The 57,671-nt window shown below is 53.9% G+C and carries 50 protein-coding genes and 1 other RNA gene (1 of these 51 running past the window's edge); 18 read left to right on the forward strand and 33 right to left on the reverse strand.

The window, feature by feature from the left end:
• The 7 genes from JWJ90_RS14305 to JWJ90_RS14335 all read right to left on the reverse strand — a co-directional run.
• On the reverse strand, nt 1-863 hold an 863-nt coding region (locus JWJ90_RS14305; RefSeq protein WP_205227917.1), incomplete at its 3' end, for a PD-(D/E)XK nuclease family protein.
• Nucleotides 860-1,198 carry a hypothetical protein gene (locus JWJ90_RS14310; RefSeq protein WP_029895089.1) on the reverse strand — a complete coding sequence of 113 codons (339 nt, stop codon included), beginning with the start codon at nt 1,196-1,198 and terminating at the stop codon, nt 860-862. The genes JWJ90_RS14305 and JWJ90_RS14310, both read right to left, overlap by 4 nt.
• 104 nt (nt 1,199-1,302) lie before the next feature.
• A complete protein-coding gene (locus JWJ90_RS14315; protein ID WP_205227918.1) occupies nt 1,303-1,887 on the reverse strand; it encodes a sigma-70 family RNA polymerase sigma factor in 585 nt (194 codons plus the stop codon).
• 195 nt (nt 1,888-2,082) lie between these two features.
• On the reverse strand, nt 2,083-2,409 hold the full coding sequence (locus JWJ90_RS14320; RefSeq protein ID WP_205227919.1) for a hypothetical protein: 327 nt from the start codon (nt 2,407-2,409) through the stop codon (nt 2,083-2,085).
• A gap of 173 nt (nt 2,410-2,582) precedes the next feature.
• Nucleotides 2,583-4,685, reverse strand: a complete 2,103-nt coding sequence (locus tag JWJ90_RS14325; protein ID WP_205227920.1) for a 7-cyano-7-deazaguanine synthase — start codon at nt 4,683-4,685, stop codon at nt 2,583-2,585.
• Nucleotides 4,675-5,463 carry a hypothetical protein gene (locus JWJ90_RS14330; RefSeq protein WP_205227921.1) on the reverse strand — a complete coding sequence of 263 codons (789 nt, stop codon included), beginning with the start codon at nt 5,461-5,463 and terminating at the stop codon, nt 4,675-4,677. Before JWJ90_RS14330 ends, JWJ90_RS14325 begins: the two co-directional genes overlap by 11 nt.
• A gap of 33 nt (nt 5,464-5,496) precedes the next feature.
• Nucleotides 5,497-5,730 carry a LexA family protein gene (locus JWJ90_RS14335; protein ID WP_205227922.1) on the reverse strand — a complete coding sequence of 78 codons (234 nt, stop codon included), beginning with the start codon at nt 5,728-5,730 and terminating at the stop codon, nt 5,497-5,499.
• Between the two features lie 294 nt (nt 5,731-6,024).
• Here JWJ90_RS14335 and JWJ90_RS14340 point away from each other — a divergent pair, with 294 nt between their 5' ends.
• The 4 genes from JWJ90_RS14340 to JWJ90_RS14355 are packed head-to-tail and all read left to right on the forward strand — an operon-like array spanning nt 6,025 to nt 8,824.
• Nucleotides 6,025-6,267: a hypothetical protein gene (locus JWJ90_RS14340; protein WP_205227923.1), complete on the forward strand. Its 243-nt coding sequence runs from the start codon at nt 6,025-6,027 to the stop codon at nt 6,265-6,267.
• Between the two features lie 34 nt (nt 6,268-6,301).
• Nucleotides 6,302-6,826 (forward strand): DUF2924 domain-containing protein, encoded by a 525-nt coding sequence (locus JWJ90_RS14345; RefSeq protein WP_073377465.1) that lies wholly within the window; start codon nt 6,302-6,304, stop codon nt 6,824-6,826.
• Nucleotides 6,819-8,405, forward strand: a complete 1,587-nt coding sequence (locus tag JWJ90_RS14350) for a recombinase family protein (protein ID WP_205227924.1) — start codon at nt 6,819-6,821, stop codon at nt 8,403-8,405. Before JWJ90_RS14345 ends, JWJ90_RS14350 begins: the two co-directional genes overlap by 8 nt.
• Nucleotides 8,402-8,824, forward strand: coding sequence for a hypothetical protein (locus JWJ90_RS14355; RefSeq protein ID WP_205227925.1), 423 nt, complete (start codon nt 8,402-8,404; stop codon nt 8,822-8,824). Before JWJ90_RS14350 ends, JWJ90_RS14355 begins: the two co-directional genes overlap by 4 nt.
• 419 nt (nt 8,825-9,243) lie before the next feature.
• Here JWJ90_RS14355 and ssrA read toward each other — a convergent pair.
• The 6 genes from ssrA to htpG all read right to left on the reverse strand — a co-directional run bounded on the left by ssrA (nt 9,244) and on the right by htpG (nt 15,539).
• Nucleotides 9,244-9,603: a transfer-messenger RNA gene (gene ssrA, locus JWJ90_RS14360) on the reverse strand.
• A 40-nt stretch (nt 9,604-9,643) separates the two neighbouring features.
• A complete protein-coding gene (gene smpB / locus JWJ90_RS14365; protein WP_205227926.1) occupies nt 9,644-10,099 on the reverse strand; it encodes an SsrA-binding protein SmpB in 456 nt (151 codons plus the stop codon).
• A 156-nt stretch (nt 10,100-10,255) separates the two neighbouring features.
• The gene (locus JWJ90_RS14370) at nt 10,256-12,085 is read right to left on the reverse strand and encodes a GspE/PulE family protein (protein ID WP_205227927.1); all 1,830 of its coding nucleotides are present in this window, start codon (nt 12,083-12,085) and stop codon (nt 10,256-10,258) included.
• A 257-nt stretch (nt 12,086-12,342) separates the two neighbouring features.
• Nucleotides 12,343-12,996: a protein-L-isoaspartate(D-aspartate) O-methyltransferase gene (locus JWJ90_RS14375; RefSeq protein WP_338032334.1), complete on the reverse strand. Its 654-nt coding sequence runs from the start codon at nt 12,994-12,996 to the stop codon at nt 12,343-12,345.
• Entirely contained in the window at nt 12,993-13,370 is a 378-nt protein-coding gene (locus JWJ90_RS14380; RefSeq protein ID WP_205227928.1) for a hypothetical protein, read from the reverse strand. The genes JWJ90_RS14375 and JWJ90_RS14380 overlap by 4 nt, the downstream gene beginning before the upstream one ends.
• A gap of 285 nt (nt 13,371-13,655) precedes the next feature.
• A complete protein-coding gene (gene htpG, locus JWJ90_RS14385; RefSeq protein WP_205227929.1) occupies nt 13,656-15,539 on the reverse strand; it encodes a molecular chaperone HtpG in 1,884 nt (627 codons plus the stop codon).
• Between the two features lie 529 nt (nt 15,540-16,068).
• On the opposite strand from htpG, the gene hemG reads away from it, so the two are divergent.
• Nucleotides 16,069-17,469, forward strand: coding sequence for a protoporphyrinogen oxidase (hemG, locus tag JWJ90_RS14390; protein ID WP_205227930.1), 1,401 nt, complete (start codon nt 16,069-16,071; stop codon nt 17,467-17,469).
• Between the two features lie 300 nt (nt 17,470-17,769).
• Here the strand turns inward: hemG and dnaA are convergent, their stop codons facing one another.
• A complete protein-coding gene (dnaA, locus tag JWJ90_RS14395) occupies nt 17,770-19,089 on the reverse strand; it encodes a chromosomal replication initiator protein DnaA (protein WP_205227931.1) in 1,320 nt (439 codons plus the stop codon).
• Nucleotides 19,090-20,075: 986 nt separating this feature from the next.
• On the opposite strand from dnaA, the gene JWJ90_RS14400 reads away from it, so the two are divergent.
• The 4 genes from JWJ90_RS14400 (at nt 20,076) to JWJ90_RS14415 (ending at nt 26,468) form a co-directional block, all read left to right on the forward strand.
• Complete coding sequence (locus JWJ90_RS14400; protein ID WP_205227932.1) at nt 20,076-21,587, forward strand: cobyric acid synthase; 1,512 nt, start codon at nt 20,076-20,078, stop codon at nt 21,585-21,587.
• 98 nt (nt 21,588-21,685) lie between these two features.
• Entirely contained in the window at nt 21,686-22,771 is a 1,086-nt protein-coding gene (locus tag JWJ90_RS14405) for an aminotransferase class I/II-fold pyridoxal phosphate-dependent enzyme (RefSeq protein WP_205227933.1), read from the forward strand.
• 3 nt (nt 22,772-22,774) lie between these two features.
• A complete protein-coding gene (gene cbiB / locus JWJ90_RS14410) occupies nt 22,775-23,737 on the forward strand; it encodes an adenosylcobinamide-phosphate synthase CbiB (RefSeq protein WP_205227934.1) in 963 nt (320 codons plus the stop codon).
• A 271-nt stretch (nt 23,738-24,008) separates the two neighbouring features.
• Nucleotides 24,009-26,468, forward strand: coding sequence for a cache domain-containing protein (locus JWJ90_RS14415; protein WP_205227935.1), 2,460 nt, complete (start codon nt 24,009-24,011; stop codon nt 26,466-26,468).
• On the opposite strand, the gene JWJ90_RS14420 is transcribed toward JWJ90_RS14415, so the two are convergent.
• The gene (locus JWJ90_RS14420) at nt 26,465-28,300 is read right to left on the reverse strand and encodes a HAMP domain-containing sensor histidine kinase (protein WP_205227936.1); all 1,836 of its coding nucleotides are present in this window, start codon (nt 28,298-28,300) and stop codon (nt 26,465-26,467) included. The two genes, JWJ90_RS14415 and JWJ90_RS14420, sit on opposite strands and share 4 nt — an antisense overlap.
• 82 nt (nt 28,301-28,382) lie before the next feature.
• Nucleotides 28,383-29,078 (reverse strand): response regulator, encoded by a 696-nt coding sequence (locus JWJ90_RS14425; RefSeq protein ID WP_205227937.1) that lies wholly within the window; start codon nt 29,076-29,078, stop codon nt 28,383-28,385.
• A gap of 188 nt (nt 29,079-29,266) precedes the next feature.
• On the opposite strand from JWJ90_RS14425, the gene phoU reads away from it, so the two are divergent.
• Nucleotides 29,267-29,941, forward strand: a complete 675-nt coding sequence (gene phoU, locus JWJ90_RS14430) for a phosphate signaling complex protein PhoU (RefSeq protein WP_205227938.1) — start codon at nt 29,267-29,269, stop codon at nt 29,939-29,941.
• 128 nt (nt 29,942-30,069) lie between these two features.
• On the opposite strand, the gene JWJ90_RS14435 is transcribed toward phoU, so the two are convergent.
• On the reverse strand, nt 30,070-31,206 hold the full coding sequence (locus JWJ90_RS14435) for an ATP-dependent 6-phosphofructokinase (RefSeq protein ID WP_205227939.1): 1,137 nt from the start codon (nt 31,204-31,206) through the stop codon (nt 30,070-30,072).
• A gap of 712 nt (nt 31,207-31,918) precedes the next feature.
• Between JWJ90_RS14435 and pstC the strand changes: the two genes are divergently transcribed.
• From pstC to JWJ90_RS14460, 5 genes are all read left to right on the forward strand, one after another.
• On the forward strand, nt 31,919-33,304 hold the full coding sequence (gene pstC / locus JWJ90_RS14440) for a phosphate ABC transporter permease subunit PstC (protein ID WP_205227940.1): 1,386 nt from the start codon (nt 31,919-31,921) through the stop codon (nt 33,302-33,304).
• Between the two features lie 263 nt (nt 33,305-33,567).
• Complete coding sequence (gene pstA / locus JWJ90_RS14445) at nt 33,568-34,839, forward strand: phosphate ABC transporter permease PstA (protein WP_240194956.1); 1,272 nt, start codon at nt 33,568-33,570, stop codon at nt 34,837-34,839.
• 92 nt (nt 34,840-34,931) lie between these two features.
• A complete protein-coding gene (locus tag JWJ90_RS14450; protein WP_205227941.1) occupies nt 34,932-35,981 on the forward strand; it encodes a PstS family phosphate ABC transporter substrate-binding protein in 1,050 nt (349 codons plus the stop codon).
• A gap of 84 nt (nt 35,982-36,065) precedes the next feature.
• A complete protein-coding gene (gene pstB / locus JWJ90_RS14455; RefSeq protein WP_420828919.1) occupies nt 36,066-36,956 on the forward strand; it encodes a phosphate ABC transporter ATP-binding protein PstB in 891 nt (296 codons plus the stop codon).
• Nucleotides 36,957-37,221: 265 nt separating this feature from the next.
• A complete protein-coding gene (locus JWJ90_RS14460; RefSeq protein ID WP_205227942.1) occupies nt 37,222-38,298 on the forward strand; it encodes an MASE3 domain-containing protein in 1,077 nt (358 codons plus the stop codon).
• On the opposite strand, the gene JWJ90_RS14465 is transcribed toward JWJ90_RS14460, so the two are convergent.
• From JWJ90_RS14465 to JWJ90_RS14540, 16 genes are all read right to left on the reverse strand, one after another.
• Nucleotides 38,282-38,941, reverse strand: coding sequence for a TIGR04282 family arsenosugar biosynthesis glycosyltransferase (locus tag JWJ90_RS14465; protein ID WP_205227943.1), 660 nt, complete (start codon nt 38,939-38,941; stop codon nt 38,282-38,284). The two genes, JWJ90_RS14460 and JWJ90_RS14465, sit on opposite strands and share 17 nt — an antisense overlap.
• Nucleotides 38,938-40,002 (reverse strand): TIGR04283 family arsenosugar biosynthesis glycosyltransferase, encoded by a 1,065-nt coding sequence (locus JWJ90_RS14470; RefSeq protein WP_205227944.1) that lies wholly within the window; start codon nt 40,000-40,002, stop codon nt 38,938-38,940. The genes JWJ90_RS14465 and JWJ90_RS14470 overlap by 4 nt, the downstream gene beginning before the upstream one ends.
• Complete coding sequence (locus JWJ90_RS14475; RefSeq protein ID WP_205227945.1) at nt 39,999-40,739, reverse strand: ATP-binding cassette domain-containing protein; 741 nt, start codon at nt 40,737-40,739, stop codon at nt 39,999-40,001. The genes JWJ90_RS14470 and JWJ90_RS14475 overlap by 4 nt, the downstream gene beginning before the upstream one ends.
• Nucleotides 40,740-40,753: 14 nt before the next feature.
• A complete protein-coding gene (locus JWJ90_RS14480) occupies nt 40,754-41,590 on the reverse strand; it encodes an ABC transporter permease (RefSeq protein ID WP_240194958.1) in 837 nt (278 codons plus the stop codon).
• Between the two features lie 2 nt (nt 41,591-41,592).
• Complete coding sequence (locus JWJ90_RS14485; protein ID WP_205227946.1) at nt 41,593-42,546, reverse strand: ABC transporter substrate-binding protein; 954 nt, start codon at nt 42,544-42,546, stop codon at nt 41,593-41,595.
• A 19-nt stretch (nt 42,547-42,565) separates the two neighbouring features.
• Nucleotides 42,566-43,564, reverse strand: a complete 999-nt coding sequence (locus tag JWJ90_RS14490) for a radical SAM protein (protein WP_205227947.1) — start codon at nt 43,562-43,564, stop codon at nt 42,566-42,568.
• A gap of 95 nt (nt 43,565-43,659) precedes the next feature.
• Nucleotides 43,660-44,352: a TVP38/TMEM64 family protein gene (locus tag JWJ90_RS14495; protein ID WP_205227948.1), complete on the reverse strand. Its 693-nt coding sequence runs from the start codon at nt 44,350-44,352 to the stop codon at nt 43,660-43,662.
• Nucleotides 44,353-44,400: 48 nt separating this feature from the next.
• Nucleotides 44,401-45,921 (reverse strand): mercuric reductase, encoded by a 1,521-nt coding sequence (locus JWJ90_RS14500; RefSeq protein WP_205227949.1) that lies wholly within the window; start codon nt 45,919-45,921, stop codon nt 44,401-44,403.
• 17 nt (nt 45,922-45,938) lie between these two features.
• Nucleotides 45,939-47,012: a peptide-methionine (R)-S-oxide reductase MsrB gene (gene msrB / locus JWJ90_RS14505; protein ID WP_338032335.1), complete on the reverse strand. Its 1,074-nt coding sequence runs from the start codon at nt 47,010-47,012 to the stop codon at nt 45,939-45,941.
• Between the two features lie 178 nt (nt 47,013-47,190).
• The gene (locus JWJ90_RS14510; RefSeq protein WP_205227950.1) at nt 47,191-47,409 is read right to left on the reverse strand and encodes a hypothetical protein; all 219 of its coding nucleotides are present in this window, start codon (nt 47,407-47,409) and stop codon (nt 47,191-47,193) included.
• Nucleotides 47,410-47,553: 144 nt separating this feature from the next.
• On the reverse strand, nt 47,554-48,621 hold the full coding sequence (locus tag JWJ90_RS14515; RefSeq protein ID WP_205227951.1) for a sensor histidine kinase: 1,068 nt from the start codon (nt 48,619-48,621) through the stop codon (nt 47,554-47,556).
• Between the two features lie 9 nt (nt 48,622-48,630).
• A complete protein-coding gene (locus tag JWJ90_RS14520) occupies nt 48,631-49,326 on the reverse strand; it encodes a response regulator transcription factor (RefSeq protein WP_205227952.1) in 696 nt (231 codons plus the stop codon).
• A 22-nt stretch (nt 49,327-49,348) separates the two neighbouring features.
• Entirely contained in the window at nt 49,349-50,086 is a 738-nt protein-coding gene (locus JWJ90_RS14525) for an NYN domain-containing protein (protein WP_205227953.1), read from the reverse strand.
• Nucleotides 50,087-50,159: 73 nt separating this feature from the next.
• Entirely contained in the window at nt 50,160-50,771 is a 612-nt protein-coding gene (locus JWJ90_RS14530) for an HD domain-containing protein (RefSeq protein ID WP_205227954.1), read from the reverse strand.
• The gene (locus JWJ90_RS14535) at nt 50,764-51,159 is read right to left on the reverse strand and encodes a lysozyme inhibitor LprI family protein (protein ID WP_205227955.1); all 396 of its coding nucleotides are present in this window, start codon (nt 51,157-51,159) and stop codon (nt 50,764-50,766) included. The genes JWJ90_RS14530 and JWJ90_RS14535 overlap by 8 nt, the downstream gene beginning before the upstream one ends.
• 38 nt (nt 51,160-51,197) lie before the next feature.
• Complete coding sequence (locus tag JWJ90_RS14540; protein WP_205227956.1) at nt 51,198-52,280, reverse strand: ADP-ribosylglycohydrolase family protein; 1,083 nt, start codon at nt 52,278-52,280, stop codon at nt 51,198-51,200.
• A 455-nt stretch (nt 52,281-52,735) separates the two neighbouring features.
• Here JWJ90_RS14540 and JWJ90_RS14545 point away from each other — a divergent pair, with 455 nt between their 5' ends.
• From JWJ90_RS14545 to JWJ90_RS14555, 3 genes are all read left to right on the forward strand, one after another.
• Entirely contained in the window at nt 52,736-55,060 is a 2,325-nt protein-coding gene (locus JWJ90_RS14545) for an esterase-like activity of phytase family protein (protein ID WP_205227957.1), read from the forward strand.
• A gap of 531 nt (nt 55,061-55,591) precedes the next feature.
• On the forward strand, nt 55,592-57,616 hold the full coding sequence (locus JWJ90_RS14550; protein ID WP_205227958.1) for a PAS domain-containing sensor histidine kinase: 2,025 nt from the start codon (nt 55,592-55,594) through the stop codon (nt 57,614-57,616).
• Nucleotides 57,617-57,671, forward strand: the 5' end (the start) of a protein-coding gene (locus JWJ90_RS14555) for a PAS domain-containing protein (RefSeq protein ID WP_205227959.1). It continues 734 nt past the right edge of the window; the window shows 55 of its 789 coding nt (coding positions 1-55); its start codon is at nt 57,617-57,619; the stop codon falls past the right edge of the window.

Consider the following 57,671-nt stretch of genomic DNA (forward strand, 5'->3'; position numbering starts at 1 on the left):
GTGTTGCGGTAGAAGGTGTCGCGCCGACGGGCGTCGAGCATGGCCTTGGAGAGTTCCCACAGCTCCGCCCGCAGTTCCTCGAACTGGTCGCGGGAGATGTAGAGCACCTCGCGGTGGAACATGCCCGGCTCGAGGTACTTCTCCTGGAGCCGCTGCTGGAAGGTGTCGTCGTCCTCCGGCAGCTTGCGCTTGGCGCTGCTCTTGCCGGTTTTCGACTTGGCGATCAGCTCCGCCCGGCGGGCCTCGAATTCGGCCTCGGTCTCACCCTTGCCCTGGCGCAGCTTGGCCTTGACCAGAACGTTGTAGATGATGCCGCTGACCGTGATGCCGAGGGTCTGCTCCAGGTACCAGGCGTAGAGGATGATCTGGAAATCGGTCCACAGCCGCTCCAGGTAGCTGGCGTCGATCTGCGAGGCGGTTTTGTGTTCCAGCAGGAAGTACTGGCCATCCTGACGGACGATGCCGTCCACCTTCCCGGCGAGGATGAAACTGCGCGAGGTCGCCCCGGTCGCCGGGTTGACGATGGGGCCTTCGAAGGTCTTCTCGAGTGCGACGACCTCGAACTCTTCAGCCGGGTAGTGTTCCGCATAGGCGCTCATCATGGCCCTGGCGAGATGCCAGTCGGCCTGTTGATGATCGTCCTGCGCCCGGTTCGGATAGGTCCGGTCGATGTGGTCGAGGACCTTGGCCAGATCCCGCTCGCCGTGCCAGCACTCCAGGCAGTCGTGAATGACCGAGCCGAAGGCCAGATTGGGGTCGCGCTCGAGCGGCACCAGCTCGTCGATGTAGCGCCACTTGCAGGCCATGCGGCAGTTGCGGAACAGCCGCCACATGGAATAGGTGGTGGTCATCAGCTCGCTCATACCGCCACCCCCGCTGTAGCAGCGGCGGGCGCTGCGCGATGCTTGGAGGCGCAGGCGCAACCCGACGGCTGGGATCGTTCGATCAGGACCGAGCGTTCGCCGTATTCCTTGGTGGCGAAGCCGGTGAAGATGCGGGCGAGGTCGCTGCCGACATCGGTGGAGGCGTCGATCACGCAGGTGCGTCGGGCCTTGTCCAGATTGAACCGGCTCTCCATCCGCACACGGGAACGGCCATGCAGGCTTTCGACGGCCAGCATCGCCAGCATGAAAGTGTCTTCCAGTTCCTGGGCCGGGACCGACTCGTCAAAACGGTACTTGTAGGTGTCGTGAGTCATGGTTGAACTCCTCTTTTGTTCAGGTTCTGATTTCCGAGGCCCCGGATAGCCGCACCATGCGGCACGGTGCTTACTTACCGGAGCCAGAGCTGATGCGTCGGAGATCACAGGTAGTCCTCGAGCCCGGCCTCGCGGAACGCGTCCCGCAGCTTGCTCAGCCGGTCGTAGAGGGTGGTTCTGGGGATGCCCATCTCCCGGGCGATTTCGGCCATGGTGCTGTCGTGCAGGCGCACGCACAGATCCCGGAGTTCTTCCGGCAGCGAGGCGATGGCCCGGTCGAGGTCCATGCGGATCTCATGGGCGAGGCGCTCTCTTGTTTCGCGGGTGCCGCCCCCCAGAGAGCCTTCGCTATCCAGGAAGTCGATCCGCTCGGTGGTGTCGCCCTCACCGTTGTCGAGGGGTTCGTTGAGTGAGGTTTGGCAGAGTCGCCAGTCCCGGCATTGGGCGAACCGGGCCTCCAGAATGGTGGAGATGTGACGTTCGACTATCCGGGCCATGAAGGTGGTCTTCTTGGCCTTGGCGGGATTGAAATGCCGCATCCGCTGCAGCAGATCGATCATCAGTTCCTGTTCGAGGTCGGGTCTGTCGTCCTCGGTGAATCCGGCCTTGCCTACGAGTTGACGTGCTTTGTGCCGAATGAGGTCGGCGGCATACTTGTCGATGCCGTCGTAAGAATTCTGTGAAACCATCGGGGCCTCCTCGGAGCGAGGAGGAGGTCCGCGTGGGTGTCGGCACGGGCCAGATCACAGGACAAAGCTGTCGCGTGGGCGAAGGGGTCGCAGGTACGCCGCCAATTGCCGTATTCGGCTCGGCGACACCCACAACAGCCTCCGCCATGCGTCCAGCTTGTTGTCCAGTGTCTAAGGGTTCAGGTCGTTACGTGTTCAGGCTGCCCGTTCCTCGATGCGCATCAGGAACGGGAGACCGTGCTTGATCTCGAGCAGGCAGACTTTTCCGCTGCCCATCTGCGCGAGGTGCTCCAGCAGCGCCACGACCTCTTGCTTGAGGATGAAGTCATCCTGGTCGCGCTCGGGCCGGGGACCGCTCTGTCCGCCCAGCTTGATCTCGCGCTCGATGACTGTGTCAGGGGTGAGTTCCGGCTCGCCGTCGCGGATCGGAATGTTGGTGATGCGGCCGAAGTTGATGTCCTGCATCAACTCGATGAGTCGCCGCTTCGGTGGGGTGAGGTGTGCTTTGTTGACTTGTGCCACTGCCAGTCTCCTTGTTCGGAAGTTCTGGCACGCCCGGTGGCCAACCCTGTGCTGACCAATAAAAAACGCCGGATCGCGCCTTCATTGGGGAAGGCGCTACATCCGGCGTCGCAATGGCTACATTTGGCGTAGCGGAAATTTTTTTTAGTTTTTTCTTCCTGGGTGGTCCCGGGTCATTCGTTGACTATCGGGCGGACCTCCCAAACGATCTCCTCTTCGGTCCGGTAGACCGGTTCGTTGCCGCACTTGATGGATTCTTTCAGGTGGGCGGCCAGCGGCTTGTCATACTTGTCCAGATACGTGATGGCCCGGTTCACGGCACTCCGGAAGGCGTCGCGGATGTTCTTCCGCTTGTCGTTGGATTTCCGGAGTTTGCCACCCAGACCAACCGCCTCGTTGATTGCGGCGGTGATCTGGGTCATTTCGTTCTCAAGCCGCTGGATTTCGGCATCGTTGTTTTCTGCCCGGGCTTCTTCAATTTCTCGAAGAAGCTCGTGAGCCGTCTCCCGGTATTGCTCGACGGCCTTGCGGTCGGCAACGAAGCCGGTATCACCCAACGGAACCCCCTGGGTGACCTGAAAACCTTCGTCGGTCTCATTGGAGTTCAGGACCGCGTTGCAGCTATCGATGGCAAACCCGCAGACGATCTCGTAGACCGAGGTTTCCTTGTTAGGCCTCGCCAGGAGGAAGTTGATGTACTCGGCTCCTTTGTCGACACCCGTCACAAGCACCTCGGCGTTGCCGTTAAAGCGTGCGGCCCAGACACCCCCGCGCTTCCTGAAGTAGTTGTCCGGCTGCTTCTGCTCAACCGGAATGGCGGGGACGGAGATTACCGATCCCGATTCATAGACCGTCCTGAGTAGGCAGTCTCCCGGCAATGTGCGCTGGCGGATGGCGGTGATGTTGCGGGCAACCATGGTGTCCATCGCTTCGCAGACCTCCTTGGCGTGGCGCTTGTAAAGGTCATAGACCTTCTGGGCCACGCTTCCGGGGTTCCCATTCAGGTAGCGGAAGACCCGACTCACCTCGCTGAATCGAGCGATAAACTGGGTGATGTCATCTTGATCACGGACCTGGTTGGCACGTTCCAGGTACGCGGCCGCCATGATCTTGTCCTCGTCCTTGCTTCGGCTTTGGGTGAAGATGTCGGCCTTGTAGGCATCGACAGGGTCATACTGATCGGCCTTGGCAGCGATCACGGCAAAGCGCCGGTCGATGCACTGCGAGCAGGTGCCGCAGTGGGTATGGTGATTGGTCATCTCCCAGGTGTGCGTGCAGGTGGTCGATGCCGCGATCATCTCCTGGCATCCGGCTTTGGTGATGACCCCGACGACGTCAGCCTTGGTTTTCCAGATGTAGGGATTTTCAATGGTGAAAGGTTCGCCAGCTACCAGGCTGATGATTTCCTGAAACCCTCGGATTACCCTGGGATGGGTGGTGCGCGTTGCTCGGCCGCCGACGACCTGGGCGCAGACCGGCAGATTCAGACTGATGACGCCGTTCTCGTAGAAACGGACGCTCTTCAGGTTGATCATTTTTGCGATGGTCGCGCCGATGGACACGTATAGAAAGGAGCGGCTCCGCTGAGTGTACTCGTAGTTCAGCCCCTTGTTCTTGTTGACGCGAACGCCGATGTGGAGCGGAGCGTTTTCCCCGGCCTTGTCGGCGATCATCTTTTCCAGGCGGCGGTGGCGCTTGTTGAGCTTCGGGGTTGACTTGTGGGTCACCAGAACGACCCGGTGTTTTTCGTTCAACACCTCGTCGATAGCTCCGGCCAGCGAATCCAGCCCGCCTGAAAACATCACCACCTGCTCCGGATAACCGAGAAGACGCCCGTCATCGTTGAAGTCCAGGTAGCCCTGGAATGCCTGAGCCTCTGTCAGCTTGGTGAATTCGAAGTGATAGCTGTCATCAGATAGGAACCCAAGCGTCGAGCACAGGGCCTGCTGAATCTCCTCACCATTCCAGAAATCCGGGTTCCGGACCGGAATGATGAAATGCAGGTTTCTCCGCCAACCATGACCAAAGGAATCAACGTCATCGGCCCCACGGGGAATGGCCTGGTCGGCGCTGTAGACGTAGGTGGCAATTTCGAGCAGATCCTGGAAGGAATCCGGCACGTCCTTGCTCATCTTTTTGTGGATGTCCTCAATGCGTAGGGTGATCTTGTCCGGCCCATCTTTGCCCCACAAGCGCAGGCGCAAATCCCGATTCGGGTTCTCCTCGATTCCGCTGGTCGGTGCGTTTCCGCAGATGATGTAACGCTTATCTTGCATCGGCTCGCGCTCCTTCTTTCAATTCGTCCTTCATTTTCTTCAGCGCATAGGAGGCGAAGCCGTTGGACGACTCCCGGGAGATGTCACCGCCTTCTTCGTATTTGTGCTTGGAAAACCAATCCGCCGAAAACTGTTCGACGATCAGGGATGCTTCTTTGCAGTGCGTGGTCAGGGCTTTCTCGAATTGTCCCATTTCATTCATGGTGGCAAAGCGCTGGCCTTCGCCCAGATGGGTCGCCAGCGTTTTTGACAGGAAATAATTCATGCTCTCGTTGGTCAGCTTGGCGAAGAACGTGCGGGACAACTCGCCGAACTCCCGTTTTTTCCCGAGCGACGCCAATGCTGCCTGAACGTCACTGGCGTCTGGCGTAAACAAGGAGGGCAGCTTGGGAGAGATGTGTTCGACCAATGCTCCAACCAAGGCCCGCTGCGACATCTCACCCAAGTCAGAGCGGCTACCGTTGGACTCCAGTTTCCGATCCATTGCCTCTGCAACAGCGGCGGCAACGTCGGGCAATGAGGTGTCCTGCGGCAGATTGATGCCGACCGACTGCAGGTGATCGTTGAAGTTGTCCTTCTTGGCAGCAATGGCAAGCTGGGTCATCAGCCATACCGCCTCGGTAAACCCCTCATCGTTGAGCACAAATGAGAAGGCCTTGTCAGCCGCCCGTATTGTGGCGTTTGCGATCTGGGACACGTCGGCACCGGCCGTGATCAGGCCGACCACCTCTTTCCATGCCCTCGACCTTGGAAGGCTCCCAAGTCTGACGTGCCCCATGTCGATCTCCTTATTGTTCGCGACCCTGCATCGTTATTCGGGCCTCCTGATGACGACGATGCTTCGGGCCTTACGAGCTTCTTTCTTCAAATAGCCTTTACGGACCAGTTGAGCGATCTGCTCGTGGGCGCTCGCGTGACTGATACAGAGGACTTCCGACAATTCTTTCACCGTTGGCGGCAACCCCTTTTCATCGATGATTTGGCAAATGACCCTCAGCGTCCTGGCCTGCGGGTCGGTTATTTCCGATAGCTTTTTCTTTCCCATGGCGATTGCTCCGTGTCATGGCCACTGAGCGGATTAAGCCCAATTTATGACCAAGAAATATACGACCTGATGAATATCAGGTCAATCAAAAACAGGACTTTTCATCTGATTCCGACATCTTGCTCGTCCCTCCGGTAGGTAACGAACGCAAGTCCGGTTAAAGCCGGGCACAACCAGATAACCGACCAGAGGCGGAGCTGAGGCGGTTGTGGGTGCCATCGAACGCGCATCCCGACCGCCACCGTTTTCTGGCATCCACACCATCCAGTCCCCCGGTCCCACCGGAGGTGTTCGATGTTGGATGTACAGGAAATGAATGATGTGCCGGGGACGGATGACCTTGGCGAAAACGGCAAACCCGGCCGCCTGTCGGGTGAGGCGAGGCTCCAGTCAGCCGCCTCCATTCTGGCCACGGCGATCCTGCGCCGAAAGGCCAAAAACGCATGTGTGGGCAATGAGTTAGAGGCTTTCGAAGATTCTTCCCCTGTGCTCGGAGAAGGACTTGATTCATTGCCGGAACAGAGCATTCATTCATGACAACTCGTCCGGAAACCAAAATAAGGAGTTGAAAATGAATGAGTTACAAAACGCCGCCACCGGCGGCAAGAACCAGGACCGAACCCGAAACTCGGTCCTTCGGCAGATGGCCCTGCTGCAATCCATGTCCCTGGAGCAGCTCCGGGAAAAATGGCTCGACCTCTACGGCGAAGAGCCGCCCCAGTACAAGAAACAATTCCTCATCAAGCGGCTGGCCTATCGCATCCAGGAGCTTTTCTACGGTGGGCTGTCCGAGCAGGCCAAGGTCCATCTCCAGCAGGCCGCCAAGGATGACCCGGTCGCCACTGTCAATCGACGCATCCCAGAAGAGCGGAAATCGAACGAGGCGATCCTGCCCGGAACCAGACTGGTGCGGGTCTGGAACGACCGGCGCTATGAGGTGATCGTCCTTGCCGACGGCTACGAGTTCGAAGGTCGCACCTTCCGGTCGCTCAGCGCGGTGGCCAGGGAGATCACCGGGACGCGCTGGAACGGCAAGGTCTTTTTCGGACTGAAGAAGGTTTACGGCAGAAAAGCCGAGGGAGGGTCGGATGCTTGATAACAGCAATGTCGCGCCGGGAAAGAACAAGACCCTGCGCTGTGCCATCTACACCCGCAAGAGCCACGAGGAAGGGCTCGAACAGGAGTTCAACTCGTTGGATGCGCAACGGGAATCGGCGGAACACTATATCGAAGCCCAGAGAATGCGTGGCTGGACGGCTCTGCCGGATCGCTACGACGATGGCGGTTTCTCAGGTGGGAACATGGAGCGCCCGGGGCTGCGCCGACTGCTGGCGGACATCGACGCCGGGAAGATTGATGTGATCGTGGTCTACAAGGTCGACCGGCTGTCCCGCTCGCTGCTGGACTTCATGAAGATGATCGACCTCTTCAACGAGAAGGGTGTCAGCTTCGTCTCGGTCACCCAGCACTTCAGCACCACCGACCCCACCGGACGGATGTTTCTCGGCATCCTGATCACCTTCGCCCAGTACGAGCGGGAGGTCATCGCCGAGCGCATCCGGGACAAGGTGGCGGCCGCCAAGCGCCGGGGGAAATACTGCGGCGGCGTACCCATTCTCGGATACGACGTCGACCGGGATAACAAGAAGCTGCTGGTCAACCCCGATGAAGCTAGGACGGTGCAGTACATCTTCCGCCGGTTCATCCAGATCGGCTCGGCCAAGAAGCTGGGCCAGGAATTGAACGAACAGGGATACCGCACCAAGGCCTGGACCACCAAGAAAGGAAAGGTGCGCGAGGGCTCCGAATGGAACACCGCCCACATCTACCGGCTGCTCAACAACCGAATCTATATCGGCGAGATCGCCCACAAGGATCGCAGTTACCCCGGCGAGCACGAAGGGATCATCGACCGGGCAACCTGGGACAAGGTGCAGGCCATCCTGGAGGACAACAAACCGGTCAAGGTTTCCATAGCCAGGACCAAAATGGTCGCCCCGCTGAAGGGCGTCATCCGCTGCGGCCACTGCGGATGCGCGATGGGACCGACCTACGCCCGCAAGAACGGCCGCCACTACACCTATTACATCTGCCAGAAAGACAGCAAGCGGACCGTGAGCCGATGCCCGCTCAAGCGGATTCCCGCCGGGGACATCGAGCAGGCGGTAATCGAACAGTTGAGCGCCGTGTTCCGCACACCGACGCTGGTGGCCAAGACTTACTTCGCGGCCCGGGACATCGAGCAGGCAGAGCGGGAGCGGTTGTTCAAGCAGAAAGCCCAACTCGAGATGGAGCTGTCGCAGGCGCGGGAGCAGGCACTCGAATTGATGAAACCCGGCAACGATCAGCCGGGCAAGACCGAGATGCTGACGACGGTTAACCGCCAGGCGGTCGAGCTCTCGAAACAACTGACCCATGTGAGCGAGCGATGCAGAGCCTACCAGGGGAACAGCATCACGGAACAGGATGTGTCGGAGGCCTTCCAGAATGTCGAGGGTTTCTGGGAAGACCTTTTCCCGGTGGAGCGAAACCGCCTCATCCGCCTCCTGGTGGACAAGGTGGAGATCCGCGAGACCGGAATCGACATGGAGCTGCGCACCAACGGGCTGACAACGCTCATCGCCGAGCTGGCTGGTCTGGCATGCGAAGTCACCGAACGGAGGGCAAGCCGATGAAAATGAAGCCGACCATTACCGTAGCCGACAACGGCAATCTGCAGATCCACATCCCGATGTTGATCCGGCGCATGCGCGGCCGCAAGACGGTCATCGCTCCCCAGGCCCTGGATGGAGAAATCACCGGAGCGCAGGAACCGGTGCAGTCCGCCATCCTCCAGGCGCTGGGAAGGGCCTTTTCCTGGGCCGACATCCTCGAATCCGGCCAGATCAAGTCCATCAGCGAGCTTGCCCGTACCCTTGACGTCGATGGCTCGTATGTGGCCCGCATCCTCAAGCTAACGACCCTGGCCCCCGACATCGTCGAAGCCCTGATCAACGGCGAGGAACCCAACGGACTCTCGCTGGCCAAGCTGACCCAGACCTTTCCCGAGGACTGGGCCGAGCAGCGCCGCCAGTTCGGCTTCGCCACCGACTGACGACCGGACCGGAGACCACCCCAGAGAGCCGACCATCAGCGTCGGCTTTTCTACTTTGGGGGTCTGGAAACCGGAGTTGACCACGCTTCTTTTCACGGCCGATGCAGGCGAGTTCGAAAAAAACGTCCGGTTGCGGCGTCGAGCGATGACCTAAGACAACCGCCAAAAACGGCAACGAGCCGCAAACCCATATCAATCAAGGATGTAGCTTTCCGGACGAGCTTCGGACTTGGTCCGGAGAAAACAGAGAATCAGGGGCCAAACAGAGAAAGAAAGGCTGGAAGATGGGGAGAATCGATGGTGCGGAGAGGTGCCTTGGAAAGATGTGAAACGGGCGCAAACCCTTTAGAAACAAGGGAAAAAAGAAAACCCGTCACCCCGGAGAATGACCCCAGAGAGACGGGTTTGTCTTTTTGAAATGGTGGAGGCGCCGGGAGTTGAACCCGGGTCCGAAAATTCTCCCCTTCTGTCTCTACATGCTTAGTTCCGGGATTAAATCTCGCGCTTGCCTCTCACCCGGAACAGGGATACGCAAGCGCCAGCCTGAAAAAGTCTCATTGTTCGCGCCTCAGGCGTACACGAACAACCAGCCCGTTGAGTCGACGCTCCGAATCCGGCCTTACAGGCGGCAGCCGGTGGAACGGCACAGCAGCTTACGCTGCCAGTGCGTAATTATAATCGTCTGCGATTATATTTAAAATCCGCCATTTTTACGAGCTGACAGAAACTCGGCATGCAACAGGAAGCTTCAATATCCCCGTCGAATCCGTTTCGCCCCCATACTTGAAAATTATTATTTTTTAACTGTATCTCTTTCACTCAGCGATCGCGGCGCATGGTGCGCTCTACGTCGCGCTTGGACTCCTTCTCTTTCAAGGAAGCCCTTTTATCGTAAAGTTTTTTACCACGGGCAAGCCCCAACTCAACCTTGGCCTTGCCGTTCTCAATAAAGTATATCTTGAGTGGGATGAGCGCAATGCCTTTCTCGTGCAATTTCCCGATCAGTTTACGAATCTCACGCTTATGCAACAGCAATTTACGCACTCGCATCGGGTCTTGGTTGGCATAGGTGGTAAAAGAATACGGTGAAATGTGGACGTTATAGAGATAGACCTCGCCATCTTTCACCTGAGCATACCCGTCTCGCAGGTTCACCTTTCCCCCACGCAACGATTTAACCTCCGGCCCCCTGAGCACCAGCCCGGCCTCAAAGGTCTGATCGATAAAGTAATCGTGAAATGCCTTCTTATTTTTGGCGATTATTTTTTGTCCCATGCTCTCGTTAACCACTCTTCGCTCTTTTCCCTAAAACCGTGAGCGTTCATCTATGCGTCAGCTTCGTTATTTGGTCTCTGTCCGCTGTCACTGATTCCGGTTTTCTTCTTGTGGAAGGGCACTATATGCGCTCTTGCCTCAAACGCCACAAAAAAATCACAGGCTCTCCATTTCTCCTGTGACCCGCAGGGCCTCCTCCACCGTGGTTTGCCCCGCCAGGACCTTGCGCCAGGCATCTTCTCTCAGAGTGCTCATACCTTCACGAATAGCTGTTTGACGCAAGTCAGAATCGTGGGCTTTGTTACTGATCAGTTTTTTCATCTGATCCGACATGGGAAAGATCTCAAAAATCCCCAGACGGCCAAGATAGCCGGTATTACGGCACTGCAAGCAGCCTTTGCCACGCTTCAACTCCACGCTTTCCTCGGCTTGCACCGGAAATCCCAGCCTGCGCAGTTCTGCGCCTTCCACCCGATACGGTTCGGCACAATGCGGACAGATACGACGCACCAATCGCTGGGCCAAGGCGCCAAGCATGGTTGAAGCGATAAGAAAGGGTTCCAGCCCCAAATCCTCCAAACGAATGATGGTGGAGACCGCATCGTTGGTATGGAGCGTCGAGAAAACCAAATGCCCGGTCAGGGCCGCCTGGACCGCATGGGTGGCGGTTTCCAGATCCCGAATCTCACCGATCATGATGATATCCGGATCCTGACGCAGGATATTGCGCAGGATCGTGGAAAAGGTGACGTCAATCTGTGGCTGGACCGCGATCTGATTGAATTCCTCGTAGACCATCTCCACGGGGTCTTCAACCGTGATGATATTTTTTTCTGGCGAGGCGATCTGCTTGAGCGTGGAGTACAGCGTGGTCGATTTACCACTCCCTGTCGGTCCGGTGACCAAAACAATCCCATGGGCCGAAGCCATGAATGAGTTATATACCACCCGATCCCGCCTGGAAAAACCGAGCGAATCCAGGTTTTGAAAGATGACCTCGGGATTGAGAATACGCATAACCGTCTTCTCGCCAAAGGCCACGGGAATGGTGGAAACACGGATCTCTGCCTCGGCGTCTTCACTACGCCGCCCGATCTTGATACGTCCGTCCTGAGGACGCCTTTTTTCAGCAATATCAAGCCGGGCCAGGCTCTTGATCCGTGAGGTGATAGCCGAGTGCACAGCCTTGGGCAGTTTGTAGATAACATGCAAGATGCCATCGATACGATAGCGCACCAGACAGACATCCCGCTTGGGCTCTATATGAATATCACTGGCCCGCTGCTCCAGGGCATAGCTGAAGAGATGATTGACCGCCGCCTTGATGTGCTGATCGCTTGAACTGAGTTCTTTGGCAGAAGAGAGGCGAACATACTGCTCGAGATTGCCGATGTCGACGGTTGCAGATGTTCCGCTGCCCCCAAACTGTGACTCTGCCGCGGTGATCGAGCGTTGAAAGCCGAAAAACTCAGCCTGGATCTTATTGATATCCTTACGGGTAGTGAGAAAGGGCTTCACCTGTACCTGGTTGGCCTTTTCGATATCCTCAAGTACATGACGGTTATCCGGGTGATACGTGGCCACACAGAGTTCGGCTCCCGAGCGCTCAAAAGGCAGCAGCAGATGATTGAGGGCAAAAGAGCGGGGAATGGTCTTGGTGACCGTTTCCATATCCAGCTTCAGAGGATCGAGCTTTTTATACGGAATCTTGAGGCCACGACTTACCGCCCGCATAATCACCTCATCGGTGACCAGAGGCTTGCCCGCAATAGGCGATTTCAAGCCCATGGAAGCGACAATATCCACCAGATCCGGATCCCATTTATCAGGACGGACCTCGTCATCATGCCGTCTTCCGCCCGACTGTTTGAGCAGTTTTTGCCGCTGCCGCCCCTTATGCAAAATAACGTGCTGCCGCTGCTCTGGCGAGAGGACCTGTTCTTTGACAAGAAGATCGAGGAGGGATTCGCTGTTGAGAAAAGGCATGGCTACAGACGGTGCTGAGGAGGATGATTAGAGTCTCTTTCGAAGCGGGGAAAGCTTTGCCTATATGGTTGCGAACGAAAAGACGTTAACTGATGCTCTATTGTCGCAGGCTGCTCGCGCGGAAGCAAGAAATTTTATGGAATAGCTGAAAATCACAGCATATTTAGAGATGAGGCGAGAGCCCACAATAAAAAAAAGCCCGTGAAACACGGGCCCATTTCTGCAAGCAGCAACTGCTTTAACGGTCTTTAAACGGCCTAATTCTGCCAGCCGTGGGCACCAATCAAATCGACAAAGCGCACCTGCTCCATGGAGGTAACCGTCACCTCCCCTTCATGTTTTTCCACCAGCTTGAGGTCCTGCACGGTCTGGCCGCCAACGGGCATGACCATGCGCCCCGGATCCCCCAGCTGAGCCAGAAGCGGCTCAGGGATCTTGGGGCCGCCAGCAGTCACAATGATACAATCAAAAGGAGCTTCAGAGGCCCAGCCCACCGTACCGTCATCAATGCGGGAGACGATATTATAATAGCGCAACCGATCGAAAACGCGTCGCGCCCGGCTCACCAGGCCATCGATACGCTCAACGGTGTACACTTTCTGGCAAAGCCGCGAAAGAATCGCCGCGTGGTAGCCAGAGCCGGTGCCTATCTCAAGGATACGCTCATCCCCCTGAAGATGCAGGGCAAGACTCATCAGGGCAACGATATAGGGCTGGGAAATTGTCTGCCCATTGCCGATGGGCAGGGGGAAATCGCCATAGGCGTGCGACTGCATGGCATCTTCAACAAAGAGGTGGCGGGGAACGGTACGCATGGCATCCAGAATTCGCGTGTCGGTAATCCCGCGCGCTACCAGCTGCTCCTCAATCATCCGCTCACGGTTGATATCAAAACTTGAGGGCGAGCTCACTTGACCTCTTTCCAGGTGTAATCTTTGGTCCAGGCACGTTCAGATTCACTGAAATTACGGAACTCGCAGTTGGTGACCAGATTACCCTGCAGAGTGACGATAATCATCTCATACCCAGTGGAATCGACCCAGGAGCCAACCAATGGCATGGTGCCAAAAAGGCCGGGACGATCTTCGTAGTAGACGTATTCACTGACACCGGGTGCAACTTCCCGACGATTATCCGGCTCGCCCAAATAGCGCTGCACATCCTGCAGAGTCGATACCCCGGGTTTAATCAAAGAGGCATCAGAGGCAAGGTGACGCACCTGTTTGGATTGGCAACCGCCAAGCAAGAGGGCAACAAACAGGAGCATGAAAAGGGGAGAACGCATTACTATTCCTCCAGGAACAATCTGCAGAGAAAAAAAAAGGTTGTGTTCATATATCGTGAACACAACCTTTTTTCAAGGGCAGTCTCGAACAACCACAAAAGTATCGCCCAAAACCGGGGCGTTAGACGAAAAGCCCCCTTTCAGGGAGCACAATCTATCCTGAATCCGTGACGGCGGGTGACCACTGAACAACGCATCTTTTTAATGATACAACGTTTTTTTTAACAAATTCATGTATTGTTCAGTTTTCCCCACCGCCATTTGGGGCGACTTCTTTGCGGTGTATTACTTGTCAGAACCTGCAGCCCGCTCGAGAATACGATAATTGCGCTTGACCATCACCATGGGATCCACCATGAGGCCAGCCTGAATCATGGCGTTATCGTAGAGTTGCTCAACCACATCTTTGGCAAATTCGGTTTCGCTCTCCTTGAGAACGGCCAGTTGTTTGATCAGCGGGCTTGAGGCGTTGATCTCCATATCCTTTTTGGAGCCCATACCAAAGGCTTCATTCTGGCCGGAGGCCTTGAGGATCCGCTCCATGGAGGAGGTCATGTGACCATCGACATTGACGATCATTGCCGGACTGTCCACCAGGCGGGTCGAGGTTTTCACCTCCTGAACCCGGTCCCCCAGGGTCTCTTTCATCCAGGTGCAGAGACTCTCGATGGACTTGCTGTCCAGAGGCTCGCCCGTCTCTTTGTTCTCAGACTCAGGTGTGGTCTCACCGGTTTCAGGCAGGTCGAGATCAGCACGATCAGCAGATACCAGCTTCTTGCCATCGTACTCGCCCAGGTGATTCATGACAAAGTCATCGATGGGCTCAAGGGTGTAGAAGATCTCCACGCCCCGCTTTTTAAACATCTCGATGTAAGGACCGTTCTCAATAGCCTCACGGTTGGGACCATTGATATAGTAAATCTTATCCTGCCCTTCACGCATGCGCTCCACATACTCATCCAGAGAGATCATCTTGTCGGACTCGCTGACTGAAGACTCGAAACGCAGCAGTTTGGCCAGATCGTTGCGATGCTCAAAATCCGAGGTCACTCCCTCTTTGATAAAGAGACCAAAGGTCTTCCAGAAGGTGAGGTACTTGTCGCTATCGCGTTTTGCCTCCTCAGCCAGAAACTTGATCACCCGTTTGGTCACAACCTTGCGCAGCTTGTGAACCATGGCGTTATCCTGCAGGGACTGTCGCGAGATGTTCAGCGGTAGATCCTCGGAATCGACCACACCTTTCAAAAAGCGCAGCCACTCGGGAAGAATGTTTTCGCTGTGCTGATCAATCAACACCTTCTGACAGTAGAGGTTCACGCCCGGGTCCATACGTCCCATGCCCAGCACCTCAAAATTTTCTTTGGGTACATAGACAAGCGCATTGATGGCCAGAGGAGCATCAGCGGAAAAGTGCAACCGAAACAGGGGTTCATCCACGGCTGTGGCGATGAATTTATAGAATTCGGTGTACTCCTCCTCGGTAATCTCGTTTTTAGAGCGGCTCCAGATTGCCTGAACCGTATTCACCTTTTTGCCTTCCACCTTTACCGGAAAGGGCACGAAGGTTGAATATTGCTGAATAATACGCTCAATGGTGTACTTAGAGGCGTAGGTTTCGGCATCTTCTTTGAGCTCGATAATGATCTTGGTACCGCGATGCAGACCGGTACAGGGGCTGATGGTGTAGGTGCCACCGCCATCGGAGGACCATTCCCACCCTTCTTCTCCATTCCAGGAGCGAGTCTGTACCTTGACGGTTTTAGCCGCCATGAACACAGAATAAAAACCGACACCAAACTGCCCAATCAGACTCACATCTTTTTGAGCAGCCTCCGCCAGCTCCTCAAAAAAATGCTGAGAACCGGAATGGGCGATTGTCCCGAGATTGGTCTCCAGCTCTTCCCGGGTCATACCGATACCGGAATCAGCGATGGTCAGGGTCTTGTTCTTGTCATCACAATCAATGGAGATCTCCAAAGGCACGTGGGCATCAAACTCGATCTTTTCCACCAAACTCTGGTGACGAAATTTTTCCAGCGCGTCAGCCGAGTTGGACACGAGCTCACGAACAAAAATATCGCGCTCGGTATAGAGAGAGTTGATTACAATATCCAGGACCTTTCTGGTCTCCGCCTGAAACTGCTTGGTTTCAACCTGTGCGTCTGCCATGGGGACTTTTCCTCTATTAGATTTGAGTTAAATAAATATCTGATTCCAAAAGCCCGGCATGATGCATCGCCGGCCATGCCATTTTCATTGCCGTCACCAAGTGCTTGGGTGTACTTTAGAGGGAATCTTGAATAATTACTTTTTCTGCCAATCTCGGCGTTATACGAAAAATTTTATCCTCGGAATATCATGTATATGCCTGCGGTAAAATTTTTAGCATGCCTCGGAGTCTACGCTTACCTGACCTTGATTGAAAAATCTAATTATTCAAGACACTCTAAAGATACACACCCAATAACTTAAAGGCGTGCTGGCAGGTGCCTGCACAGCAGACTGACGGCATAAGCAATGCAATCAAAAGAGATTAGCCTTTGCAAAATCAGTAAAATACAAAGTTTGGATAAGCGTTTTCCCGACAATACCGGGGAGATAGGCTCTTCCTTTTATTCGGCCAACATGGTAAGCACGATTAAATCACTGTCAAGTTTACCAACCACCCCCAAAAAATGAGGCGATTTTCCTCCCTTCGATGAACGATTCACACCTAGATGTCTGTATTGTCGGCGCTGGCCTCTCCGGCTTAAGTGCTGCTGTCTTTATCAATAAACACCACCCCGAAATCAATCTTCTGGTGCTGGAACAGGAAGATGTCGTGGGTGGAGCCATGAACTCTTTCAGCGATCATGGCTACCAGGCGGAATGGGGCCCTCACGGCTTTCTTGATAACTGTGAGAAAAGCCAGGAGTTGATCCACCTTGCCGGTTTAGAAGGCGAACTCAACACCGCTCCCTTACGTCGCTTTGTCCGCTATGTCTGCCTGGATGGCAAGCTCCGCCTTATTCCCCAGTCTCCCCTGAAAATTCTGCGAGCCCCTCTTGTTTCCTGGGGCGAGAAGCTTCGCGTCCTGGGGGACCTCTGGCAACCACCTCTGGATGATGAGCCAAGCGTGGCTCAATGGGTGGAACACCGTTTTGGACCGGCCCTGCTCCCCTTTGCCGATGCCGTTTTTACCGGTACCTATGCAGGCGATATCGAGCAGCTCAAAATCGATGCGGTTATGCCGGGAGTTCGGGAGCTGGAACGACGCCATGGCTCCGTGATTCGCGGGGTACTGAACAAAATACGTGGCAAGAAAAAAGAGAGGGGAAAAAAGAAGCGGCTCCCCTCCATGATTAGCTTTTCCCAAGGGATGGGCATGCTCCCTGCCCGGCTGGCTGCAAATCTATTTGCTCGAGGCCAGCTACGCACCTCCTGTGCGGTAACCGCGCTGGAACACTCCGATGAGGGCTGGCGGGTCCTGGCCGATGGTGAGATACTCCACTGTCGCCACCTGATTCTGGCCCTGCCGGTCAATCGCAGCCTGAGCCTGATCACCGCGGCCCTCCCCACACAGCCGCCTCCCCAGACCATTATTCCCGAGGCTCGTATCCTCTCTGTCCTCCTGGGCTTTGATGAGCGGGCAAAGATCCCCTTTGGCTTTGGCTACCTGGCCCCGGAAATAGAAGAACGATTTGCTCTGGGCGCGCTGTTTTCGTCGCACATGTTTCCCGGTCGAGCCCCTGAAGGCTGTCAGCTGATGGAGGTACTGGTGGGGGGCAGACGCCACCCTGAGAGGCTGGAGCTCAGTGATGAGGCGTTAATCGATCAGGCCTATAAAGACCTGAGCCAGCTGATGGAGTTGCCCAAACCGATCTACACCAAGGTACTGCGCCCCAGTGCCGGTATCCCCCAACTGGAAGAGGGCTACGCTCGCCTGCTCGCCTGGCGTGAAAACATGCACCGCAGCCACCAGGATCTGCACTTTTGTGGATTTGGCTGGAACGGGATAGGCATTAACGACATGGTTAAAGAGGCACACGCCATTGCAGAGCGTGTCTGCAAGCGCAGCTCCGGGCAGCGAAGCAACGAGGTGAAAGGGGTTTATTTCTAAAGGGTGTCTTGAATAATTAGATTTTTCAATCAAGGCCAAGGATTGCGCAAAATTTTACCGCAGGCATATACATGATATTCCGAGGATAAAATTTTAAGCATGACGTCGGGATTGGCGGAAAAAGCAATTATTCAAGATTCCCTAAATTGAAACTATCAGCGGTACACGCCGCCTTGCACACCCGGTAAAACGCAAAAACGGACTGTCCCTTGGTAGGGCAGTCCGTTTTTGCGTTTAGAGAGCCTGATCTATATTACCTGAATCCGTGAGATTCATCGGTGTCCCTGCCAGGGCATCGCATCAGTTCTTAATTTTTCGACACAACAACTCGACCTGCTCGCGAACTGCCGTCTGCTGCGACATATTCTTAGTGATGTTTTTTATTGCGTAGAGCACAGTGGAGTGATCGCGATTGTAGATGCTGCCGATATCTGCAAGGGATTTATCGGTGTATTTACGCGTCAGATACATGCCCACCTGCCGGGGAAAAGTGATCGCCCGTTTGCGGGAACGGGAACGCAACGCCTCGACGCTGACCTGGAACTGACGGCCAATCAACTCGCGAATGGTCTCCGGGGTAACCTCCACCGGGGAACCGATCAGGTTGTAAATCACATCACGAACCATACTCAGATCGGCCGGTGCCTTATGCAGACAGGCCTTGGCTTTGATCCCCATAATGGCGCTTTCCATACGGCGAATATCACCCTGCAGGCTTTCCGCCATGAACCCCACCATATCTTCATCCGCCCCCAAGCCATGGGACTGCATCTTATGGCGAATAATCCGTGCACGGGTCTCATAATCCGGAGACTGAATCCCCGTTACCAGACCAGAGGTCATGCGACTGCGAAAGTCCTCATCGAGCCCCGCGAGTTTCGACGGGGCGACAGCAGAGGTCAAAATAACCCGCCGACCGGACTTGATGAGATAGTCCAGAATCGTATTGAGCTCTTCCTGGGTCTTGTTCTTGTTGGTGAGGGTGTGCACATCCTCGACCAGGAGCATATCGCAGTTATTCACATAGCGTCTGGAAAACTGCTCCATGCGGTTGGAGCGGATGGATTTAACCATATCCGCAGAAAACTGCTGGGCCGTCAAGTAATGCAGACGGGTGGAAGGGGCTGATCGTAACACCTGATGCACAACGGCCTGGGTGAGATGACTCTTTCCCAGTCCCGTGGTGCTGTTGACAAAAAGACAGTGACCAAAGGTAGAATCGCCAGTCGCCAAGGCATGGCAGGCTGATCGGGCAAGAATATTCGACTCGCCGACCATAAACTGATCAAAGGTATATGCCGGGTGCAAAGAGCGGTAGCGCGGGGCCTGCTTGGTCATACCGGGCAGACGCAACTGGCCTCCCTTATCGCTCTCTACCTGCAGGGGCGGTTGGGCAGCCACCTGTAAACGGACATCGGCAATAGTCCCCAACTCCTGTGCCTTGGTACGAATAAGCTCAAGATAGCGATCCTCTACCCAAGCACAAAAAAAGCGGTCCGGCCCTGCAAGCTCCAAGACCTGATCGTTTTCCCGCTTGCACTCAAGCGGTTTGATCCACAGGCCGAATTCGCTTTCCGGTAAGCTGGCGTGTAAAGAGGTTTTAATCGTGTTCCAGAGCATAAACTAATTTGTCCATTGTTGTTGAAATCATTCCCAGAGGCCACTACGGCCGTTTTTCGATAGGGGGTGATTTACTGCAAAATCCCGCTGAGGGTCAAAAGCGGTTTAGCTCGATTTCATTTCACAAACGAGAATATTGTCAACATCTCGAATTCCCTTGGAGGCAATAGGCTTTGCGAAAATCGATCGCCGCAAAACCCGATCTGCACGTTAGTTTTTGACACTTGCCATTTTTGTTCAATAATTACAATTAATTAACACTGAATCCCCAATGTTTTCAACAGCTTTTCAACAAAATAGTAACTCAATAATACTCAATGATACTCAACAAAGCTCTAGAATACTCTAAATTCAGCTTATGAGACATGCAGTTCTTCTAAGCCCTTTACACTCCATGGTTTCAGCCAATTGGGGACCAGGAAAAAAATCTTTATTTTTTTTCATCGGTTTTTTCCCTTTATTTTCAATAGTATAAAAACATACCCCGCGCCATCCCCCGCAGTTGCGGCCATTTCCAGCCGTTAGCGGTTTCGATTCTTGACCGAAAACCAACATGTAAGGGGAAAGGTGAAAAAGGGAGAAGGACATTGGTTCCTTGCCCAGAGCCCATGGGGCCATATCTATAGAACAGGGACAGTAAAGAACCCCATCAAAGCAACAACGCTACACGGGGATGCGTACCAACAGGGGTGCCAGCCTTTTTGCAGGGGGATGGAGAAAAAGAGAAAGCTGTTGACTGTTGCGCTCTGATTCTCTATTACTCCACAATTACTCCTGAATCTGTGAAGATTGATGAACCTTTCTTCCCTGGCCCGCCCCGCAGATTGAGGAAATTTCCACCAGGCCCTGAGCGCCACTTTCGTTGTCCCCTTTTCTCAAAGCACCTTGGATGATGCACTTTTGACAACGCATCGATGTTCAGGCCTCTCATTCAGCGAGAATCTACACCGACTTCATCTGGCCCGGAGGCCGGAAGAGGAGGAACCATGTCACAAAAAGCAGCCTGCCTGGCCGTCTTCGGAACCGGCTCCGATGTGGGCAAAAGCATTGTCACCACGGCGCTTTGCCGAATCTTTGCCAATTACGGCCTGAAAGTTGCCCCGTACAAGGCTCAAAACATGTCCAATAACTCCGGGGTCACCCCTGAGGGGTTGGAGATGGGACGAGCCCAAATTGTTCAGGCCGAGGCTGCCCGCATTCCTCCCCACTGCGATATGAACCCGGTTTTGTTGAAACCGGTCAGCGATGTGGGCTCACAGGTGGTCCTCAATGGCGCGGCCTGGATCGACGCTTCATCGCAGGATTACTACACCAAAAAGGATTTTCTTTTTGGGGAGAGCATTGCCGCCCTTGAGCGTCTGCGCAGTGAAAACGACCTGATTATCATGGAAGGGGCCGGATCCTGTGCCGAGGTCAATCTGATGGCCAACGACATAGTCAATCTGCGCATGGCCGCTAAGGCTGAAGCACCGGTTATCCTGGTGGCAGATATCGACAGAGGCGGAGTTTTTGCCCAGGTTGTGGGCACCCTGGCCTGCGTGTCACCAGAGCAGCAACAACTGATCAGCGGCTTTGTCATCAACCGCTTTCGTGGCGATATTGCCCTGTTTAAAAATGGAATCGACTGGATTGAAGAACGGACAGGCAAGCCGGTCTTTGGCGTGCTGCCCTGGTTTAAACATTTTCGCATCGAAGCAGAAGATGCTGTGGTTATAGAAAATTCGCCCCGTTTCACTCCTGGCTCTGCAAGTGATCCCACCATTGGCGTGCTGCGCCTACCGCATATTTCAAACTTCACGGATTTTGATCCGCTCAGTGAACTTCCAGGGTGCAACCTCGCCTACCTGCAACAGCCACAGGACCTCAACGGTCTTGCAGCGGTCATCCTTCCGGGATCCAAGTCCACCTGCTCCGATCTCCAATGGCTGGTGGAGAGTGGCTGGAAAGATCGTCTCATGCGATACCGGGCTGAAGGTGGTCATATTCTGGGTATCTGTGGTGGCTACCAGATGCTTGGCACCTGGGTGCGCGATCCCGATGGCATCGAGGGTACAGCGGGCTCAACCAAAGGCTTGGGACTGTTGCCTGTGGAAACGGTACTCAAGGCCCCCAAGACAACGACGCTGACTGATTTTCGTTGGCAAGGGATTTGCGGACGCGGCTACGAAATTCACATGGGCCGCACCGATCCTCCCAAAGAGCAGAGCCTCATGACTGTTGACCGACGCAACGGGATTGACTGCAACGATTTTGATGGTTGCCGCAGTGAGGATGGGTATGTCGTGGGGACCTACATGCACGGCCTTTTTGACGCGCCCGAGATTACCCAGCACTGGCTCAACGCCATCGGCCTTTCTCAGGTGCACGTGGATACGCAGCACGGACCCGCCGCACGGGATCAGGCCTATGAGCAACTCGCCGAGCACACCGCCAAGCACCTTGATATTGAAGGCATCATTCGCCTGCTTCCTCAAGAGCTGCAAGAGAGGTTGCGCTAATTCAAATTCGGTGTTCTCACCAGGGGAAACAAAAACCTGCAGCACGAGTCGCAGGCTGTTTGCCCCGCTTTGTAAATGACCAGGAAAACGAGGCAGTAATGATTGAAGGACATGGTGGCAACGTCTTTGCCCTTGCACAGAAGCTGGGGTGCCCGGCTGAAGACATCACCGATATGAGCAGCAACATCAACCCTTTAGGCTCAATGCCGGGTTTAATTGAACACATTACCCAGCAGTTGCACCGTATCCAATCCCTGCCTGAGGTTGATGGTCGTGCAGCTACCCGTGCCATTGCCAGGCTCCTTGACGTAGCCCCGGAGCGGGTGCTTGCAGGCGGCGGCACCACCCAGTTTATCTACACCGCCTGCGCGGCTCTTGCCTCCAAACAGGTGCTCATTGTCGGTCCGACCTATGCCGATTACACTGATGGCTGCCGGGTGCACGGCATCGAACCGCAGTACTTTATCACCCGTCCTGGGGACAACTTTCTTCCGAACCTGAACGAATTACATCAAGCTCTTGCCCAGGTGGATACGGTTTTTCTCTGTAATCCCAACAACCCTACCGGCCAATTGATTGATCATAGAACCTTGAGAGAACTGTGCCTTGCCCATCCCCAGGTCCGTTTCATCATTGATGAATCCTACCTGCCCTTTGCACCGCTCGCACAGGCTGCCTCCATGACGACCACGGAGCTTGACAATGTGATCGTGCTTTGGTCGGTGTCCAAAATTTTTGGTATGCCTGGCCTGCGGGCCGGGTTCCTGGTGGCCAATCAGGGGGTGGTCGACCGGTTCCGTCAGTACATGCAACCCTGGTGTGTCAATAGCCTGGCCCAGGAGGCGGTCCTCTTTCTCGGTGATCACCTTGAAGAGGTGCAGACCTTTATCACCAGAACCCGAGACTATCTATCCCAGGAAGGAGCGCTCTTTCAACAACGCCTGGCCCATGCACCTCTCACCATCTTTCCGAGCCTGACCTCGTATTATCTCCTGCAGCTGGATACTCCACATACCGCAACGGAGGTCTGTACCAAGATTGGAGAGCAGCGATTTTTAATTCGCAACTGTGCCAATTTTCACGGTCTGGATGATCAATTTATTCGCATTGCCCTCAAAGATGCGGCCACCAATGAACAGGTCTGCCGTCACCTGCTTGCCGCTGTCTCACCCACGGAGGATTAATTAATGGAACTTCCCCATCTGCTGCCCTGGTTGGCTCTTCCTGCGGCCTTTATCCTGGACACTCTGCTCGGAGATCCGCGCTGGCTCCCCCATCCGATCCGCTGGATGGGCAAGGCCATTGAGCTTTTCGAGCCCCTGTTCCGGCGTTGGTTTGCAAATGAGCAGGTTGCAGGAGGCGTCTTTGCCGCCACCCTCATCCTTGGTTGTTGGGGTGTAAGTTTTACTCTTGTTTCTCTTGCCTATGGGTTCAATTTGTTGGTGGGCTTTGTGGTCGAAACGATTCTTCTTTTTTACTGTCTCTCCGCCCGCTCACTCACCCAGGCTGCCATGGATATTCATGAATCCCTTCTGGAGGGTGAGGTTGATAACGCCCGCTCCCAGGTGGCCATGATTGTGGGACGAGATGTCAGTCAATACCAGGCCGATGACATTGCAAGAGCCACGGTAGAGACGGTTGCCGAAAATTCAGTGGACGGTGTTATCTCGCCGCTCTTTTTTGCAGCTCTGGGTGGGGCGCCCCTGGCCCTTGCCTACAAGATGGTCAACACCCTTGATTCAATGGTGGGCTATAAAAACGAGCGTTATCTGCACTTTGGCCGTATTGCCGCCCGCATTGATGATGTAGCTAATTTCATACCGGCTCGAATTGCGGTTGTCTGTATAGCCCTGTTAAGCCGCCTTGTCCCTCGGGGCTCCATGCGTGCCGCCCTGCGTACAGCCTGGAAGGAAGGGAAAAACCACGCCAGCCCCAACGCTGGCTACCCAGAGGCAGCCTTTGCCGGCGCCTTAGGGGTTGAAATGGGTGGCCCCAACATCTACCATGGTCAACTGGTTGAAAAACCCTATATCGGCAAGGGACTCAACCGTATCACCCTGATTCATATTCCCCGGGCTTATCAGCTGATGTACTACACGGCTGTCTTTTGCACCCTGCTTGCAGCCGGGCTACGCTTGATCACCCTTTAAACCGCCGGTCAGCCCAGACGACACCTGAACGCATGGATAATTTGGGTTAAATCGGAGAGGAACACAGGAACAGTTCTTACTTGCAAACGCCCGAAAACCAGCGATTCTAATCGTTTCCAGGCGTTTTTTCGTTTCCCGACAGGGGAGAACCCAAAAATGATTTGACGCCTGCCCCCTGATTCCCGTCTAATAAACTCAGTGAATTCTCCAGAGTTATCCGATCTCCTAGCAACTGTTCGGCGTTTTCCCTCTACCTTCATTTTGGGACTGCATGCGCTCTAAAAACAGCCTTCGTTTCACATTACTGCTCAGTCTGCTCTGTCTGACCCTATTCACCGTGGGGACAGTGGGATCCATATGGATACAGCAGGAGTACGCCAAATTTGAAACTGAATCGCAAGCGCTACGAGCCTCCTTTCTTGCCGAGCAAAAAAAACGAATTAAACAAGAAGTCGATCGGGTCACGGCCTATATCGACTATCAACGCTCTACCACCGAAACAGCCCTCAAGCTGCAGATCAAAGAACGGGTGGATCAGGCCTGGAGTCTGGCCAATGCCCTCTATCAGCGCTACCACACCCAGAAATCAGCCGCAGAAATTCAAGGGATGATCCGTGAAGCCCTGCGGGAGTTACGTTTTTCACAAGGCCGGGGATATTATTTCATCTATGAACTGGGAGGAACCAATGTTCTTCTCCCCTTTTCCCCCCAGCTTGAAGGAACAAACCTCTGGGATCTCAAAGACAGTAAAGGGCTCTATACCATTCGCCGCTTCAACGACATTATCGTGGATCAAGGTGCGGGCTATCTGCGCTGGCACTGGTACAAACCCGGTGAAACCAAACGCATGTCCGAAAAAATAGGTTATAGCCGCCGCTTTGCCCCCTACAACTGGTTTATTGGAACCGGTGAGTACATTGAAGATATGGAACAGGAAATTCAGGCTCAGACCCTTGCCTGGATCAACACCATCCGTTTTGGCCAGGATGGCTATATTTTTGTCTACGACTATCAGGCCAATACCCTGGCCCATTATAAGGCGGAAAACATTGGGGTGAACCAATGGTCGTTTCGCGATGTAAACGGCATTGCAGTGCTGCAGCAGCTGATTGAAGAGTGCCGAAAAAACGGCTCCACCTATCTCAACTATCAAAGCACCATCCGCCCCACCACCGGAAAAGCTGGCCGAAAAATGGCCTATGCCCGATCCGTTGACGCCTGGCAATGGATTGTCGGCTCCGGGGTTTACCTGGATAAACTCGATAGCCTGCTGGCAGAGAAACGTGACGCCTTAAACCAAAAAATCAGGCACAATCTTTTTGTCATTACAGCACTGCTCGTGACACTTTTCTCTGCACTCTTGATCATCTCCCGCCTGATTGTTGGCCGCATTGGGGCTAACCTCCAAAAATTTACACTCTTTTTTGAGCAGGCTGCCACAGGGAACGCGCCCATTGATGAGAAGAAGGTCCATTTCAGCGAATTCAGAAAACTCGCGCATACAGCCAACTGCATGGTTGACCAGCGACAAAAGGCAGAAGCCGAGGTGAGCGAACTCCAGGAACAACTGGTGCGCAGCAGAAAAATGGAAGCATTGGGGGTCCTTGCAGGTGGCGTGGCCCATGATCTGAACAATGTTCTTTCCGCTGTTGTGGGCTACCCTGACATGCTTCTGGCCTCCATGGGCAAGGATAATCCCCAACGCCGAGCGATCGAGGCGATTCGTGACTCCGGCATCAAGGCGAGCGAGATTGTCCAGGACCTGCTCACTCTGGCCAGACGTGGCATTCTGCAGCCGGTCGTACTTGACCTCAACCGCCTTATCCGCTCCTTTCTTACAGCACCGGAGTGGGCACGCATTCAGGAAAAAAATCCCAACCAGACCATAGAGACAAACCTGGCTCCGGACCTGTTACGGATCAAAGGTTCACGTGTTCACCTGCAAAAGACAGTGATGAATCTGATCGCCAACGCGGCCGAGGCCCAACCTACTGGTGGCCAGATCACCATCAGCACCACAAACTGTTACCTGGATGCCCCACCATCTGGCTATACCCAGGTTAACGAAGGCGATTATGTAGTCCTCACAGTACGCGATCAGGGGAGCGGTATTGCTCCAGGAGATCAGGACCGTATTTTTGAACCGTTTTTCTCCAAAAAAAATATTGGCCAATCCGGCACCGGGCTTGGCATGACGGTAGTCTGGGGAACTGTGGAAGATCACGCGGGCTACATCACGCTGCACTCTGAAGTGGGAAAAGGCACGGAGTTTTGTCTCTATTTCCCGGCCACACGAGAGGAGGAGCCGGGGCAGGTCAAGGACAAGCTGGAGGCCTATTGTGGCCGGGGAGAGCGGTTACTGGTGGTGGATGATTTAGAAGAGCAACGGGTTCTGGCCAGCATTATGCTGGAAGGATTGGGCTATTCGGTGACAACGGCAACCAGTGGTGAGGAAGCCATAGAGCGGCTGCAAGACGAAGATTTTGAACTTGTCCTTCTGGATATGATCATGCGACCGGGGATTGATGGGCTTGAAACCTACCAACGGATTCTTCTCCAGAAACCACAGCAACGGGCCATTATTGTCAGTGGATTTGCGCAAACCGAACAGGTGCGCGAGGCGATGCGACTTGGTGTACAGGGCTATCTGAAAAAACCATTCACCCTGGCCGGAATGGCCAGGGTGGTGGCGGAGGCATTGACACCCCCCGAAAGCAAGCCAGAGCCTTAAACCGCCTCGGAAGCTGTGGGGGTGGAAGGTGCATCGACGCGGGGCAGGGTGATAGTGAAGGTCGAGCCCTTCCCCGGGGTACTTTCGACCTCGACAGTGCCCTCATGGGCATGGGCAATATGTTTCACTATGGCAAGTCCCAGTCCGGTCCCGCCAAGGTCCCGTGAGCGAGCCCTATCACACCGGTAAAACCGCTCAAACAGACGCGGCAGATGTTCTTTGGCAATACCAGGACCATTATCAATGACGCTGAAATGGACCAGTTTTTCCCCTTCAACCGTACGACTCCCCTGGCAACTCAGGGTAATACGGGTACCGTGGGGGCTGTAGGCAATGGCGTTATTGAGCAAATTGATAACCGCCTGCTCCAAAAGTGGTTGATTGATAGGGGCGTAGAGTTCGTCATCGCACTCCACCTCAATGACAATATCCTTTTCATCAGCCCCAACAGCACAGGTCTGGAGAACACTCTCCAGAAGCGGCCCTACCTCGGTAACCTGTAGCTCAACATCCTCCCTGCCTTCACGATCTTCGATCCGGGAAAGAATCAGAAGATCATCGACAATGGCATCAAGGCGATTAGCCTGCCGGATAACAATATTAAGAAATCGACGGGCATTATCCTCATCGTCAACCGCTCCATCAAGTAATGTCTCCACATAGCCTTTAATGGCCGTGATCGGTGTTTTCAGCTCATGGCTGACATTGGCAACAAAATCCTGACGTATATTTTCCAGACGGTTGAGTTTCGTCAGATCATTCATCACCAAAAGCGCGCCCATGCTCTTATCGGCCTCATCACGAAGCGGGACGGAATGAATCTCCAGCATAACCGGCTCGGCCCCGTTAAAGAGGGTGACCTTCTGCTCCTGCTGACTGTTATTATTCAGGGTGAAATCGATCATCTCCAAGATATAGGGATTGCGGATAACGCCCTGCACCGCCTTGCCTTTAACGACCTCAGAAGGCAGTGTAAAAAGATTGGCCGCGGCCTGATTCATACGAATGATATTTTTCTCGGCATCGATAGCCACCACTGCATCTGCCATACTGGAGAACACCGCCTCCAGCTCGTTGCGCTGCTGAATAATCACCCGAACGCGTCTGTTGATCTGATCGGCCATCTGATTGATCGAATTGGCAAGCCCGGCCATCTCCATGGACATATGCTCGCTGTCAATCTTCACTAGCTGATCAATCCGGCCCTTGGTCAGCTGCTCAGCCCCGTGCTTCATCTGCTCCAGAGGGCGACTGATCCGCCTGGCCGCATAAAGGGAAAGAAGAATAGCCAAAACCAAAACAGCAAAGGCGATTCCCAGTATTTTCTGGCGATAACTACTCGTCTCCTTTTCTATGGGGGTCACCGCTTTGGCCATGCGCAGGATGCCCTGATGCTGGTCCGCTCCCAGAGCGATGGGAATGGCCCCATACAGCATACTCTCTCCCAGCGTGTGACTGAAACGAATGGAAAAACCTGGCTCCCCCCCCAACGCCACCATGACCTCAGGCCGCTTGCCATGATTTTCCATGACTTTATAATCTTCATTGGAGTCGGCCAAAACAACGCCATCGCCATCGATTACCGTTATACGGGAACCGGAACGCCGACCATTTTGACGAATAAATTCCTGAAAAACTTCGGGATTCCCCTGACTCATTTTGCTGACGGTGGATTCGATCAAAAGGGATCGTTCCAACATATCTTCTTTGAGATGATCATAAAAAAATTTATTCCCGGAGGTGATGGTCATCCAACCGGTGATCACCATACACAAAACAATAATGGCAATTGACGAGGGAAAAATTTGCCAGAAGAGGCGGACATTTCGCATGGGTTCTCTCTACATTTGAGATTATGCTTTAAACCTGAATCCGTGACGGCGGGTGATCGCTGATCAGTAGATTCTTCGGGTTTCACTCGCGAATACGGTACCCTATTCCACGGACGGTCTCAATACATGCTCCGGCAGAACCAAGTTTTTTCCGCAAACCAAAGATCTGTACATCAACGGCTCGTGGCGTAATACTGTAGTCGTACCCGCGCACCTGATCAATAATCTGCTGCCGGGAGAAGACCCAGCCCGGTCGGCCCGCCATCAATTCCAGAATGGTGAATTCCGAGGCGGTCAGATGCACCTCCTCCCCGTTAACCCGCACCTCATGGCGTCCGGAATGAATCTCCATACCATGGCGACTGATAAAACCGACCTCCTCCTCAAGTGCGCCTCCTGCCTCAGGTTTACGACGTATGGAGGCCTCAAGCCGGGCAATAAGGACCCGGGGGCTGAAGGGCTTGGTGACATAATCATCGGCACCGCACTCCAAACCGCTGACAATATCATCCTCTTCACTTTTAGCCGTTAACATAACTATGGGCAGGCCTTTAATATTTTCCTGGGAGCGCACCACACGGCAGACCTCATGCCCATCCTTTCCCGGCAGCATCAGATCCAGCACCATGGCATCAAAAGCTTCTCGGCCCAACTTCTGCAGAGCCTCCTCGCCTGTATCTGCGCAGGTCACGTTAAAGCCAGCCTTAATCAGATTATAACTGACAAGCTGTTGGATGTCGGTGTCATCCTCGACAACCAGTATGCTTGGTTTTTTCACATTGAACTCCTCTGTTCCTCGAAAATAATTTGCAAGCTACTGTTATGCAGCCCCGGCCTGCTTGCAAGAAAAAAGAAAAGCGCTAACATTATCCTAACCTGTTTTTAACCCAGCGAAAATGGAGGTAAAGTAATTAGCATATTGATTTTTTGTTTCACTTTCAAAGCGCCTAATGCGGAGGAGACACCGTGAGCAGACATATGTATTTCCATAGGGAAATCGAGCACTTAAAAAAAATGATCCTTGAGCTGGGCACCCTGGCCGAAGATCGATTGCGGCGGGCCAGCAGCATCCTTGACTCCGCAGACGACAAAGAGGCCCAGGTCTTGATGACCTCTGACTGGGAAGTGGATGACATGGAAATCCAGGTCGAAGAGGAGTGTTTGAAAATTCTTGCTCTGCACCAGCCGGTGGCCCGCGACCTGCGTTTGATTGTCTCGGTCATTAAAATAAACAATGAGCTGGAACGCATTGCCGATATTGCCGTCAATATTGCCAAGCGTGTGCTCACGATCAACAAAAACAAACCGGCCTCCTGCACTTTTTCCTTTGATTACCGCCCCATGGCAACCAAAGCCCTTGAGATGGTCAAGGCCGCTCTTGATGCCCTGGTAACAGAGGATGCGAGTCTGGCTCGGCAGATCTTTCTTATGGATGACGAGGTCGACCAGGAAAGGAACAGGGCCTACAAACTCGTGGTGGACGAGATAGGTACGAGTGGGGAGGGGGCAGCCTGTATGATGAATCTCTACCTCATCGCCCGCCATCTGGAACGGGTTGGCGACCGCGCTAAAAATATCGCAGAGGAAGTTATTTACCTGGTTGAAGGGGAAATCGTGCGCTCGACCTCTGATCCCCATTAACAGGACAAAGCAGCAACCACCATCCTTGCGGGGTACAGCTCTTCAGCCTGTACCCCGTTTATTTTTCCCCTGAACCCGTGAGCCCCCTTCAGTGCTCATCCGCCGTCACGGATTCAATTTCCCCTCCCTTAACCGACTAATTTCTCGTTGCCCAAACAGGCTCCAGTGGCAATAGCCGCCTGAATCCACGGGTGATCCAGGGGAACCAGCTTACGCTGACCAACGACATCGGCAAGATCCACCAACTCGGTGGACTCTCCCCGTACAGCAACCATCTTACCAAACTGGCGCTCGGCAACAGCGGTAGCGCATGCGGTCCCCAGGCGGGTTGCCAGGATACGATCCGCAGCTGTTGGGGTGCCTCCACGCTGCAGGTGGCCTAAAATCGTCACCCTACTTTCCAAGCCGGTCAAAGCCTCAAGCTCTGCTGAAAGCCGGAGAGTCCCCCCAACCCGGTTCGAGCGAAAGTTGGCCAGCTCTTCAGCGACCTTTTTCGTCTTTTTCTCATCCTTGGCAGCCAGCTTCTTCGCCTTGAGTTCGGCAAGCTGCTTGGTATCTTTTTTGGAGAGAGCACCTTCGGAAACAGCGACAATGCTGAAATTTTTTCCTCGATGGCGACGGCGGCGAATAGCCTCGGCCACCTGATCCACATCGTAGGGAATTTCTGGGATCAAAATAACATCCGCGCCGCTGGCCAGCCCTGCCCCCAAACCAAGCCAGCCGGTGTTATGCCCCATGATCTCAACCACGATAATACGGTGGTGGCTATGAGCGGTGGAATGCAGACGGTCAATGGCATCGGTTGCAATCGAGAGCGCCGTATCAAAACCAAAGGTAACATCGGTTACCGCCACATCGTTATCAATGGTTTTAGGCAATGTGATGACATTGACCCCAGCTTTGGTCAGGCGGTAGGCATTTTTCTGTGTTCCTCCGCCGCCAATACAGATAATCGCTTCCAGGTTATGGCGGTGGTAATTATCGATCATGACCTCGGTCATATCCTGGACTCGGGAACCAACCGGCATCTTATGAGGCTTATCCCGACTGGTTCCTAGGATGGTTCCTCCCAGAGTGAGAATCCCGGAGAGGATTTCCCCTTCAAGGTGCACCGTCCGGTTCTCCATCAGACCGCGAAAACCGTCACGAAATCCGAGCACCTGCATATTATAATTACTTTGTGCACTTTTCCCGATGGCGCGAATAGCGGCATTTAAACCAGGGCTATCTCCGCCGGCTGTGAGTACGCCAATACATTTTCCCATGGTCCCTCCGTGGGAGTGGTTGTCAATTGTTTCACATGATGGCCAGATCAAAACGCCACCTGTCGTTATCCTGAATCCGTGAGCATTCATTGGTGTGTCAGCTTCGCTGTTTGTGACATGTCGATTAAAGTACACTTTATCGGCGTGTTACGAACAGCGAAGATGGCATACTACTGGATGCCCCAAAGGGCGGCGGGCGAAACTGAATAGCAAATAAATGAGTTTGAAAATATCTACATTATCAACAGGATATGTTATTCAGAAACCATCCGCCGTCACAGGTTCAGGTTTATTGTATCAAAGCAGCCCGTTGACTGAAACCTGAATCCGTGAGCATTCATCGGAGCCTTATTTTTGTTTTTCTCCCGAGTTCCCTCTCAGTCACAAGGCTGAGATCTTCTGGCCTGAGCAATGCGGGCACCACACGTTTCAAAAAATACCTTAAAAAAAACTGAACATATTCCCAACAAAGCTGAGGTGAAAGAATCGAATAACAAGCTGAAACCGTTTGCGATCATCTTCCTTGATGTTGCTGCAGGCCAGGGAATTCACCCGATTGCAGCAAATTTTTTCCATTAACCATAATGGACTTAGGGCCGCAACAATCCTAACATGAACCTAACACTGACCGAATACACCGTTAATAATGGGCAGCTAGGTTATGCCTCCAGTTTGGTGTGATCCTCACACCCAGATTATTTACGGAGTTCACATGTCACCATCAATGCTTGTTACTGTTGTGCTCGCCTTGTCGACCCTGGCCTTCTGGCAGGGAAAACGTCGGGCATTCGCCCTCTCCCGTCAGGCCAGCACCACCAGAATGCATTCACGCCCCGGTTACTACGGAATGCTCACCGCCCTGTGGTGCGCGGTTCCAGCCCTTGTGATTGTCGTTGCCTGGCAAAGTGCTTCTGATCCCATATTAACCCGCATTGTCATGGACGGCGTGCGCGAGGCCAAAGGCGCACTGAGCCCGGATCAACTCAACCTCATGATCAACGATGTGCGCAACCTGGTCTCCGGTTCCATCTATTCCCAGAATGTCGATCCGGTGCTCCAGCTTGCAGCCAAGCGTTACCAAAGTATGATGCACATCGGCAACATGGCCATGGCTGTCCTTGCTTTGAGCACAGCCCTTGGGACCGCCTACTATGCCTATTCCCGCATTAAGCCGACCCTGCGCGCACGCAACCATGTGGAAATGGCTGTTGAAATTCTGCTGACACTCTGCTCAACCATTGCCATCTTCATCACCGTGGGCATCGTGCTCTCGGTTCTCTTTGAATCCATTCGTTTCTTCCAACAGGTTCCCCTCACCGACTTTCTCTTTGGCCTCAAGTGGAGCCCTCAGATGGCGATTCGTGCTGACCAGGCGGGAAGCTCGGGAAGTTTTGGGGCCATTCCGGTGCTCACCGGAACCTTTCTCATTTCTGGCATTGCCATGGCCATTGCCGTGCCCTTTGGGCTGATGTCGGCGATTTATCTCTCCGAGTATGCCGGCCCCAAATTTCGGGCGACGGTCAAACCACTGCTGGAGATCCTTGCCGGTGTCCCCACGGTTGTCTACGGCTTTTTCGCTGCCCTGGTTGTTGCCCCTTTAATTCGTGATATCGGTCTGAGCTTTGGCCTTTCAGTCTCCTCAGAGTCTGCCCTGGCCGCCGGGTTGGTCATGGGCATTATGATCATCCCCTTTGTCTCTTCGCTCTCCGACGACGTTATCAACGCTGTCCCCCAGTCACTGCGCGATGGATCCTATGGTCTGGGCGCCACCAAAAGCGAAACCATTAAACTGGTTATCCTGCCAGCTGCCCTGCCGGGCATTGTCGGCTCTATCCTGCTGGCTGTTTCCCGCGCCATCGGTGAGACCATGATCGTGGTCATGGCGGCTGGCCTGGCAGCCAATATGACAGTTAATCCGCTCCAGGCGGTAACAACGGTGACCGTACAGATTGTCACCCTCCTGGTCGGGGATCAGGAGTTCGACAGCCCCAAAACCCTGGCTGCCTTTGCTTTGGGCCTGCTGCTTTTTATCGTGACCCTGGTTCTCAACGTTATCGCCCTCTATGTGGTGCGTAAATACCGCGAGGAATACGAATAAGCCTGAACGGTGCCCCCATACCGGCCTATTCAATCTTTCTTTCATTTCTAGGGTGTCTTGAATCATTAGATTTTTCAATCAAGGCCAAGGATTGTGCAAAATTTTACCGCAGGTATATATGTGATATTCCGAGGATAAAATTTTAAGCATGACGCCGGGATTGGCAGAAAAAGCAATTATTCAAGATTCCCTCTATTCATTCATGGAAGCAAGCCGTTTTCAACCTCTCAGGTAAAACGGCCCCACTATCAAGGAGAGTGGCGATGAGCGCAACTCAACAAAGCACCATGGATCGGGTTCATAAAGGTCTTGCCGCCCGATACCGTAAAGAAAAACGATTTCGCCTCTTTGGCCTCTCTGCAATCATTATGAGTCTGGCCTTTTTGGTGCTCCTTTTGGGCTCCATTGGAGCCAAAGGCTATACAGCTTTTCTCCAGACCGAGATCCTTTTGGACATCCATCTCGATGCAGAGACACTTGATGTGGAAAATCTGGCAACAGCCAACTATGGATCCTTGGTAAAGCGGGCGATGCTAGACAACTTCCCTCAGGTCAAAGGTCGTCGTGACAAGCGAGAACTCAGCAAATTGGTCAGCACCGGAGCCTCCTTTCAGCTGCAGAAGCTGGTCATGAGCCAGCCAGAACTCATCGGCACCGTCCTCTCGCTCTGGGTGCCAGCCGACGACGAGGTGGATATGTTTGTCAAAGGACATATTTCTCGTGAGCTCCCTGAATCTTCCCGACGTATTAATGACAAAGAAATCGAATGGATCGATCAGTTGCAGGCTGCCGGGCGTATCAAAAAATCATTCAACGCTACCTTCTTTGAGGCAGGTGACTCCCGTGAACCTGAACTTGCCGGTATTCGTGGCGCGACCATGGGCTCTTTTTACACCCTGCTGGTCACCTTGCTGCTCAGCTTTCCCATTGGTGTCGCGGCCGCGGTCTACCTGGAGGAATTTGCCCCCCAGAACAGGCTCACCGATCTGATCGAGGTCAACATCAACAACCTGGCCGCCATTCCCTCCATTGTCTTTGGTCTTTTGGGTCTGGCCGTCTTTTTAAATTTCATGAGCCTGGCCCGTTCCAGCTCGCTTGTTGGTGGTCTGGTTTTGACCCTGATGACCCTACCCACGATCATCATCGCGGCACGCGCCTCACTTAAGTCGGTTCCCCCCTCGATTCGAGAGGCTGCTCTGGGTGTAGGTGCTTCCAAGATGCAGACCATCAGCCATCATATTCTGCCACTGGCGCTTCCGGGCATGCTGACCGGAGCCATCATCGGTATGGCACGCGCCCTGGGGGAAACCGCACCTTTGTTGATGATCGGCATGGTGGCCTTTATTGTCGATGTGCCATCTGGTTTTTCCGATCCGGCCACGGTGCTGCCGGTGCAAATTTACCTCTGGGCGGATTCACCGGAACGCGCCTTTGTCGAGCGTACGTCGGCCGCCATCATGGTGCTGCTCTTTTTGCTCTTAACCATGAACGCAACAGCGGTCATTCTGCGAAACAAATTCGAACGTCGCTGGTAATCAAAATAAAACCGTTTGCTAACAAAAATCGAACTCACTGCATCTAACTTATCCAACGTCAATTTTACATTACTTTTAAAGGAGATTCTCCCATGCGCAAATTTGGATTAACTCTGGCTGCCGCCTCCATGCTGGTTGCTGCCACCACCACTGCTCAGGCTGCTGGTCGTGATTACATCTCCATGGTTGGTTCGTCCACCGTGTATCCTTTCTCTACCTCGGTTGCCGAGCAGTTTGGTAAAACCACCAAATTTAAAACCCCGAAAATTGAATCCACAGGTACCGGTGGCGGTATGAAACTGTTCTGCGCCGGTGCAGGAACTGATACTCCTGACCTGACCAACGCCTCCCGCCGCATGAAAAAATCTGAGATGGCAACCTGCCAGAAAAACGGCGTGAAAGAAGTTACCGAGATCAAAGTTGGGTATGATGGAATCGTTGTTGCCAACTCCAAGAAAGCTCCTCAGTTCAAGGTAAGCCGTAAAGATCTCTATCTTGCGCTTGCCAAGGTCGTACCGAGCCCGGACGGAGCAGAGAAACTGGTTGAGAACCCCTATAAAACCTGGAAAGACGTCAACAAGTCATTGCCTGCAGACAAAATCGAGGTTCTCGGTCCTCCCCCCACCTCAGGTACCCGCGACGCCTTTGTTGAGCTGGTTATGGACGAGGGATGCTCTGAGTATGGTTTTGTCAAAGCCATGAAAAAAGTTGATAAAAAGAAATTCAAAGCTGCCTGCCGCACCGTACGTGAAGACGGCGGCTACATCGAGGCTGGCGAGAATGATAACCTGATCGTCCAGAAACTCGAGGCGAACCCGCGCAGCCTGGGTATCTTTGGTTTCAGCTTCCTGGACCAGAATGCAGATAAGATCCACGGTTCCATCATCGATGGCTCCGAGCCCACCTTTGAGAACATTGCAGACGGTTCCTACGTTGTCTCCCGTCCGCTCTTTATTTACGTGAAAAATGCCCACGTTGGCGTTATCCCCGGTATCAAAGAGTTCCTGGCCGAGTACACCAGCGATCGTGCCTGGGGAGAGGAAGGCTATCTTGCAGAGAAGGGTTTGATTCCTGCCCCGAAAGCCGAGCAGAAAAAATATGCCGATATCGCCAAAAACCTTACCCCCGTGGTGCTTGACTAACAACGAGAGGGAGTGGCATACTCAAACCACTACAGTACAATGACGAAAGGCTCGTATGAGCCTTTCGTCGTCAGGAGTTAACAGATGGCAACAGCAATGGACACGGTCTTAGACATGCGTGATGCTATAGCAGAAAAAGAGGAAGGGGAAGCAGCCGCGGCTAAGGTACGCAAGGTCGACCGTGATCAGCGCCAAACTGTCGGTGTCCCCTTTGTTGACGAACCACGCATGACCTGTAGGGAAGTCAACGTCTATTATGGCGAGAAACACGCCATTCATGATGTTTCAATAGATGTGGGCAAAAATGAGGTCCTTGCCATGATCGGCCCCTCGGGCTGTGGTAAGTCCACCTTTCTTCGTTGCCTCAACCGGATGAACGACACCGTGGCCACCTGTCGGGTCACCGGTCAAATCCTTTTGGATTCCCTTGATATCTACGACAAGAAAGTCGACGTGGTGCCCCTGCGGGCACAGGTGGGCATGGTTTTTCAAAAACCCAATCCCTTTCCGAAATCCATCTTTGAGAACGTCGCCTACGGCCCCAAAATTCACGGCCTGGTAAGCAACAAAACCGAACTGACCGATATTGTCGAGGACTCCCTGAAAAAGGCGGGACTGTGGGATGAGGTCAGTGACCGTCTGGAACAGCCCGGCACCGGCCTCTCCGGTGGTCAGCAGCAGCGACTCTGTATTGCCCGCGCCATCGCCGTACGCCCAGAGGTAATCCTCATGGATGAGCCCTGTTCCGCTCTGGACCCCATCGCCACGGCCACGGTTGAAGACCTGATCACCGAGCTCAAGACCCAGTATACGATTGTCATCGTTACCCATAACATGCAGCAGGCAGCCCGTGTCTCCCAGCGCACCGCCTACTTTCACCTGGGCGATCTGGTTGAGGTCGGCCCCACGGATCGCATCTTTACCAACCCCCGGCACCAACTCACCGAGGACTACATCACCGGTCGATTTGGCTGATTTCTCCTGAGTCGTACATTATTCCCCCACCCAATCTGCACGCATACCCGCTGCCCCAACCCAACAGTAGGTTCTACGGGCCAGAAAGGTCAAAGAGGCGGACATCACCGCCTCTTTTTTTCTCTGCTCATCTCTTTTTTTATGGTGTCTCCATTTGGCAACAACCGCTGAAGCGGTTACAATTCCAGGTATAATTGGAAGAGACTAGACGGAATGTAGATCTCGTCTACCCGGACCTGTCTTTGTTGCCATGAGGTACATGTTGATGACACTTTTGCTCCAGCCTCACCGCATGCGTCAAAAAATTCTAACGACAGTTGTTTTGCTGGCTGCCTTCACTGGTCTTTATGCCACCACCTTTGTCAATTACCTGCTCTTTCATTCTCTTGCAGAAATATTCAGCATTGTGGTGGCCTTTTCCATCTTTGTTCTCGCTCGAAACTCAGCAAAGTATATTCACAACGCCTACCTGCTTTTTATCGGTATCGCCTACCTTTTTATCGGTTTTCTCGACCTGCTCCATACCCTATCCTATAAGGGAATGCCCATTTTTACCGACTATGCCTACTATGCCAACCAACTCTGGATTGGTGCCCGGTATATGGAAAGCATCACCCTTCTGATTGCGTTTACTTTTCTCGGTTCCAAAAAACTGCCAGGGGTGGAGCAGATCTTCGCGGTCTACTTCCTGATGACAGCCCTGCTTGTTGCCTCAATTTTCTCCTGGAAAATTTTCCCGGTTTGCTTCATCGAAGGTATCGGCCTGACTTCCTTTAAAAAAATCAGCGAATATCTCATCTGTGCCATTTTAGTGATGGCGCTGTATCTGCTCTATAGACATCAAGAAAAGTTTGAGCGCAAAACCTACCACATTCTCTTTGCATCCATTATCTGCACCATTATATCCGAGCTTGCCTTTACCTTTTATATCAGCAATTACGGATTTTCTAACCTCATTGGCCACTATTTCAAAATCTTCTCCTTTCTTCTGGTCTACCTGGCCATTATCAAGACGGGCATTGAACGGCCTTTTGAACTCATCTTTCGTGAGCTCAAAGAAAGCAACCAAAACCTGGCAGCGGAGATTTCCTGGCGTAAACGCATGCAGCAACAAAATGAGGGCCTGATTGAAAGCCTGCACAAAGCGCTTGATGATATACAAACACTGGAGAGCATCCTCCCGGTCTGCATGTACTGTAAAAAGGTGCGCGATGACAGTAAGTCCGCCCGAGGAAAAGGGCCCTGGATGCGAATGGAGAAATTTTTGTATCAGAAAAACGGAACCGCAATTTCCCATGGGTGCTGCCCGGAATGTTATGAAAGACTCAAAGAGGATATGTAAGGCTGGCCAGGACCTGGTTGGTATGCAGGGCCTCGGGATTAGGGCTTTGCCAATAGGCACAGAGATCTTCAGCCGTATCCAGATCCCTGAGTGCAGGCAACAGCGCAACCTCCTGCCCTTCTGCATGAAGGCGCCGCAACGTTTCAGCAAGAACCTGATCCGTACTCCAGGTCATCTCCGTCATTACGGACTGTACTGACACACCCCTTATTGTTGCCAACAGGCAGTAACCGCCATCCTTGGCCGGTGCCAACACCACAGGCCCCCTGCTGAGGGCCTCTCTGGCCTGTACCAGGACGGTACTGGTCATATCCGGAATATCGCTGCCGATTAATATCCCGCTTTCCGCGCACTGGTGACAGGTTATCAGTCCATGCTGCATACGCGCACCGAGATCCTGTCCCTGCTGTGCCAGACAGACAGCCGCCTTCTCCTGCCAGGATTTCGGCAGCTGGTCGACTTCCCCCCCGGTATACAGTAAGCTCAAAGGTATGCCGCTTGCCGCTATCTGGTCCAGGATATCCTCGACCATGGCCTGGTAGAGACGGCAGGCTCCAGCCGGTCCCAGGCGGGGGATCAATCTGGTCTTCACCTTCCCCGGAAGGGGCACCCGCACCATCAGCGCTATCATTGTGGGGTTCATCGCCCTCTCCCAAGCCATTTTTCCATCTTCTCCCAGCACCAGATAAGGGGCATAAGGACACCTCCAAAGAGGCAAACCGCTCCCCAGCCTAGCAGCAGGGCAACCAGGTTGGAGGGTGTTTTCTGGCCAACGATGCGGTCATAGACTCCAAGCATCCAGTCACTCTTTTGCTTAAAAATTGTCTGCAGGACAACATCGATAAAGAAGAAAGGCTGCCAGCAGTTTTGCGCCAGGTAGGCACCGATACGTTCAATACGCCTGTTGATGCCGGGCAGGGAAGCCGGGAAAAAAAGTGTGGAGAAAAAACCGTGTACTATGGGGCTGAGCAGGAGATGACCGCATTGGTGATGGAGGCGATAGATTTGGGGTAACCGCTTAAAAAAATCATCGAGGCCCGTGCTGAAGGCCACCATGATCAGGCCCATACTCAGGTATCGCTGAAAAAAACCTTCGCTTTCAAAGCGTCTGGCCGAGGTTACAAGCGTACCAGGCAGGGTGATCAGCCGTCCCTGCAGCCGCAGAATTTCAGCCATCCGCTGGTCCTCGAGGAAAGGGAGTCGCTCGTCAAACCCACCAACATGCTCAAACCAGTTGCGTGAGAGCAAAAGCCCCTGGTCACCATTGGTGGTATTGACTCGGTTGAGCCTGGTTTTGGCCTCGATATAGCGATAACTCAGCTCATGGGCACGACTGCTTCGCTGAAAAGAAAGACTGAAATGTCCCGCAACCAGTGGCGTTTTCCAGCTGGCCTTCCGCAAAGCCTGGAGTGCATCGGCAAGCAAAAAAGGATCCTCAAGTCTGGAATCGGCGTGAAGAAAGAGCAGGTACACCCCGTGTGCCTGGGCGGCGGCATCATTCATCTGAGCGCCCCGTCCCCGGCGGGCCTGGACGAACCGGGCCCCTCCAGCAAGACTCACCTGCCTGGTCCTGTCGGAGGAGCCACCATCTCCCACAATGACGTCAAGGCGTATCCCGCGTTGGCGCTGAAGATCAGCCAGGAGAAGCGGCAGCGATTGGGCCTCATTCAGCGTAGGAATGATGATGCTCAAGGTGGTGGTCATTGCCTGAGCCAGGAGTGAAGTTGTCGCGCCTGCTCCTGAAATGCAGGAACGGAAGGATCTCGAGGGCGTGGCAAGGCAACCAGGAGTTCATGGGTGAAGCCGCCTCCCTCCTGATCCATCAGCCAGATGCGATCAGCCAGGAGCAGGGCCTCCTGGACATCATGGGTCACAAAAATCACCGTCTGCTGCCGGTCACGCATCAGCCGCAGCAACAGGCTCTGCATCTCTTCCCGGGTCTGTGCATCCAGGGCGCCAAAGGGCTCATCCATCAGCAGGAGACGCGGTGAACGAATAAGCACCCGTGCAAGGGCCACCCGCTGTTTCATCCCACCGGAAAGCGTTTGCGGAAGCTGCCCCGCGTAGTCGAAGAGGCCCACCTGCTGTAAAAGCGCATCCACTTCGCCCGAATCAATGGTGTTTGCCTTCATCCCAAAGGTGACATTTTCCCGCACGGTCAACCAGGGGAAGAGCGCATCCTCCTGAAACACGACCCCCCGATCCGGGCCAGCGTCTCCAATCTCTTGCCCTGCCAACAGACATTTTCCACTGCTAGGTTGTAAGAATCCGGCAATGACCTTCAACAGGGTCGACTTGCCGCAGCCGGAACGACCAATCAGACAGACCAGCTCCCCCTGCCGGAGTTCCCCCTGAAGGTTACTGAAAACCAGACGTGCCGCACCATTTATTCTGTACCAATGGCTCAAGGCCTGAATACGTAAAAGAGGATCGATTTGCACAGATTGCTCCATAGTCACAGCCTTCGTGCACTTTTAAAAAGAGTCCGCAGGAGCAGCACCAAAAGGGAATCGCAAAGTTTGCCGATAAGGGCAATGAGGAAGATTCCAACCACGATAAGATCGGTCTGCCCAAGCATGCGGGCATCCATAATCACGGCCCCCAAACCATCGGGCACCCCGGTAAGTTCTCCTAGAACCAGGTAAGCCCAGGCAATTCCCATCCCCAACCGTAGCCCCACTATGATATTGGGCATAGCCATGGGCACAATGATGGAAAACACGCGGCCCAGTGGTGACACACCAAGCATGGCCCCGGCCTGAAGATAGACAGGGGCCACCAGAGCGGAACCGGTGAGGGTATTTTGGTAGATTGGAAAAAAAGCGGCCAGAGCCACAAGAAAAACTGTAGTTTTCAGGCCAATACCAAACCAGATCATCGCCAGGGGCAGCCAGCAGATGCCGGGAACTGCGCGGAGCCCATTGACCAAGCCACTGAGCAAAGCGTTGATTCGCTCGATCCGCCCCGAACAGAGGCCAAGGGGGATGGCGCAGAGTGCTGCCAGGGAAAAGCCGGAGACGACCCGGACAAGAGAGGCGCTCAGATCCCCCCAAAAGCGACCACTGTACGGCCCGCTCCCCGGCTGATCAAAGATATAGGATTTCGCCGTAATCAAAACCTGTTCAGGTGATGGCAGCAGATAGGCGGGCACCAGATTGAACCGGCTTATTCCCTCCCAGAGAGCGAGCAGCAGCAGGGGGAGCAACACCCCCAAAACAAGGGAGCCGAGGGGTCTCTTCCCTTTGTTTTTCTTCTCGTTCACCAACAGTGCATCTTTGCTCAGGTCTGTCAAACTTATCGGGCCAACTCCAGCCGGGCCTGTTGCACAAAGCGCAGGTCAAAGAGGGTGTTATAATCAGGCTGTCGGCTGATCACGCCAAGGGCCTGCATACGTTCGCCCAGGGCTTTGGCCTGCTTGATAAAGTGCTCATCCATGGACCAGGCAAGCTCCATATTTTCAGCGGCCTGCTCAAGGATGGTGCGTGGCGTCCCAAAGGCGGCCGCGCGTTCCAGCCAGGTTGCACGGTCCTGATTGAGGCTCTGGGTTGCCCGGGCATGGGCAGTAACCAGTGTTTGTACGGCCTGGGGGTTTTCTTCAATCAGCTTGCGATTGACCAGCATTCCCGCATTGATTGTGCCCACGGATTCACCAAAATACGGATAGGAGAGAATGCGGCCATACCCCTTGTCAACCGCCATGGTGGGAAAGGGTTCACCCGAGAGAAAGGCATCTATAGCCCCCTTGGCCAGGGCCGTGCCCATATCAAAAAAATCCACCCGAACCAGCTGCACATCTTTTTGCGGCGACAGCCCATTACGGGTCAGGGCTTCACGCAGAAGGATCTCATGCATCGTTCCGGGCACATAGCCAATTTTCTTTCCTTTGAGCTCGCCGATGGTCTTGATCCCTCCATCAGCCTTCACCACCAGGGCTGAACACTTATTGCACAAGGCCGCGACGACAACCACGGGTTGTCCCATGACCGCGGAGCGAATGGCGTGCGCCAGGGTGGTGCCGGTCATGTCCAGGCTGCCAGCGAGCAGCGCTGTCTTTTGATCAGCGGGGTTGGTAAAGGCAAAGACCTGGGCAGTGTCGCCCTCCGGCAGATACGGTTGATAAAAGAAGGGTTGAATGGTCTGCGCAGTTTTCCAGGTACCGACACGATATTCAGCCGCCAGGCCAGGGTTGTGCAGGGCAAGGAAGGTGCCGAAAAAAAATGCGAGAGCAAGACTGAGTTGACGCAGCATAATTTCTCCTGAAAGACGACTAATAGACGTTAGAGGCCAGATTGGGATCCCACTCCATCTCTCTTAGGAGATCGGAGCAGTACTCGATCGTTCGTCCCCTGCCCTCACCGGTTTCCGCCTCGGCATCACGGGGACTTGATCCCACCTCGGGAAAGAAGAGATTTGCCCCGGCCACCAAGGCCAGGCTGTTGGGTTCGTGGACACAGTGGGCCTTGACCGTGGTGCCCATGACAAGGCGACTCACCGCAACCAGTTGGGCCATACGCCGTTCACTGATCATGCCTTCGGGTTCTTTAGGCGAGCCGGGAAAATTAATTCGGCGCATGATGCCGCTGTAAGTGGCTTTTTCCCGGCGGGCCAGGAGCATCAAATCAACAATCTCCTCTGGGCTGTGCTCCGGTCCCACAGGCTCAACACAGTTCACCCATTTCAGGCCGACATCATGGAGCACACGCAGGGTTTCTATGCGGCGCTCAGGCTTAAAGGGAGTATCTTTGCCTTCACCCAAGCGCACCGCATGATAAAAGCCGACATAGCCGGCATCCAGGAGTTGCTCTCCCTCTTTATGATTGATGTCGCGGGCGTTGGCGACCAGGGGTACACTGACCTCCTTGTTCAACCGACGCCCCACTTCCAGCAGCCGCGAGAAGGGATAGGTTCCGGTGGCCATCAGGTTCAAGCCATCGGCCCCTTGGGCCTCGCCCTGTTTGGCCCAGGCGACAATCTCCTCCATGGAATACTCATATTTTTCGGTGAATAACCCGGCTTTTCGGGTCAGAGAACAAAAAAGACAGTCCATGGGGCAGGGCTCAACATTGAGCCCAATATGAAAGTGACGCTCACCCTTCTTGCCAAACTGAGCGCGGGAGAGATGGTTGGCCGCCTCCATGAGCGCGTAGGTCTCCCGACTCTCCAGCTCAAGATGCACCAGCGCCAGGGCCTCATCGCGTTCCAGGGGCACCCCGTCACGTCCTTTTTTGAGTATTTCCTCAATCCGGGGGGATAGCTTCCACGCCATAGATTTATCTCCTTGCTATTTCGTAATTCCCAAACCCGTGAGCAGGATACGTTGTCCAGAGCCCACCCGCCGTCACAAATTCAGGATTTCGTGGTTTACTGTTGCATCGAGTCAGCGGCCTGCCCTTTCCACTTCTGCCAAGCCACGGGGATAAGTGCAAAAAGCCCCAAAAGAACAAAGGAGCCCAGGACTCGTGCTGAGGCCACATCACCAAGCGAATGAATGGCTGCCAGACCAGCCCCGGCATTGACGTAGACAAACCCGCCGGGAATGATGCCCACCATAGTAGCCAGGAAAAAGGTCCGCAATGGTAAACGGGTCAAACCTGCCGCTAAATTGATGAGAAAAAAAGGAAAAAGGGGGACCAGCCGCAAAAAGAGCAGGTAATTGAATCCCCGCTGCGCAAGCTCTTGATTGATGGTTTCAAGGCGCGCACCAAAACGTTGCTGAACTGTATCATGGAGCAGATAGCGGGCAACAAGAAAGGCCAATGTTGCGCCAATGGTCGCGGCAACCACCGCGTAGAGCGTTCCGGCAAAGGCGCCAAAAAGCAGCCCCGCAGAGAGCGAGAGAATCGCAGCCCCGGGCAAGGAAAAGGCAGTCTGCACAATATAGAGGGCCATGAACAGCAGAGGCGCGGCCAGCGGATGGTCGTGCGCATGTTGCTGCAGCAGTTCCCGGTGGGTTTGGAGGGATTCAAGCGTCAGGAATCGATCCAGATCAAAGACAAAAAAGAGCAGCAGCATGAGGGCGGCGCCCCCAAGGAGCACTATTTTTTTGCTGTTCATAGGTATCCTCCTTGGTGGAATGTTATGCGCCACCTGTGTCTGTCCAGACTAATTTTTACGTCTCCAGCCCAGCCATGCAGCAAAAATTTTCTTCACCGGTCCTGTCAGCCGCGTTTTATTATAGGCATCCGCCAGCTTGCGAAAGACCTCCGCCCGCGTGGGATAGGGGTGGATGGTACGGCCAATGGCGGCCAGTCCTTTGTTGGCGGTCATGGCCAGGGTCAGCTCACTGATGAGATCACCCGCATGCCGCCCGACCACGGTACCGCCGACAATGGTATCACTGCCTTTGTGAAGATGCACGCGGGCAAACCCCTGGGGCTCACCATCCAACAGGGCGCGATCAACATCTGCAAACGGGACAGTATAACTCGCTACCTCAATCCCCTGCGCCCTGGCCTCCTGAGCTGTCAGCCCAACCTGGGCGACCTCCGGGTCTGTATAGGTACAGTGGGGGACAATCAGCCTGGAGACTTTCTGGCGCGTCAAAAAAAGGGCATTGGAAAGAAGAATCCGTGCCTGGGCATCGGCCAGATGAGTAAATTTTTTATTTGAGCAGATATCACCGGCGGCAAAGATGCGTTTGTTGGTAGTCCGCAGCTGATCATCAACGCTGACGCCAGCTAGGTCAGAGGCAACCCCTGCCAATTCCAGATCAAGCCCTTCGATGTTGGGTACACGTCCGGCAGCAACGAGGACAGCCTCGACCTCCAAAACGGTTGTGCCCTCCTGCCCCACCAGCAGCAACCGTTTTTCTCCACCGGAGCCTTTTTCAACACGCTCCAGTTGTGTCTGCAAATGTACATGAATTCCTTCCTCACGAAAGCGCTCCTCAACCACAAGGGAGGCATCCAAATCATCTCGGGGCAACAAACGCGGACCTCGTTGAAGCAGATGGACCTGAGCACCAAACCGGGCAAAGGCCTGGGCCAACTCACAGCCGATTGGCCCGCCTCCGACGATGGCCAGTTGCTTGGGGAGGCTGGTGAGGGAAAAAATTGTTTCATTGGTAAGGTAACCCGCCTGGGCAAGCCCTGGTGTGGCGGGCACCGCAGCCCGGCCTCCGGTACAGAGGGCGGCTCGATCAAAGTGAAGCAGGCTGCCCCCAACCTCGACAGAGGAGGCATCGACGAATCTGGCCTGGCCCAGATAGACATCCACTCCCAGTTCACGAAAACGATGGGCTGAATCATGGGGACTGATGCCAGAGCGCAGGCGTCGCATCCGCTCCATCACTGCGGGAAAATCAATGGTCAGTCCATCCTGGCCACGCAGGCCAAACCCCGCGCTGTTACGGGCATCGTAGAAAGCGCGGGCAGCGGCAAGCAGGGCTTTTGAGGGCACACAACCGGTATTGAGACAGTCACCGCCAAGCAGATGCCGCTCGATGAGCGCCACACGGGCCCCGAGACCGGCGGCTCCGGCTGCGGTGACCAGGCCTGCGGTACCGCCTCCGATGACCACCAGGTTATAGCGCCCCTGCGGATGGGGATTCTCCCAGTCCGCAGGGTGGAGCTCTTGCACCAGTTTCTCATTATGCACATCATGGGGCAGAATCATGGTTTGCATAGTACGCCCTCACCGGTTTATTGATCAAAAAGTGAACGATACGCCCCGAGCCCCTCTTTTTCCAGTTCGTCAACCGGGACGAATCGCAGAGAAGCGGAGTTGATGCAGTAACGTAGTCCTGTTGGTGCGGGCCCATCTGAAAAGACATGGCCAAGATGGGAATCTCCGCCTTTGCTTCGGACCTCGGTGCGCACCGAGAACAGGCTCCTGTCCTCATGTTCCACGATATTCTCCGGAACCAGGGGGCGGATAAAGCTGGGCCACCCCGTCCCGGAGTCGTACTTGTCCGTTGAGCTAAACAAAGGCTCACCGGAAACAATATCTACATAGATTCCCGGTTTCTTGTTATTCCAGTACTCATTGTTAAAGGGGGGTTCGGTCCCTTCTTCCTGAGTGACCTTGTACTGGAGAGGCGTCAGGCGCGACTGCAAATCTTCCTTGGTTTCCCCTGTCGGCACGACATCACGCCAGGTTCGCTCAAGAAAGTCATCACGCCCTGACCGGGAGCGGTAGAAATGATAGCGTATCGGATTTTTCTGATAATAATCCTGGTGATAGGCTTCTGCCGCATAAAAGGTGGAGGCCGGAAGAATAGGGGTGACAATGGGTTTATCAAAAACACCACCTGCGGCCAGTGCGGCCTTGGAGGCCTCGGCCTGTTGCCGCTGCTCTTCATTCAGATAAAAGATAGCGGTGGTATAGGCATGACCGCGATCAACAAACTGACCACCACTATCCGTGGGGTTGACCTGACGCCAGTAGGTATCAAGCAGGGTGTTGTAACTGACTTTGGCTGGATCAAAGACAATACGCACCACCTCAATATGCCCACCCTGGCTATAGTTCTGATAGGTTGGGTTGGCCGTGGTCCCTCCTGTATAGCCGGAGACTACCGAGACGACACCATCGAGTTGCTCAAAAGGTTTTTCCATGCACCAGAAGCAGCCGCCTGCAAAAATTGCCTGCTCGGTTTTACTTGCGCTGCTCACCGGTTTGTCCATTTCCGCCACTGCCTTATGATCAGAGACGGCCCATAGCGTGACCATTCCAATGGCCAGCGTTGCCAGTGTTACCATTTGCCATGAACTCATATTACCTCCCCGAGGGAATCAACTCCCCTGCATCTTTCTGTGCTTCACCTAAGGATACCTGGCTTCCAAGCATCTTCGACCAGTTCAAGGAAAGAGGCCCTGCAGGCCGGGTTGTGATCGAACATCCCAAAGAAGGGATTTGCGTTGAAAGCCAAGGTTCTGCGTACACTCACATCGCCTACATGGATGTTGCCGACTCCTTCATCATCGAATCCTCCGTCATCATTTCCCCACTCTCCTGTTCCATGGTGTCCTGCATCATGTGATCATCTTGCATGGAATGCATTGCAGGGCCAGGCTCCATAGAGGGCGTCTGTTCCATAGGGGGATGAGAGCAGGCTGCAGTGAGCGTAACCAATACTGTTGTGGCGATTATCATCGAGGTCAATGCTTTCATAGTATCCTCCATTGTGGTTGTTGTATTTTTCTTTGGCCGTACCTTACCTGTAAGCCTGCTTTGTAAAGAACAGGTAAAGGCCAATTAAAGAGGAGTAAAAGATGAAAAATGGAGGAGACGTGCAAAAATGCCGGATTCAGGTAATCAGTGCAGCGGCAGCCGAAACCAGACCCTGGTCTGCTCCGCTGTGCTTTCCGCGCCGATCTCCCCGCCTTGGGCATCGACAAGCTGTTTACAGATGGCCAGACCTAGGCCAAAGCCACCAGCCTGGCGGGTACGGGAACGATCGGTCCGGAAAAAACGTTCAAAGATAAAGGGAAGGTCCTCTGGAGCAATGCCAGCTCCGGAGTTGCTGAAAGAAAAGAGGAGATGGTCGGTTTGTTCGGTCAAAGCAAGGGCGACCCAGCCCTTGTGCGGTGTGTAGTGCAGACAGTTTTCCAAAAGATTGCGCAGCACCTGCAGCAGCTTTTCACGATCTGCCCACAGAGGCTGTGCAACGACATAAGATTCGCGCAACTCAATCTCCTCTTCTGCAAAACGGGGCCGATAGAGGGCCAACAACTGCTGCACTTCCCTGACCGGGTCAAGCTGCCTACGATTGAGCACAACCTCGGCGGCGTCTGCCCGGGCCAACTGCTGTAGGTTCTCCACTAGTCGTAGAAGATGCAGACTCTCCTGGTGGAGCATGGTCAGGGTTTCGGTTTTAGGCGGCAGCACCTGATCGCGTAAACCTTCAAGATACCCGCAGAGATTGGTCAAGGGAGTGCGCAATTCATGGGCCAGGTCGGCCACCATGTTCTTGCGTAACTGCTCCACCCGGGCAAGGCTATCGGCCATTTGATTGAGGGCCTGGCTCAGATCGCCAAGCTCATCTCGGGTTGCCACCTCCAGGCGGGGGGAAAAATCCCCCAGAGCAATACGCTCACTCACCCATGCCATCTGGGTCAAAGGGCGCAGGATGCGGCGGGTCAACAGGAAACTCAAACCAACCGCCACCAGCAGGGCTACAAGACTGGCCCAGAGAAGAGAGTGGTGGATGGAACTAAGAAACATGCCATGGATTTCCGTGGGCTCGATGGCATAGCGATTCATCAGATCCATGAAGTAGGTCGCCGCCAGATGATCGATGGCCCACCAGATAACCACCAGAATAAGCAGAATGACCGGAACCGAGTTGATGAAGAGCAGTTTCCAGAGTAAACGGTGCTTCATTGGCCGCCCCTACTCCGTAAACCGGTAGCCAAAGCCGCGCACAGTGAGGATAAATTCCGGCTTGGCCGGGTTGGGTTCGATTTTCTGTCGCAGCTTGCCGATATGCACATCGATCACGCGCTCAACCACGCTTTCCCCCTCCTCATAAAACCGTGCAAGCAACTCTTCGCGGGAAAAAACACGGCCCGGCGACTGCATGAGTGTGAGGAGCAACTTATACTCGCTGGCAGTGAGTTCAATCGCCTTCCCCGCAATACTTACCTTGTGCTTGGCATCATCAAGCATTATTGATCCGTGGCGGAGAATCTCTTGGGCCCCCTCCTCTCGGGGGCGGATTCTTCGCAAGATCGCCTTGACCCGCTCGACCAACTCACGGGGACTGAAAGGTTTCACCACATAATCATCGGCTCCGATGGAGAGCCCCATGATTCGGTCGATCTCCTCTTCCCGGGCCGTAAGCATCAAAATGGGCACATCTGATTTTTTGCGAATCCTGCGGCAGATCTCCCAGCCATCCAGGCCTGGAAGCATAATGTCCAGAATGACAAAACAAAAAGGTTCACGCTCAAAGAACTGCAGGGCCTGCAGGCCACTTGCTGCAATACGGGTGGAAAACCCCTCGCGCTCCATATAGGTCTGCACGAGCTTGGCGGTATTGGAATCGTCTTCGGCTATAAGGATGATCTGGCTGGTGCTCACGGGCATAAAGGGCCTATATGGTCTAGGTCTAATTTTTACGGCAGTCTTTGATGTACATCACCTTGTTGTTGTTGCGCATCTCCACATGGAACAGTTCGCTGGCCCGGATCAGTTCACTAAGTTTTCTATAGCCGTAGTTGATGGGAGAGAAAGAGGCCGTATTGGAGATGTACTGCCCCACCGGTCCCAGGTTGGACCAGCCGTCTTCACCGGCGGTCTGTTCGGCGGCATTGCGCAGCAGTTTCACCAGGGCAGCATCACCGCGGAGTTCGTTACGCGACTTTTTATGGAGTTGCCCCCCGTTTTCTTCTGCATCGTCATGGTCGGCCGCAGCAAGCAGGTTCTCGGTATAAATGAACTGGGAACAGGCATTGACAAAAGGCGATGGCGTCTTCTTCTCTCCAAAGCCGTAGACGGTCAGTCCACTGGTCAGGATACGCATGACCAGGGGAGTAAAATCGCTGTCACTGGTCATCAGGGCAAAGGCATCGATTTGCTGGGTATAGAGCAGGTCCATAGCGTCGATGATCATGGCGGCATCTGTGGCATTTTTGCCTTGGGTGTAGGCAAACTGCTGCATGGGCTGAATGGCAAAGGGATGAAGCTGGTCCTCCCAGCCTTTGAGATTTGGGGTTTTCCAGTTACCGTAAGCCCGTCGAATATTGGTGACCCCATACTTGGCCAACTCATTGAGCACACCATCAACGGCCTGATGGCTGGCATTGTCACAATCAATCAGTAAGGCGATTTTGCGGTCCTTTTGCATGACATCATCCCTGAAAGTTCAAAGGTCTTCCGGCCCCTTGTGTATGCTGTTCCCAGGGGGGCTGGACAAAGCCTTAGGATGTGGTTTCGTTCATAAAAAATTTGTAGAGGTCAATCTTTTCCCAAAGCCGGTTGCAGAGATAGGGACTCGCTCCCCCAAGGGTCTGGGCGATCAAGATAGCCTCATCACGGTAGGCATGCATTTTCTTTTCGTGCCAGTGGGCGGGAGGAGGCTGGAGGTTGGTAATCCGGTCGGCCAGTTTGACCATCCAGACTTCCTGCGGCTGCTGTTGAATCCGCTTCAGGCTCTCTTCCATCTGCGCCCTTTTGCTCCCGATCTCGGGATTTTTAGAAAGCGCGGCCACGCCCAGGGCGATTTCAGGCCCGAACGTACGCAGCAGCTCATCATAGCTCACATCTGTGTCTTCGATGGTATCATGCAACAGGGCACAGCTCACCAAAAGATCAGGGGAAGCAATACTCTCCTGATGGATGATGGCGGCCATAGCCTCCATAGCCACCAGCCCCAGATGATTGACATAGGCCAGGTTGCTCCCCGGCAGTAATTGCCCCTGGTGGGCATTGCAGGCAAAATTCCAGGCCTTGATATACCGGTCCTGGCTCCAGCTGATCGCGGTGTTTTCTCGGGTATGTTCAGGATACCTTTCCTGCGAAAACTCACTCATTTCGCATTTGCTCCAGCTCCAGGGCACGGGATGCGGTTGTCTGCAGCAGACAATCACTTGCCATAACGCCCGCCAACGACCCCCCATCCGGGTCGGCATAAAATTGACAGTTGGCATCACGGTAACGAATCCAGGCGCGTTGTGCATTTTTCAATGCTTGCTTTTGCCCTTCACTCTGCTCCTGCATAACCCGCTTGTAGGCCCTGTTAAGCCGCTGATCCTGAAGCTTGGTTTCCTGGGCAATACAGTTCAACATGTCCACGGTTACGCCGCCAGCCTTTTCCATACAACGACTATACTCCTGGCTGAGCCCGAGCCCGGTTGCCTGCGCACCGTGGCTAACGGCAAAAAGCAACGTTAGCAAGAGCGCACATCGTTTGATGCACATGTTGAACCTCCTTAAAAAAAACATCGCGAATCCAGGTGTTATTCAGACTCTGACTGTTCAGCCAACCCGGCGGTAAGCTGCATAAGGCGCCCCCCTTCCTCCAGTCCCTCTATAAAACGCTTGGGAATATTGTTGATGCCCACCTGAGCACCGCAGAGGGCTCCGGTGAGAATCGCCCGTGCCTGATTCTGCCCCCCACCGTTGACGGCATGGAGGATGCCCGCTTCAAAATCATCTTGAAACCGGGCTGCCAGATAATACGAGGCGGGCAGGATATGATAGATAGCGCAGGGCATGCCATACAGCAGGGAAACCTTCCAGGCTGGTTCGATGGAAATGTCGGGATCTTTGGCCGCCCGAGCAATAAAGGAAGGAGTCAAAAGGGCATCGGGAGAGGAAAACTGCCCGGCGCCCGTCTTCTCGGGCTGGCCCGGTTTTGGCGGTTGCAGGTTGCCCTGGGTCACGGCATGAAATGGCAGCTCACCATTTTTGACCTGCTCCATCAGGTTGCGCGAAATATTTTCATCCAACGGGTCACCACAGACAAGACGCCCCAGTACGGCTGCGTACGCCACAGTCATGGCCACCAGCATCTCATCGTTTTGAGTCAGCAGGGTGTTCTCGACCACATTCTGGACCAGATCGCCTGGGTGCCTGGCATAACGAACCGCCAAAGCCAGTATTCGCTCAATAGCTTCGGTGGTATCGGCCTTGCCCCCTGTTTGCTCCCAGCTCACCCGCCCCAACTCACGCTTACGCCAGGTTTCACGTATAGACTGACTGGTATAGCCACCTGGACCGGAGTAAGGGGTGCCATCGAGGTAGACAAAGAGTTTTTCCTCAAGGTGCAAACAAAAATCCCCATGATCGTACTCTCCATGAGCCACCAGGGATTCAATCATCAACTTGAGGATATATCCGGACTGGGAGAGCTGCCCTGCCTTGGAGCCTTCATGGTAACGGCCAGGCTTGGGATCGGTATAGTCGCTGATCCAATCTCCGTAATCCTTGCGCAGTTCCTCCAGGTCATAATACCAATGCGGGCCAAGGGCCAGGGCATCACCAATAAACGCGCCCATTAATGCTCCCTGCGCTCGCTCCTGCCAGGTTATCGTTTGCATAAAATCCCTCCTGTACCATCTGTCTTCGGGAAATAATCCAGAATCCGTGACAACGGGTAATTGCTTACAGATTCAGGGGGTCTTGAATAATTAGATTTTTCAATCAAGGTCAAGGCATGTGAAAAATTTTACCGCAGGCATATACATGATATCGGAGTCTTCGCTTACCTCCGAGGGATAAAATTTTTCGCATAACGCAGAGATTGGCAGAAAAAGCAATTATTCAAGATTCCCTTCAATATTAATCTTATTGCTAGTATAGCGCAGGTCAATGGAAACAAGAGAATTTTTCTCCAATCGTGCAAAAAGCCATGAACGATCAGCTTGTGGTGCGGCCCGGTGGAGAACTCTAAAAAGACATTCTTTCTTAACAGTGAGTTAACCCTTTTATAATAAAATATTTTTAAGGAGCATGAGTCATTTCTTTTCCCCCATTCCAACAGGAGAGTTCCTTTATGCACAACAAAAAATTTCAAACCTTCCTTCCAGGGTTGCTGGTCACGGCAATCCTGAGCACCCCATGGACCGTGGACCAGGCGATAGCCGCCTCCGGCAAAAACGCTCACTTCCAACGAATTGCCACCTTTGCCAATTATACGAATAATGGCCCCCAACATCTCAAGCAGGAAACCGTTTCCGAGATCATTGCCGCCACAAAAGATGGCATGACCCTGGTCTATACCGATAGCCCAGGCAAGCAGATTGGCTTTGTCGATATTGCCGATCCAGGGAAGCCTGCTGCCAAAGGGGTCGTCGCCGTGGGGGGAGAACCGACCTCTGTGGATGTCTTAGCAAACCGCTTTGCTCTGGTTGCCGTCAACACCAGCGCAGATTACATCAATACCGGTGGTGAGCTGGTGGTTGTCGACATTGCAACACGGGCGATCGTCCGCCGTATTGATCTGGGAGGTCAACCCGATTCCATCAAAATAAGCCCTGATGGACACTATGTTGCCATTGCCATTGAAAATGAACGCAATGAAGATATCAAGATACATGAGGTGAAAGGTGGCCTGCCGCAAATGCCAGCCGGTTATCTAAGCATTATCGATCTACAAGGTAATCCAGACAGCTGGACTCGAAGGGATGTCGCTCTAACAGGGCTGGCTGCTTACGGCAGCGATGACCCCGAGCCGGAGTTCGTCGATATTAACACCAAGAACCAGGCCGTTGTCACCATGCAGGAAAACAACCATGTTGCGGTCGTTGATCTCAAGACAGGCAAGGTGATTCAGGATTTTTCAGCAGGCAACACCACCCTCCATGGAGTTGATGGAACCAAGGACAAAATTATTTCCTTAACAGAAACGCTGAGGGATGTTCCCCGTGAGCCTGATGCAGTCAGTTGGGTGTCTCTTGGTCAAAACCAGGAGCTCATCGGTACGGCAAACGAGGGTGATCTCTTTGGCGGCAGTCGTGGCTTCACTCTTTTTAGCCCTGCAGGTGATATCCGTTTTGACAGTGGCGCAAGTTTAGAACATCTTGCTGTGGAGAATGGACACTATCCCGAGAAACGTTCCGCCAAAAAAGGGACCGAACCCGAGGCCATAGAATTTGGCCACTATAACCAGGGGGATTACCTCTTTGTTGGTTCCGAGCGCGGGAGTTTTGTTGCAGTCTACTCCATGAATGGCTCCCAGCCCCTGTTTCAGCAAATACTCCCTGCACCGCTGGCCCCCGAAGGAATCCTTGCACTTCCCCAGCGCAACCTGTTTATCGCCAGCGGGGAAGGAGATACGCCTCCCTACGGTGTCCGCTCCACCATCATGATTTATCAACTGCAACCAGGACGGGCCGATTACCCGCAGATACACTCTCAAAACATTGCCGGCACCCCTCTGCCCTGGTCCGCTCTCTCCGGCATGGTGGCAGACACAGGCAACAAACTTTTGGCTGTCTGGGATTCTTTTTATAGCAAAAGTGCCGTTTTGACCATTGATGCGGGAAAGAAACCCGCCCTCATTACCCAGTCCACTCCCATTACCGGTGGCAGCGGTAACTACGATCCGGAAGGCGTTGTCATTGCTCCCGACAACACCCTCTGGATCGCCAGTGAAGGCAAGATGAAGAAACGGCCCAACCTGCTCATTCAGCTTGACCGGGAGGGTCATGTCCAGAGAGAAGTCGGGCTTCCTGATGAAATCATCGCCTGTCGGCAGGCCAGCAGCGATAAAAAAACCCTGAATTCAGGTTTTGAAGGAGTTTCGGTACTTCCGGAAGATGATGGAAGCTACAAGCTACTGGTTGCCCAACAGCGTGGTTGGAATTACACCACGGACGAATGTGAGGCTCTTGACGATGATAATGGCGGTTTCAACAAAAATGGGGAGCCCAACAATACCCGCATCTGGGTATATGATCCAAAGCAAGAGAGTTGGGATCATTTTGCCTGGGAGCTCGCCCCTGTCCCTGAACAGGCAAAATGGATTGGCCTCTCGGAAATCACCTTGGCTCCAGATGGATCATATGTTGTTATCGAGCGAGACAATCGCACAGGTGATTTTGCCCGCAGTAAACATCTGGTTCGGTTTGAGATGAATAATGTGGGTGATGGTATCTTGAACCAGGAGGAAAAATCTCTCTTTGACCTGGTTCCGGTAATGAAGCAGTCCGGACACGGCTGGATCAGTGACAAGATAGAAGGCATTGCCATCACCAAGCAAAACAAGGTATTCGCCGTCACCGATAATGACGGCGTGGATGACTGGTCCGGGGAGACACAATTCCTTGATCTGGGACCATTCAATACGTTATTTTCTCAAGACACTTCCAAGAAGTAGGCAGGGCCTATGCCCAATGAAGTCGGGGTTTTTTATAACCCCGCTCCACGCTCGTCGGTTTTAACCGGCGGGCGTTTTTTTTTGATCACCACTGAAACTCAGCTGCACTATTTGTCGCTGGCAAAGCCCGCTCCTTGTCCGATGACATTTGGGAGGCTGTAGATACAAGGAGGACGGGCCATGCCCGCGACAGGGCGAACGGTTTACCGACTCTTTGCCTTTTGCGGAAGAGAAGTGGCACCTGGCACAAATTCTTCTTTTCCAGCGGAGCTTTGATGGTCATCATATTTTTTTATGCATTCCATGACACTGCCAAGCCTGAAGCCACGAACATTCCCTTTACCCACATTCACTCAAGGGCCTTACATCCCTTGGCACCCGGCACACCATCTGCAGTTACGGAACAGAAATCAACAAAACTGCAGCACAAGAACCACGCATGTGTGGCAATAGTGTGGTAAAAAAGCAATCGAATGCAGCACAAGCGTAGCAGGAGTGAGGTATGCCCCCTCGAAACGACATGAGTGAACTATGGATAAAGAAGCCAAACGAATAGCGCTTTATGTCCAGCGCTACAAACTGCTCCGGGAGATCGGCGAGTTACAGGTCGAACCCATGGCCAATGAAACCGCCTTTCTGACCAGGTGTTGCAGCCTGCTCCTCCAGGACCCAGAGTACTGCCTGATCTGGGTGGGACGAGAAGAAAACGGTGCAATAAAACCGCTGACAACAGTGGTCCAGGAGGGGCTCCCCACCAAGCAATGCCAGAAACTCGTCCGACAGTTAGTCCAAGAAGGTTCGCACACGATCATGGCCGCCAAGGCCCTGGCCAGCGGGTATCCCAAAAGCACCAAACTTGATCCCAAACAGAAAACAGACCTGCCCTCACTTGATGCCCTGAGTCATATCACCGGGAGCCGATCCTGCGGTTCCTGGCCCCTTGAGCACGATAACAACAGATATGGAGTACTCACGATTCACTCCATACGTGAACAGGGATTAACAGGCATCGAACTCGATTTTATCGCCAATGTGGTGGCCACCATCTCCCGAGCCCTCTACCTGCGTCACACCTCGCGCCACCTCCGCATGGAGCAGGATTTTAACTGTGAGATTGTGCAGACGGTGCAGGCACTCCTGGTCTCGCTTTCCCACTGTGGCGAAATCCTCTCCTTCAACCCCACCGCCGAGGCGGTGACCGGCTACACCGAGGCCGAGGTTAAAGGTCGATACTGGGTGGATGTGTTGATCAGTCCGGAAAACCGGGTCGAAAGCCAAAACCAATTTTCCCGGGTCCTGAAGGACAACCAGGGAGAGATGAATTTTCAGGCCGAGCTGGAAACCCGCAATGGCAGCAGGCGCATCGTTGAATGGCACGGCTCGGTACGACCGGATATAGAACAGGGCCGCGTTGGCCTGGTCCTCTTTGGCATTGATATTACGGGCCGAATGGCTACAGACCAGGCGCTCGACCATGCCCTGGCCAAGTGGGAAAACATCTTTGCCTCAGTCCAGGATCCCGCCCTGATCGTCTCGGAACAGGGGACAATTTTAGATGTCAACCCCGCAACAGTGACTGCTGCACGCAGGTCACGAGAGGAGATTATTGGTCGGGGTGTCTGCGACATTTTGCATGGCGGCAGAAGACCTGGAGCGATCTGCCCACTCGAACTCCTGTTGACCAAGAAGAAAAGCCGCATCTTTGAAACGGAATTACGTGGTTTAGGGGGTAATTATCTGCTCACGGTCAGCCCTCTCAAGCAAAACGAGGGTAACTACGGCGCTGCCCTGTTACTGGCACGCGACCTCACCGAAGAACAGCAGATGAAGGCCGAGGCGGTGCGGGCAGCTCAGCTGGCCTCCATTGGTGAGCTGGCAGCCGGTGTGGCCCATGAGATCAATAACCCGATTAACGGCATCATCAACTACGCCCAGATCCTCATCGATGCCAACGAAATTACAGAAAGTAACCATTTTCTCCATAACATCATCAAAGAGGGGCGTCGTATCGCAGGGATCACCAAAAACCTGCTTGATTTTTCCCGTAAGCGTGAAGAATCTCCGGAGATCGTCCAACTGCCTGAGCTGATGCGCCGCTGTATTGAGCTGATTGAACACCAGTATCAGATCAACGGTATAGCCCTGAGTGAAGAGTATGATCGGGAGCTGCCCCCCATGTACTGTAATCCGCAGCATCTCCAACAAGTTTTTCTGAATGTTTTCAGCAATGCCCGCTATGCTCTCAACGAGCGCTACCCGACCATGCATGTGGATAAACGTATCACCATTCAGGGGAGCCCCCACGAAAGAGACGGTCGACACTACGTCCGGGTTGCCATCACCGACTATGGCACGGGCATCGAACATGACCTCATGGACCGGCTCATGGACCCCTTTTTCTCGACAAAATCAAAAGGAGAAGGAACCGGCCTCGGATTGAGCATCAGCCACAGCCTGATTCGAGAAAACGAAGGGCACCTGCGTATCAAGAGCGAGTGGGGCAAGTGGACTACGGTTATCATCGATCTGCCAGCGGCAGAAAGGAGCGCGACATAAATGCCAGAACAGACAAAATTCATCGGCCAACTGGCCGTCCTTTTTATCGTTACAA

Origin of the sequence: Desulfobulbus rhabdoformis (assembly GCF_016919065.1) — a bacterium.
GTDB classification, from domain to species: domain Bacteria; phylum Desulfobacterota; class Desulfobulbia; order Desulfobulbales; family Desulfobulbaceae; genus Desulfobulbus; species Desulfobulbus rhabdoformis.

Excerpts from the sequence above, each read along its gene's own strand:
- JWJ90_RS14310 (WP_029895089.1), bottom strand. The coding sequence starts at position 1,198 with ATGACTCACGACACCTACAAGTACCGTTTTGACGAGTCGGTCCCGGCC.
- JWJ90_RS14315 (WP_205227918.1), bottom strand. The coding sequence starts at position 1,887 with ATGGTTTCACAGAATTCTTACGACGGCATCGACAAGTATGCCGCCGAC.
- JWJ90_RS14325 (WP_205227920.1), bottom strand. The coding sequence starts at position 4,685 with ATGCAAGATAAGCGTTACATCATCTGCGGAAACGCACCGACCAGCGGA.
- JWJ90_RS14330 (WP_205227921.1), bottom strand. The coding sequence starts at position 5,463 with ATGGGGCACGTCAGACTTGGGAGCCTTCCAAGGTCGAGGGCATGGAAA.
- JWJ90_RS14335 (WP_205227922.1), bottom strand. The coding sequence starts at position 5,730 with ATGGGAAAGAAAAAGCTATCGGAAATAACCGACCCGCAGGCCAGGACG.
- JWJ90_RS14340 (WP_205227923.1), top strand. The coding sequence starts at position 6,025 with ATGTTGGATGTACAGGAAATGAATGATGTGCCGGGGACGGATGACCTT.
- JWJ90_RS14345 (WP_073377465.1), top strand. The coding sequence starts at position 6,302 with ATGAATGAGTTACAAAACGCCGCCACCGGCGGCAAGAACCAGGACCGA.
- JWJ90_RS14350 (WP_205227924.1), top strand. The coding sequence starts at position 6,819 with ATGCTTGATAACAGCAATGTCGCGCCGGGAAAGAACAAGACCCTGCGC.
- JWJ90_RS14355 (WP_205227925.1), top strand. The coding sequence starts at position 8,402 with ATGAAAATGAAGCCGACCATTACCGTAGCCGACAACGGCAATCTGCAG.
- smpB (WP_205227926.1), bottom strand. The coding sequence starts at position 10,099 with ATGGGACAAAAAATAATCGCCAAAAATAAGAAGGCATTTCACGATTAC.
- JWJ90_RS14370 (WP_205227927.1), bottom strand. The coding sequence starts at position 12,085 with ATGCCTTTTCTCAACAGCGAATCCCTCCTCGATCTTCTTGTCAAAGAA.
- JWJ90_RS14380 (WP_205227928.1), bottom strand. The coding sequence starts at position 13,370 with ATGCGTTCTCCCCTTTTCATGCTCCTGTTTGTTGCCCTCTTGCTTGGC.
- htpG (WP_205227929.1), bottom strand. The coding sequence starts at position 15,539 with ATGGCAGACGCACAGGTTGAAACCAAGCAGTTTCAGGCGGAGACCAGA.
- hemG (WP_205227930.1), top strand. The coding sequence starts at position 16,069 with ATGAACGATTCACACCTAGATGTCTGTATTGTCGGCGCTGGCCTCTCC.
- dnaA (WP_205227931.1), bottom strand. The coding sequence starts at position 19,089 with ATGCTCTGGAACACGATTAAAACCTCTTTACACGCCAGCTTACCGGAA.
- JWJ90_RS14400 (WP_205227932.1), top strand. The coding sequence starts at position 20,076 with ATGTCACAAAAAGCAGCCTGCCTGGCCGTCTTCGGAACCGGCTCCGAT.
- JWJ90_RS14405 (WP_205227933.1), top strand. The coding sequence starts at position 21,686 with ATGATTGAAGGACATGGTGGCAACGTCTTTGCCCTTGCACAGAAGCTG.
- cbiB (WP_205227934.1), top strand. The coding sequence starts at position 22,775 with ATGGAACTTCCCCATCTGCTGCCCTGGTTGGCTCTTCCTGCGGCCTTT.
- JWJ90_RS14415 (WP_205227935.1), top strand. The coding sequence starts at position 24,009 with ATGCGCTCTAAAAACAGCCTTCGTTTCACATTACTGCTCAGTCTGCTC.
- JWJ90_RS14420 (WP_205227936.1), bottom strand. The coding sequence starts at position 28,300 with ATGCGAAATGTCCGCCTCTTCTGGCAAATTTTTCCCTCGTCAATTGCC.
- JWJ90_RS14435 (WP_205227939.1), bottom strand. The coding sequence starts at position 31,206 with ATGGGAAAATGTATTGGCGTACTCACAGCCGGCGGAGATAGCCCTGGT.
- pstC (WP_205227940.1), top strand. The coding sequence starts at position 31,919 with ATGTCACCATCAATGCTTGTTACTGTTGTGCTCGCCTTGTCGACCCTG.
- pstA (WP_240194956.1), top strand. The coding sequence starts at position 33,568 with ATGAGCGCAACTCAACAAAGCACCATGGATCGGGTTCATAAAGGTCTT.
- JWJ90_RS14450 (WP_205227941.1), top strand. The coding sequence starts at position 34,932 with ATGCGCAAATTTGGATTAACTCTGGCTGCCGCCTCCATGCTGGTTGCT.
- pstB (WP_420828919.1), top strand. The coding sequence starts at position 36,066 with ATGGCAACAGCAATGGACACGGTCTTAGACATGCGTGATGCTATAGCA.
- JWJ90_RS14460 (WP_205227942.1), top strand. The coding sequence starts at position 37,222 with ATGACACTTTTGCTCCAGCCTCACCGCATGCGTCAAAAAATTCTAACG.
- JWJ90_RS14465 (WP_205227943.1), bottom strand. The coding sequence starts at position 38,941 with ATGAACCCCACAATGATAGCGCTGATGGTGCGGGTGCCCCTTCCGGGG.
- JWJ90_RS14470 (WP_205227944.1), bottom strand. The coding sequence starts at position 40,002 with ATGACCACCACCTTGAGCATCATCATTCCTACGCTGAATGAGGCCCAA.
- JWJ90_RS14485 (WP_205227946.1), bottom strand. The coding sequence starts at position 42,546 with ATGCTGCGTCAACTCAGTCTTGCTCTCGCATTTTTTTTCGGCACCTTC.
- JWJ90_RS14490 (WP_205227947.1), bottom strand. The coding sequence starts at position 43,564 with ATGGCGTGGAAGCTATCCCCCCGGATTGAGGAAATACTCAAAAAAGGA.
- JWJ90_RS14495 (WP_205227948.1), bottom strand. The coding sequence starts at position 44,352 with ATGAACAGCAAAAAAATAGTGCTCCTTGGGGGCGCCGCCCTCATGCTG.
- JWJ90_RS14500 (WP_205227949.1), bottom strand. The coding sequence starts at position 45,921 with ATGCAAACCATGATTCTGCCCCATGATGTGCATAATGAGAAACTGGTG.
- msrB (WP_338032335.1), bottom strand. The coding sequence starts at position 47,012 with ATGAGTTCATGGCAAATGGTAACACTGGCAACGCTGGCCATTGGAATG.
- JWJ90_RS14510 (WP_205227950.1), bottom strand. The coding sequence starts at position 47,409 with ATGAAAGCATTGACCTCGATGATAATCGCCACAACAGTATTGGTTACG.
- JWJ90_RS14515 (WP_205227951.1), bottom strand. The coding sequence starts at position 48,621 with ATGAAGCACCGTTTACTCTGGAAACTGCTCTTCATCAACTCGGTTCCG.
- JWJ90_RS14520 (WP_205227952.1), bottom strand. The coding sequence starts at position 49,326 with ATGCCCGTGAGCACCAGCCAGATCATCCTTATAGCCGAAGACGATTCC.
- JWJ90_RS14525 (WP_205227953.1), bottom strand. The coding sequence starts at position 50,086 with ATGCAAAAGGACCGCAAAATCGCCTTACTGATTGATTGTGACAATGCC.
- JWJ90_RS14530 (WP_205227954.1), bottom strand. The coding sequence starts at position 50,771 with ATGAGTGAGTTTTCGCAGGAAAGGTATCCTGAACATACCCGAGAAAAC.
- JWJ90_RS14535 (WP_205227955.1), bottom strand. The coding sequence starts at position 51,159 with ATGTGCATCAAACGATGTGCGCTCTTGCTAACGTTGCTTTTTGCCGTT.
- JWJ90_RS14540 (WP_205227956.1), bottom strand. The coding sequence starts at position 52,280 with ATGCAAACGATAACCTGGCAGGAGCGAGCGCAGGGAGCATTAATGGGC.
- JWJ90_RS14545 (WP_205227957.1), top strand. The coding sequence starts at position 52,736 with ATGCACAACAAAAAATTTCAAACCTTCCTTCCAGGGTTGCTGGTCACG.
- JWJ90_RS14550 (WP_205227958.1), top strand. The coding sequence starts at position 55,592 with ATGGATAAAGAAGCCAAACGAATAGCGCTTTATGTCCAGCGCTACAAA.